Here is a 57,671-nt window from a genome sequence, read left to right as displayed (position 1 = left end):
AACCGTTGAGTTCAATTGAATGCTGTCAGGATGTAGCTCTGCATACACTAAATTAAGTCCAAGAGCGCCCCATCTAACAGTAGAAAGCACAAGTTCTTTGTCTGAAATAGATGCTGTAAAACTTGGGAAGGTAATATCATCAGTTACATTAAGGCTATTCACAAAGGTGCCATCGAGGTTAAAGCGATCTATTCGACTTCCACTTATATTGCTGACATAAATTTGTCCTTTATGATAAATGGTTGATAGAACAAATTCGAAGTCACCCGGCCCCCGACCTTTTTGCCCTTTCGCAAAACGAAGATTCCCTTCCGAATCAAAAGAAATGAGTTTATTGATTTGGCCATCTACAAAGTAAATGTTTCCCTCACTATCTGTTGTCAGTTCATAGATGCGGGTAGCTATCTCATCTTCATTCAACTCTAAATTGAGCTCACCAACCGGTTCAAACGTTATAGGTGCATTCTCTGAAGTAACATCTATTAAATAAGTTGGGTTTTCGATAATTGGGATATCGGTTGAAGTATCTGAATCCGATCCACAGCTTATAACGAATAGCGCCAGCGTTAGTGTAGTAATTAATTTCATTGGGGGGTGTTCTGGTTTGATTTGATTTGAAAGGAGACGACTCGAAAATAGAATCCGTTTCATAATTTCAAAAAATAATTCAAGCGATCTAGGTTGGGTTGTATCCAAAAAATTAGTAGTGGTTTTTGATAATAGCTAAATAAATAATACACTTCATAGTAAGTTCAATTAATTAAGCTTCTTGGATACTAAAATAATTACACATCATACTGTTTTAGTTTATTTAGGTATTTCGATGCTCATCGTGTTAACCGTATTTAGTTGCACTAAGCGCGAAAAGGATACCGTTCCCAAAGATCTACTTAAGCGACAAGCATCGGTGGTTAATCATTTCACTATTGGACTAGAAGATCAAGGAGAGGAGTACCAATTAGGAAGTCCGATTGGGGTACGAACGGATAGCGATTTGAATATTTACATCGCAGATAAAGCATCTAAGTCCATCAAGGTATTCGATAGTACAGGAACATATATTCGAGAGTTTGGAGGACGTGGAAGAGGTCCGGGCGAGTTTCTGGATATGAATACTTTTGAAATTACCCCAGAAGAAGACTTCTTTGTTTTAGATAGAGGGAGATGGAGATATACTTTTGTAGATAATCAGGGTGAACAAATTAGTAGCGAGTCTTTTTCATTTGAGCCAATGGGTAATTTTTTCCCTCATGATGTAGACTTTTATGAGGATAAAACCATTGGGTTGAATGTGAGTGCCACCAATGAAGTGGAGTTATTTCCCATTTTTGAAAGGCCATTATTTCATATTTATGACAGGAATTTATCAAAGAAGGATACCTCTTTTTTTAAGTTTAAAGAGCTTCAAGAGATAGAGATTAACAGGTTTACTTTCGTCATGTTTATTGGAAGGCAGGGGAGTTTTGTAGTCAATAAAGCGAAAGATCGGTTTTACTATTCTCCCTATCTGTATCATCGAAACTTATATGTATTTAAAAAGGATAGGGAGCAATGGAAGTTAGATGGAGTTAGAAAACTGACAGATTTTGGTCTTAAAAGTTTTACCAAAACCACCGTTCAAGAAAATAAAGATCTAAGAAGTAAGAATGTCTCAGGTCTTGTAGTTATGAGATTTGGTTTTCCCGAACCGCATATAGGCCGAGTAAATACCTTCGATATGGGTTTGTATGAGTTATCGGATGGACGTCTCATTTCGTTTGTGGGGAAATGGAGAGATGATTTATCAAAGGAAAGAGATCATGAGTTTGTAATAGATATCTATGCCCAAACTTATGATACAGAATCAAAGGAAGTGAGATTTTTAGGACTGGTACAATCGGTAGAAGCAGATATGAATCATTTTAAACCACTCATCAATTGGAAAGATAATGAAGATAATTTTTACCTGTTGGATAACACCAGAATTAGTATTCCATCGGTAACCAAGTTTAGTATTGAGGGATTGTAAGTGAATAGATTAACGATTAGTGGGTTATTTGCAGTACTTATCGTTCTAAGTTGTTCAAAGAAAGATAAAAGTTCTGTTCCGGTAGATTTATTCAACCAAAAAGCGCCCGTGGTTAATCATTTCACTATTGGACTAGAAGACCAAGGAGAGGAATATCAATTAGGAAGTCCGATTGGGGTAAGAACGGACAGTGAGTTGAACATCTACATTGCAGATCGATCTTGGATGACCATTAAGGTATACGATAGCACCGGTGTATTTATTCGAGAGTTTGGAGGTAGAGGAAGAGGTCCTGGAGAATTTGGTGAGATAAACACCTTTGAGATAACCCCAGAAGAAGATTTCTTTATTTTAGACCGAGGACGAAGAAGTTATACGTATGTAACTAAGCAAGGTGAGCTAGTACATAGGCAACAGTACAAATTTAATGAAATGGGTATGTATCTACCTGACGATGTAGATTTTTATGATGATAAGCTCATCGGCCTATATAGAACCTCAACGAATAATATTGAAGGGAATCCCCTTTTTAACAGAAAATACTTCCATCTTTCTGATCGAAACATTACAAAAAAGGATACTTCCTTTTTTACATTTCCAGATTTAAATGATTTAGAGCAAACAAGGCTTAATTGGATAGTATTTACCAGGTTTGCGGGTTCTTTTACTCTTAATTCTTCTAGAGACAGATTTTATTATTCCCCCATAATCTATAACCGGAACCTTTATGTATTCAAGCGAGCAGGGAATGCTTGGGAGGTAAAGGAGGTCATTAAACTGACTGATTTTGGTATCGAGAGTATAGTGGAAAACACTAAACAACAACATGATTTATATATTGAAAGAAAAGTCCCTGGTCTTACTACTACTATGTTTGGAGGCTTTCCCGAAGCTCATCGAGGGAGAGTAAATACCTTCGATATGGGTTTGTATGAGTTATCGGATGGACGTCTCATTTCCTTTGTGGGGAAATGGAGGGATGATTTAGAAAAAGAAGGTCCCCATGAAGAGGTGATTGATATCTATGCACAGACCTTAAATCTAGAGACTAGGGAAGTTACCTTTTTAGGTTTGGTGCAATCAGTAGAAGAAGACTACTTACCAAATAAACCGCTTATTAACTGGGTAGATGCAGAGGATAACTTCTATCTCTTGAATAAAACGAGCATTGGCATTCCATCAGTAACCAAGTTTAGTATTGAGGGATTGTAAGTGAAAAGATTAACGATTAGTTGGGTATTTGCAGTACTAATAGTTCTTAGTTGCTCAAAAAGTGAAGAGATTCAGGTTCCAGTAGATTTGTTCAACCAAAAAGCTCCAGTGGTTAATCATTTCACTATTGGACTAGAAGATCAAGGAGAGGAGTACCAGTTAGGAAGACCCATTGGGGTACGAACAGATAGTGAGTTGAATATCTACATAGCAGATCGTGCATCCATGACCATCAAGGTGTTTGATAGTACAGGAGTATATATTCGAGAATTTGGGGGTAGAGGAAGAGGTCCGGGAGAATTTGGAGATATAAACACTTTTGAGATAACCCCTGAAGAAGACTTCTTTGTTTTAGACCGTGGTCGTATGAGTTATACGTATGTAACTAAGCAAGGTGAGCTTGTACACAGGCAACGGTATAAATTCAATGATATGGGCATGTATTTGCCTGACGATGTAGATTTTTATGACGACAAGCTCATCGGCTTATACAGAACTTCAACAAATAACATTGAAGGGAACCCATTATTTAATAGAAAATACTTCCATCTATCTGATCGAAACATTACAAAAAAGGATACCTCTTTTTTTACATTTCCAGACTTACAAGATATTGAACAAAATAGATTTAATTGGATCGTTTTTACTGGATTAGCAGGTTCTTTTACCCTTAATTCTTCTAAAGACAGATTTTACTATTCCCCCATTATCTATAACCGAAACCTTTATGTATTCAAGCGAGCAGGGGAAGCCTGGGAGGTGGAAGAAATTATTAAACTGACAGATTTTGGGATTGAGAGTACTGTCTTAAACACCAAAGAAGAAAATGATCTGTACCTTGAAAACGGAGTGCCAGGATTAAAGTCAATAATGTTTGGAGGCTTTCCCGAAGCTCATCGAGGAAGAGTAAATACCTTTGATATGGGATTGTATCAGTTATCGGATGGACGGCTCATTACGTTTGTGGGGAAATGGAGGGATGATTTAGAAAAAGAAGGTCCCCATGAAGAAATAATCGATATTTATGCGCAGACCTTAAATCTAGAGACTAGGGAAGTTACCTTTTTAGGTTTGGTGCAATCAGTAGAAGAAGACTACTTACCAAATAAACCCCTTATTAACTGGGTAGATGCAGAGGATAACTTCTATCTGTTGAATAAAACGAGCATTGGCATCCCATCGGTAACCAAGTTTAGTATTGAGGGGTTGTAAAGAGCTTTCAAAATTTAAATTGAGACAAATCAGGGATTCGAGTCGTCTAAGCCAAAACTATTCGTAGTATTGGCTTTTTCTTTTTGGAAATAAAACAATACTATTCAAGCTAAGTATTAATAATTATTCCATTTGCTTCTTAGAAAACCAATAGCTTCTATCATTTTAGTGTTGGCCGTCCTCATTTTTGGAGGTATTACTTTATCGCGGCTATCTATCGAATTATTACCAGATGTGAGTGCACCTACACTACTGGTAACCACCGAGTATAAAGGGGCCCCAGCCGCCGATGTAGAATACCGTGTGAACGAACCTTTGGAAGGGGTACTGAGTTCGGTTCGAGGAGTACGAAGTACTAAAGGGATTGCACGCCAAGGCCAAAGTTTAATCTTCCTTCAATTTGATTGGGGCACAGATATGGATTTAGCCTTTCTTGATGTACGAGAGAAGCTCGATCAAGCAAGGCAACGGCTGCCACAAAATGCAGAACGTCCACAGTTGGTGTACTCATCCGCTTCCGATGAGCCCATCGCTACCATCGCGCTTACCTTAAATAAGGTACAGGAACCCACTTTCGATGACCGCTTAGCGATCAAAAGATGGGCCGAGCAAGTATTTACGCGTCGGCTAGAGCAACAAGATGGTATTGCTCAAGCGCTCTTAGTAGGTGAAGTAGAGCCCGAAGTTCAAATCAGCTACAAACCAAAGTTATTAGATCGATACGGAATCACTTTATCTGAAGTGAATAGGGTAATCACGGATGCCAATCTCTTTTCCTCCAGTGGTATTCTTCGGGATGGCTACTATAGCTACTCTCTGAAGATTCAGAGTCGCATTAACACCATCAAAGACATTGAAGAGCTGCCAGTACGTTCTTTAGCCAGTGGTCGTGTTCTATTACTTCGTGAACTTGCCGACGTTCGTATCGTTGAATCAGACCCAACTAGTTTTGCCCTCTTAGATAATAAAGTAGTACTGAATGTATTGGTAAAGAAAGATTATGGGGCGAACACGGTTACGGTTTTTGAAACGCTCACTGAAACGATCAATCAGGTTCGTGAACAGAACCCTGAAGTTAGTATAGAGGTTATCCGTGAAGATGCTTCATACATAGAAAATTCCATCTCCAATTTATTACAAACACTCATTATTGGTGGCGTTTTGGCATTCATCGTTCTGTTCCTCTTTTTGGACGATGTTCGGAGCCCGTTCACTATTGGGATATCCATTCCGGTAAGTATTTTTCTCACCTTTGTAGTGATGTATTTATTCGATATTCAATTGAATATCATTTCCTTGAGTGGGCTTACATTGGGCATTGGTTTATTACTGGATAACGCCATTGTGGTGTTGGAGAACATCAGTCGATATCGCAAAAAAGGATTAGATAAATTTGAAGCGGCAGCTGTAGGTACCAAAGAAATTGCACTTGCAGTAACGGCTTCTACCTGTACCACCATATCGGTATTTTTGCCCCTTATCTTTTTAGGTGGCTTTGAAGGGGCTTTCTTTAGAGATCTAGCCGCTACCTTATCCATTAGTTTGCTTTCTTCTTTACTAGTTGCTTTGGTAATACTACCCGTATTCGTGGCTCAATTTAGTGGTAAGGGCAGTTCATCTTTACTTTCGAAAATATCAGCTGGGCTTGATGTGATCATTGATCGCTATGAACGTAGTCTCTTAGTAAGCATGCGGCGACCTTTAATCCCAATTATACTTACGGTCTTGCTAGCATCGGGAGCTACCCTATTGTTTCTGAATGTTGAAAAAGCTTCGCTGCCAGAAAGTAAACCAGAACGGGTAGATTATTTGGTTACTATGCCCGGGAATACGGCCATTCAGTCGGCGAAAGAATCCGCTATGCTCATCACAAATTTCATCAAAGCGGAAATAGAATCGAATAACATCTTAGCCATTGGTGGCTATACCGATAATAGCAGTCTTAATTCTATTCAAGACGAGGGCTTAAACAAATTTAAAGTAACCGTGCCGGTATCGGGGTGGCAAGAGGCGGATCGGGTGCATCAAGTGTTGAAAGCACTTCAGCGTACTTATTTGGAATGGAGTTTTACGGAGCAAGCCGATTCTCGAATCACAAGTACCTCTGGGGCAGTTGAGGCTCCCGTTCAATTTAGTATCATTGGCACCGATCGAAATTTTAGTAAGCGTGTAGGGCAACGGTTACAAGAGGAAATGAGGAAATCTTTTGAGGGACTTCAATTCACAGAAAAATACCCCCAAACTATTCGGGCTTATCAAGTGCGGCTGAAACCCAATCAATTGCTGTTGTTTGATCTATCGGAACAAGAAATTGTTCGTTACTTGGAATCTTTAACCCGTGGAATTTGGGTAACAGATTGGAATCGTCAAGATGAGCAAGTAGCCATACGTTTAGTGGGCGATGCCGAGGTCGGGTCTAATCCTGCGGATATGAAGCTAAATATCAAAGATAAAGTGATTCCACTTTCTACCGTTGCCGACATCTTTGTGGTAGAGGAATCGGAACAGCTCGAACGCTCTAATCAATCAGCTATTCTTACTTATAACACCAGTTTCAGCTTTGTGGATTGGTGGTGGCGTTCCGATGAAATAAAAGAGGAAGTGAATTCTTTTATGCAGCGCTCTGGCTATGAAGTAAAAATTGATGGATCGGCACCTAAACTCGTTCAACTTCTCCTAGAATTAGCGATGCTATTGGGTATCAGTGTGTTGCTCATTTATCTGATACTAGCCATACAGTACGAAAACTTGAAGTACCCCTTCATCATTATACTAGCTATACCTTTTGCATGGATAGGTTCCATTTTCGCCTTATGGTTGGGAGGCGTTAGTTTAAATGCGCTGTCGTTTATGGGTATTCTAATTCTGACCGGTATTGCCGTAAACGATTCCATTCTTAAAGTCGATTTTATGCGCCGTTATTATGAAGAAACGGGCAACTTAGATGAGGCGATTCGCGAAGCGGGTAAAAATAGATTTCGCCCTGTGGTAATGACCAGTTTAACCACCATCTTAGGCTTGATACCGATGTTAATTCCATTTGGAGATGGCTATGTATTGCGGAAGTCGTTAGCCATAGCACTCATGGGAGGAATGGTTACCAGTACACTCCTTACACTGTATTTAATACCTATGGTATTCAAATGGGTAGAAGGTCGGAAACAAAGAAAATCGGAGTTAAAATCTCCAATCAATAACTAAAGCATTGTTGTTATGTGCACTACGAAATTCAATATCAAAAAGTACCCCATGCTAAAAACAATGATGGTACTGATGCTTGCCTCAACAATGGCATGTATATCTGATACCTCGGATGAAAAGAAAGAAGCTTCAGAGGATATAGAAATTAAACCAGAGGTGGTATTTAGCATTGTTGATAGCGAACCGCTTCAATTTTTTATTGAAAGTAGAGGGGTGGTGGAACCCATTCAAAAAACGGTGATTAGTCCACGAACCTCGGGCTATGTAGAAGAACATCAACTTATTCCCGGGCAAAGAGTTAATAAAGGGCAGGTAATCCTTCAATTAGACCAAGAGGAAGCTAAATTAGCGGTGAAGGAAGCATATAATAATTACCTGAAGTTTAAGAGCGAGTATGAAGTAACGGCTCGGAGTCAGCGTTCTTTTGAGGGTGAAGTAAATGAAGAGCTCACCAAGATAAATACAGGATTTGCCAATGCCGAAGTGAGTTATGAGAAAGCGAAACTGAATTTAAAGTACACCACCATCACGGCACCTTTTGACGGGACCATTTCTATACAAGAAGTAATTTCGAACGGGGCATTTCTTGGTGCGGGCAAAGAACTTGGAACGCTTACCAATACCAAAAAGGTGCGCATTCGTTTTGATGTATTAGAGTCAGAAATAGCGCAGCTGGAAACAGGAATGAAGGTAGATTTAACGGCTCCTTCAGGCGCAGAGTATCAAGGTTCTATCGTTGGGATATCTCCTGAAATTGACATAGAGTCGAAAACCGGGCAAGCGATCGTTGAAGTAAATAATGCTGATGGTGCCCTTAAAACAGGGATGACCATGGAGGGACGTATGTACGTGAGAAGCGTGGAAGGTAAAGTTCGTATTCCTAGATCAAGTTTATTAGAACGAGATGGGAGAACCCTCATCTTCAGGCTAAAAGGGGATGAAGCCGAATGGGTGTATGTAGAACCTGTGGCTATGAATACGGAGTATGTAATCATCAATCATGAAGACATCGAAGCAGGCGACACCCTAGCCATTGATAAGCATTTTAGTATTTCGCATCAGCAGAAGATTGTGCCATTGATGTATAATTAAACTCCTGCATGAAGGAACTCCTACAAAGAAAATATCTCGTTTCCTTCTTTTACCTCATGGTGTGTATTGTGGGGCTTTCGGCGTGGTATGCCATCCCCGTAGAGAACGCTCCTGAACTAAATTTACCCTCCATAACGGTTAATTATAACTGGGGGAATATGGCTCCTGAAATAGTGGAGCAAGAAATTACTCGCAAAGTAGAAGGAGCCGTTAATAACCTTCGAGATGTGAAAGAGGTTCGATCAAGAACTCAATCTGGTCGATCTTCAGTTACGGTTACTTTTAGTAATGGAGCCCCGGTCGAGTTTAGGTCATTGGAGCTCAGGGAATACCTCACAGCCATTGAGCAAAATTTACCCGTGAGTGTATCGCAAGGTACGATATCACGGCAGATACCTGAAGAACTCGAAGACCAACAAGCATTCATCGATTACACCCTAAGTGGTGACTTCCCATCACGGAAGCTTTTGGAATATGCTCGCCAAAGTATCCGCGCCAAACTTTTGGGTATAGATGGGCTTTCTGATATAGAACTTACTGGGGTGGATGATCCAGCTCTAGTGATTGAATATGATCGGAAAAAGCTCGAAAAATATGGACTGTCGGCACTTTCAATAAGTTCACAAGTTCGAGAGCGTATGAGGTGGCGTACTTCTGGGTATATGGATAATGGCAAGCTGAGATATAGTCTTGTATTACCCCCTGATTTCTTGAATACCACTCAAGTGGAGCAGATGAAAATTGCATTACCTCATTCGATGCGATCTTTGAAATTGTCGGAGATTGCTACGGTGAAAGTGCAGGATTATGAATCTAAATCCATTCGTCGAATAAATGGGAGTCCTGCCTTATTAATATCCTTTAAAAAGGAATCGGGCGCCGATGCCATGAGCCTAGCAAAAATAGTACTGGCTAGGATGAGTGAGATTGAAGAGAACCTGCCCGAAGGCATGGAGTTTCGATTGCAGAAGGATACCACAGAAGACTTAAGAGCGCAGTTCGATGAACTAGCCAATCAAGCTATTTTTAGTGGATTTCTAGTGTTTTTAGTGGTGTTACTGTTTATTCGAAAGCTCCGCGCTCCCGTGGTGATTGTAGGTAGCGTGATCTTTTCTGTGCTCATGAGTATCACCATATTATTCCTATTCGAGTACACCTTAAATGTGATCACCTTGGCAGGCCTTACCATCGCCTTAGGGATGCTTATTGATAATGCGGTGGTGGTATTCGAGCAAATCAATCCAGGCTTACCCAAGCTCCGTTCGGATCGCATTAATCATATTCGCGATCATATCTCCAAAGCCGTAGTGCCCGTGTTAGGAAGTACTTTCACAACGGTGGGTATATTCATTCCACTGCTCTTCGCTATGGATGAAATACGAATATTCTTGGTGCCACTAGCCGTCGCATTAACCATTACTTTGTTAAGCTCAGTAGTGATTGCTTTCACATGGATTCCCTACTCGTTAATTTGGTTAACTCCCATCAGCCAAAAACAACAAATACAAAAGAAAGGCAGTCGTTTTGATGCCTATAAACGAGTAGTCCTAAAGACTATACTACTTCGAAATAAACTACGATGGGTGTTTGCTGTAGCACTTATTTTGGTGTTGGGAATTCCATTTTTCGCCATTGAAACGCCCGAAGATTGGGAAGACACAAAGTGGCCTAAATTTACCCAAGTGTATTTTGATAACCGCTCCGAGATAGATCCATGGATTGGGGGCTTAAGTTATAAGTTCGTAAACGAGACCTATTTTGGTAGCCCTTGGCGTAGACGAACCGGGGAATTGGTTACCGTTCGTATAAGTAGTCCACAGGGTACACCTCTTTCTGAAATAGATAAGATTGTAAAGAACTTCGAAGCTATAGCTGAGCCTTACTCGCATATATTCAATTATTACGAGGCCAACTTATCGGAATATAGTGGCGCGAGTATGGTGTTTGATATCAAAGAGGAATATTTAACCACCAGTGAACCCTATGAGTTTTTTGGGCAAACTTTGTACTTAGGGGCCCGAACAGGAAATGTGACCACGAGTGTGTATGGCTTTAATGATGGGAATACCTTTGGGATGGGAGGGGGTTCGTCGAATCATCGTATCTCCATAACCGGTTTTTCCTATGAAGAACTGTACGATTTGGCCAAAGACATTCAACGCAGGCTGGAGAAGAATCGAAGAGTCAGAAATGTAGATGTTAATAAAAGTGGATGGTGGAGCCGAGATGATTACTACATTTACCGATTAGATTTAGACGAGCATAAACTAGCGGCGGCGAACCTTAATAAAAGAGAAATTCTAAATGCACTGATAACGGATATCAATCCAGAGAATAGTTTAGGGAAGGTAGAGTTTGAAGGGCAGGAGATGTATTTGATTTCAAGGGGAAATGATGGGCGCATGTATGAAGAAGATGTGATGGAGCCTATGAGAGTTACACGCAACGGTAACTTTGATCTGGAGAGTTATGGTAGCATTGTGAAGGAAAAAGCTCTAACCGACATCCGTCGTGAAAACCAATCCTACCAAAGAACCATTGGTTTTGATTTTCTGGGCAATTACAGGATGGCGAATAAATACATTGAAGAAACTTTAGAGCAAGTCCCAGTGCCTGTTGGTGCGAAAATCGAATACGGAAGTGGGTTTTTTAGCTTTGGTAATGCAGAGCGTAATCAAAATTTATGGATGGTGGCATTGTTGAGTTTGCTGAGTGTATGGATGATCGTATCGGCGCTTTTGGAAAGCTGGACGGGTCCTATGTTTGTTATACTTACCATACCCTTTAGTGCCATTGGTATCATGTTGGGAAGCTTGAGTAATGATTTAAGTTTTGATAAGGGCGCGATTTCTGGGGCGCTATTGTGTATTGGGGTAGTGGTGAATAACGCCATACTTTTTATTCACCAAGCACATATTGAACGGGATAAAGGTATTCGTGGACTTCGTTGCTGGTATCGCGTATTCCGCCAGAAAATGAGGCCTGTGCTTATTACTACCACCACTACGGTAGTTGGGTTGATGCCGATGGTTCTGTACGGTACCGACGATTTCTGGCAAAGTTTAGCCGTGGTGGTTATTTGGGGACTGTTGTTCAGTACGGCACTGTTATTTGTGTTTTCTGGATTGTGGGACCGAAAGGTGGTTCGATTCAAGAAGGTGGCATAAAAAAAGGCTTCCCCCAGAAGGAAGAAGCCGATTGCTAACAATTTGTAATAGCTTAGTGGCGATTATACCAACTTAAGACCTATTCGTCCTCGCTCTAAATCAAGGGTAATAATCTCCACTTTGATGATATCGCCTACGCCAATTACATCATGAGGGTCTTCGATTTTACGGTTCGAAGTACTCATGTTAGAAATATGAAGTAAGCCATCTTGTTTCACGCCAATATCCACAAAAGCGCCGAAGTCGACTACATTACGAACAGTGCCTTCAAGCGATTGCCCTTCTTTTAGATCTTCCATTTTTACTACATCTTGACGCAGTATAGGTGCTTGAAGGGATTCACGAGGGTCACGCCCAGGCTTTTGAAGGTTCTCAATAATGAGTTCTAAAGTAGGTTCACCTACGCCAATCTGCTGTGCTACTTCACTAGTGTTGATGTTCGAGAATGCAGATGCGATTTTATCTTTTTGGTTAGCTAAATCTTCTACATCAATGCCGAATAGATTGCACAGTTTTTCAGTGGCTTCATAACTCTCAGGGTGAATAGCGGTGTTATCTAGTGGATTTGGGGATTCTGGAATACGCATGAATCCTGCAGCTTGCTGGAATCTGAATTCACCTACACCCTCAATTTCTTTGATCTGCTCACGATTCGTGAATATCCCTGTACTTTCACGGCGCTTTACAATGCTTTCCGCTACTCGTTTACTCAAACCAGAGATGTGAGTGAGAAGGGGAGCGCTAGCGGTATTCAAGTTTACACCCACTTCGTTTACACAGCTTTCTACAACATCATCAAGCTTTGAAGCTAATTGTACTTGGTTTACATCATGTTGATAGAGTCCAACCCCAATCGACTTAGGATCTATTTTCACGAGTTCCGCAAGAGGATCTTGCACACGTCGAGCAATGGAGATGTTACCACGTTGAGCGGCATCCAGTTCTGGGAACTCATCTCTCGCTACTTTTGATGCCGAATAAACCGATGCACCCGCTTCATTTACGATGATGTACTTTACATCTGCGCCACTTTTCTGAATGAAATCAGCCACAAACTGTTCAGCTTCACGGCTTGCCGTACCATTACCAATGGCGATAAGCTCTACCTTATGACGCTGAATCATAGCTCCCATAATCGCTTCTGCTTCGGCTACTTTCTTCTGAGGCGGAGTTGGGTAAATGGTTGTGCCTTCAAGGTATTTTCCTGTTCCATCTACAACGGCAATTTTGCAACCTGTACGGTAAGCAGGGTCTAAACCTAATACCACTTTCTTAGCCAATGGAGGTTGCATCAACAAGTTAGACAGGTTGGTAGCAAAAGTTTCGATGGCATGCTCATCAGCACGGTCGGTGAGGGCATTGCGTAATTCACGTTCAAGCGACGGGAATAATAGTCGTTTGAAAGCTTCTTCAACAGCATCCTGCAGCTTTTCAGTAAAGATGCTCATGTCGTTGGTAATCACTAAGTCATCAATGGTTTCTAGCGTTCGTTCTTCCCAAACTTCAGTATGAAAAAATAATACATTCTCGCGCTCGCCACGGTTAATGGCTAAAATCTGATAGGGTTTCAGCTTACTCGCTTTGTAAGAAAACTCATAGTAGTCTTCGAAGTTGGTGCGCTCTTTAACCGTTGGGTTCTTCTTAGTTTTGATATTCGCATGATTTAAGAATATATCTCTGAGCTTCTCACGCACTTCTAAACTCTCGTTAATCCATTCCGCAACAATATCCGTTGCTCCGGCCCAAGCTTCGTCAATAGTGGTTACTTCAAGCTCTTCGTTGAGGTACTCCTTTGCATATTCATCCGCATCTCCTGAAGTGATTTCTTGCTTCCAAATCAATTCAGCTAATGGCTCTAACCCTTTTTCTTTGGCTTTGTCGCCACGCGTTTTGCGCTTCTGCTTGTAAGGTAGATAGATGTCTTCCAATACCGTTAAGTCGGAGCAGGCCTTAATCTGTTCTTCGAGTTCAGGAGTAAGTTTCTCTTGATCTTTGATCGACTTAAGGATGGTTTCTTTGCGAGCAGCTAACGTTTTCTGAAACTCAAGGGCATCACGAACATCACGTAATTGTTCTTCATCCAGTCCACCAGTTGCTTCTTTTCGGTATCGAGCAAGGAATGGAATCGTAGCGCCTTCTTCTAAAAAACCAGCTACTGTACCAACTTGTTTTACTGAGATTTTAAGATCCTCAGAAATTCGCTCTAAAATGTGGGTATTGGTCATCTATAATGATATTTTTGCATTCAATCTTAATGGGCCAATAATACAGACTCCTCAAACAGATAAACAAACTAAATGGATATAAATTCGCTGAAAGAAGCTGCTATTGAAATTGCTAGGATAGGAGGGGCGCATACCCTGAACTATTTTAAGAAGGATTTTAAAGTAATTAGCAAAGCCGACGATTCGCCAGTAACCATTGCCGATAGAGAAACTGAACAGTTGATGAGGCAAGAAATCTTAAAACGATTTCCAGACCATGGTATTATAGGTGAAGAGTTTGAAGCAGTGAAAAGTGAGAGTCGCGTTCAATGGGTGTTAGATCCTATTGACGGTACGAAGTCGTTTATCTACGGAGTTCCATTCTATACTACCTTGATCGGTATTATGATTGATAACGAACCTCAAGTGGGTATCATCTATGCCCCAGCTCTGGATGAGTTATGTGCTGCGGCTATTGGTTATGGTGCTACCTTTAATGGGAAGCATTGCAAAGTAAACGATACTTCAACACTGGATGAATCGTTGCTATTGGTAACTGAAATAAACCGATTTAACGCAATGGGTATGCAACCAATGTTTCAGGAACTTATGGATGAAACTCGCATTCACCGTACATGGGGCGATGCCTATGGACACATGATGGTGGCTATTGGTCGCGCTGAAATTATGATTGACCCGGAACTAAACCTATGGGACGCTGCCGCTCTGTTACCTGTTGTGAAAGAATCAGGTGGTGTATTTGCTGATTTAAATGGCAAAGAAACCATTCATAGTGGCAACGGTTATTCAACGAACAAATCACTATATCCTAAAGTACAAGAAATTATCGACGCTCATTTATCATGACTAGTAATTCAATCGTAAAACTATTTTCTCTTTTCATACTTACCCTCACTTTAGTTCAGGATTGCGATGTGCTATCGGATTTTGATTATGAGGTTCAACCAAATCTTCCCTACAGTTTTAATCACCTCGATTTAGATCTCACCCTTTCACCGGATGACCAAACGGTAAAAGGCGTGGCTACTTATACCTTGAACGCTAAAGTGCCGAATCAAACAGAACTGATTCTATATGCCTCAGAAGTGGAGATCGATGGGGTGACATTTGACGGTGCAGAAGTAGAGCATAGGGTATCGGGTGATTCCCTGATTATTACAACAGCGGAAGCTATCACCACAACATCGGAACAGGCACTAGCGGTTACATTTCAATCCCGCCCAGCGTATGGCACTCATCTCGATCGCCATCAAACGTTTTGGTCGAATATGAATCCTAAAGCGCTACGTTCATGGTTGCCGGTTTATGATCACCCTCGTGTAGAGTTAACTGTTGATGCGGCCTTTACTATTCCTGCAGATCAAGACGTGATTTTTAATGGCCAGATGACCAACGAAGATGTAGTGTCAACCGATCAAAAAGAAGTGCGTTGGCAAGTTGATACTGCGATTCCCGTTACAGGATTAGGTTTTGCTGTGGGATCATTCAGTACTACAGAAGCACAATCGGGCGTACATAAAGTTCGAGTTTATAAGCAGGCTCAAGTTGATGCCGATGTAGATGCGCTACTAGCTCAAGCTATTAGTGAGAAGAAAGCCGTTGAGAGTGCATTGACATTTGAGTACCCGTGGGAAGCTTTAAATATTGTGGTATTGGAAGACACTTATTGGGATGAAGTAACCGAGGGAGCCGGATTAGTATTTGTATCGGCACTACGAGGTAATATGGAAGCCCAGCTACAGCGTGGAATTGCAGGACAGTGGTTTGGGCAGTATCACCGAATGGAACTATTCCAAGATCGAATTGAAGGGATGGAGTTGGTTAAAGTAGCTTTGAATAGAGCCATGAACCAGGATGCGGTAGGGCTTACCAACCCTGATAGTGTTACTTCACTACTCGCTTATGAATTATATAATTATGACTACGAAAGTATTGATGAGTATTACCGTGAAGTTATTGAGCAGTCGTTATCTACTCTAATTAGTACAGAAAAAGGAGTAGTTACTTTTGATACCTACGCATCCTACTGGTACGATAAAACGGGTTTGAACTGGCAGGGTTTAGGTTTAGGAGATCAAGCACCGGATCAGTTAGATAGTTTGACAGCAGAAGCCGATGAGTTAGCGGATTATGGAATCAGTTTAGAAATGGATGAAGTAAACGGGAAAGCGATCGTGTACTTCGAACATATTGATAGCAATGCCGAAACATTGCATGCTGTAAATATGAACATCTATACTTTCGACGATACTACTTCCAAAGAAATCACTTTTACAGGTGAATTGGATACGGTTGTGGTAGATGTCCCACTCAGTTTAGAATACATCACCTTTGATACACAAGGTACAGATCTTGATAAGGTTGAATTTGGTCGATTCCCAGTGATGATGCTTTTAAGTCAGCTTAGAAGTAATGAAGTAGCAGACCGACGTTTAGCGGCTAGTTTACTAAGCTACCATACTGAAAACCCTGACCTTCAACTAGCGATTCAAGATGCGTTAGATCGTGAGGAAAACGAGGAAGTAATAGCAGCTTTACTTGAAACTTTAGGCGAATTCACCGCAGGCGCAACAGGTACCGAGCAACAGTTCGTGAATGAATTGAATAATGAGTCTGAAGCCATTCAACTAGCTTCAATTAAGGCATTAGCCAACTATGTAGATGATGAAAGTGTTCCATATTCCTTACAGTCTAAAGTAGTAAGAGCACAAAATGAGACCGTTTTTGAAGCAGCTAAAAAGAGTCTACTTGCCGTGGCCGATTTAGACCTGAAACTGAGTACGGTTTCTCAGTTAATTCGAACGGATACAACAGGAGCAAGAAGTATAGCCATGCTAGAAGTTGTTCTTGCCCAAGATACCACTGGTCAAGCCATAGAATTAACAGAGCAGCTGATGGGCAATGAATTCATATCAACGGTACGCTTACAAGCATTAGATCTTCTTCTTGAGTTTCAAACGGATGCAAGCTACTGGGCTGAAATGTTAGTTGAGCTATCAAATGATAGAGACCCAAGAATCCGATATCGAGCTCTTAATGCTACGCGATATTTATCGGAAGGGGATAAGGCACCTGTGTTGGAAGCATTACGGATGCGAGAATCCGATCCGAGGGTGAGAGCGGGAATAAACTCCTCTTTAGAGTATTAACATCAAAGCCTTCTGTTTCAGAAGGCTTTTTTTGTATCCATAAATGCCATGCGCAACATTCAATCGTTGAATTCGTGAACCTTACGTTTTTGAATTTAAATTGAATATCCATGAAGAAGTTTTCGCTACTAGCTATTCTAAGCCTTTGGCTTGTTTCCCTTTCCGCCCAATCGCCTACCTTTAACAAAGCAAAATTAGATCAATATTTAGACGTGCTTGAAAAGCATAATAAATTCAGCGGGGCCGTTGTTTTAAGGCATGCTGACGAGGTGGTTTATGAGCGTTACGTTGGGAAAAGATCTTTAAAAAAAGAGTATGCTGAAATCAACGCCGATACCAAATTCCGTGTAGGTTCGATTACTAAAACCCTTACTGCCGCTATCATATTTCAGCTCATAGAAGAAGGGAAGCTATCCCTAGATTCAACCATAGACACCTACCTCCCAAATGTGGTAAATGCGGATAAAATCACCATTCAACAACTGCTGTCGCACAGTAGTGGTATTCATAATCTTACCGCCGATGATAGTTTTCGCAAGATTATGGAGAATCCTCATACACGTGAAGAATTGGAAGGGTTAATCAATGAGATGGGGGCCGATTTCGAACCTGGAGCAAGGCAATCATATTCAAATAGCGGTTATATCGCGTTAGGTTTAATACTGGAAGAAGTGACAGGCAAGGATTACTCAGAACTGATTGAAGAGAGAATCATTGAACCCTTGGGCTTGATGAATACCGAGTATGGAGATAAGATTGAGCCTGAAAAAAATGAGGCCGTCCCACTAGTGATTAAAAAGGATAAATGGACCAAGTTCGAAGCTGAAACGAATATGTCTATTCCTTTTGCTGCAGGTGCTTTAGTGAGTACAGCTAGAGATCTCACTAAGTTTTATTCAGCTTTACTGAATGGTGAAATCGTTTCATCGGAATCGGTTGAAAAAATGAAATTATCCATAGGTGGGCCTTATGCACATGGATTATTTCAGTTTCCATTTTATGATAGAATCGCTTTTGGGCACAATGGTGGCATAGATAGCTTCAGTGCTTCAGCAGCTTATTTTGAAGAGGATGATTTGGCACTGTCTTATACTTCCAATGGAGTGAATACCAATCCTAATAATATTCTGATTGGGGTTCTGAGTATTTACTTCGGTAAAGATTTTGAGATTCCCGAGTACGATATCAAGCCTATTAAGCTTAGTAAAGATGTGCTTGCTAAGTATGCTGGAATCTACTCAAGTGCACAATTACCCTTTGATTTAACCATGACTGTGGAAGATGGAAAATTAATGGGGGTGGCAACGGGGCAATCTAAAATTGAGCTGAGTCCGCTTAGCGAAGTAAAATTTGTATATGTACCCGCAGAGCTAGTCATTGAATTCAATACCATAGATGATCAAGTAGATTATACCACCTTCATACTGAAGCAAGGTGGCGGAGAGTTCACCTTTAAAAGAAAGTAACAAGATAGAGCATTAACCAAACCAAATAGTCATGAAGAAAAAAGCCATACTGGGTACACTAACACTGGTACTCGTAGTACTTACACTAAATTTCGTGAAGATTCATCACGAAGAAACTATGATCAAAGAAACCTTATTAGAAGGTTATGTTCATGGGGCATTTAATGAGCTGAATCCTGAAGCAATGCAATCTACTTTCCATGAAGATTTTGCCATCTTCTCTCCTGGAAAAGAGGGGGCTATTAGCCGATACCCTATCAATATTTGGGTGGAAAACACCAAGAAGCAAAAGAGTAATCCAAACTTTGATGCCTCTAAAAACAAGTGGGACCATAAATTTAAGGCGGTAAAAGTAGCAGGCCATGCAGCAATGGTAGAACTAGAGTTGCATAAAGATGGGAATCACGTTTTTACGGATTACTTATCGCTACTCAAATTCGAGGATGAATGGAAAGTGGTAGCTAAGGTGTATCATCGCCACCAGTAAATTCTAATCTTTCTAAGGGAACTAATATGAAACGAGTTCCCTTTTGTGTTCTCTTGCCTAAAGCAAGTATCCCAATAACTGATTGATAATAGCGTATTTCACGCGTAACTGAACTGGGAAATTTTACAAGGGAACTATATGACAATACGGGAAGTCACCCATCTTAGAATGATGCAACAAAGGGTAGTAGGTAGTGATATATCGAATCCCAAATTAATGTTAGAATGGATGGGAGCGCTACAAGCACAAGACTTCTCCATGTCGAAATGGGCACTTGGTTGCAGACTACCTGGGCTGAAGGAAACAGATATAGAAGAGTCCTTCAATAAAGGTGAATGTTTGCGAACCCATGCAATCCGACCTACTTGGCACTTACTTAGCCCAGATAATATTAAGTGGTTGCTGAAGTATTCTGCTCCCCATATTCGCAATTCACTTAAAAGCCGATATCAAAAGTTAGGGCTTACGGATAAAATATTTCATAAAGCGAGTTCAATTATAGTTAATGAACTTGTAGAGAAGAAAATTTGCCTTCGCCGTGAACTTATAGATTTATTGGAAGCACAGGGTATTGATACCTCAATGAATAAGGCTTCCTATATACTAATGGATATTGAACTCAAAGGACTAATTTGCAGTGGACCGCTGAGTAATAAGAAACAGACCTACACCTTACTTGCTAGCCTCGAATGTCAAGAATTTTTGTATTCAGATGATAACAGTGATGCTGAAATTGCTAAAAAATATTTTACAAGTCGAGGCCCTGCTACCGTAAAAGACTTCGCATGGTGGAGTGGCTTACCACAACGGAAGGCTAAAGCTGTAGTAGAGAAAATTACCCCAGAGTTGGATTCATATATAGTCAACGGGCAAGAGTATTGGATAGCAAAAACGAAGGTTGAAACCTCCTACGTTGATCAACAAGCCTTTTTGTTGCCCGCTTTTGATGAAATGGTAGTAGCCTACAAAGATCGAAGTGCTATCATTGATGCAGAGTATTTGCCTCGCGCAGTTTCCCGCAATGGTATAATTTGGCCCATCGTACTTCTAAATGGACAAGCCGCAGGTACATGGAAACGAACCATTCGCAAGCAAGAGGTTATGATTGAGGTCAGCAGTTTTTGGGGGCTTAGCTACTCAGAACGAAACCAAATCGAAGAAGCCGCTCACCAATTTGCTAGCTTCATCGATAAAACTCCGAGAGTCTATTTCTTATAATCTATTACTTCTCGTATTCGATTTTGGCATCATTCACCAATTGAACTAAATGATCGATATTCGATTTTTGAGTACTATAATTGGTGATACAAGCTCGAACCTTTAGTGTGCCTTGAACTGGATAGGTTGAAACCCATGCCAATCCAGATTTTACCACTTTAGATGTGATATAAGTAGCAAACTCAGAGTCATTTGCATACTCAGGGTGCGTGAAACAGATTACAGGTAAGGCACTTTGATTAGTGATAGCCCATCCATTCTTAGTCAATGAAGTTCTTAGGTATTCACCCATGTCTGTTTGGTGATTGATGACTTCCTCATATCCATCCCACCCAAAAAATAGTAGAGAGAGGTAGACCCTTAAACCCAGAGAACGCCTCGACCACTGCACGGAATGGTTGAATGGATCCACGATTTGGAGCCCACCAGCATCTTTTGGCATATAGTTATTTGAAGTGCTAAAGGTCTCACTTAAGATGTTTGGATGTTGTGTGAGAAACATGCTTGTCCCCATAGGTACCGACATCCATTTATGAGCATCCATAGTGATCGAATCAGAATGCTCAATGCCTTTTAATAAGGGTTTCAATCGGTTGGAAATAATTGCGCTTCCACCATAGGCACCGTCTACATGGAACCATAGATTGTACTGTTTGGCTATGGAATGAATTGCGCTTAGATTGTCGATGGCTCCCGTTCCCGTAGTTCCTGCAGTGCCTACAACCATAAAGGGTTGATGCCCAGCATCTAAGTCTTCCTGAATTAATTGTGAAAGAGCTTCAGTATCCATGGTCAGATTGGATTGAACGGCAACATTTCGAACAGAATCCGAACCCAAACCAACCATACGGGTTGCTTTAACTATAGAGTGATGCGATTCATGTGAACAGTAGACCAGGGGACGCTTATTTAAGCCCATAAGTCCATTGACGGCATAATCGGGGTGTGTATGCTTCAATGCACAAAGTACGGCTGTTAAATTAGCTTCTGCGCCTCCTGTAGCGAACACACCATCAGCATTCGCTGAGGGGTAACCGAAGCGTTGCCCAAATTCTTTTATAAGAAAAGACTCCACTTCAGCAGCAAAAGGGGAGTGGCTCCATGCTGCAAGTTGAGGGTTGAAATATGCCGTGATGATATCAGAGAGTATCCCCGCAAAATTAGCTCGAGGATTGTATAACCCGAAATAATCTGGATGTGGAGTGTGAACACTGAAAGTTTTTAATTTTTCAACCAGTGTGTTCGTGGCTTCTAGTTCTGAACCAGATGATTCAAACAGTTCTCGCACTTCCGTTTGAATTTGCTCGATATCAAGCGGTGGTGATACACGGAGCGCATCGGTATCAGCGTAATAGCTTTCTAGTTTCCCTAATAAGAGCCCTAATAGTTCCTCACGTTTCTGAGGTGTTAAATCAAATGATGTCACAATGCTTCTTTTATAGATTTAACCATTACATCAACACCCTTTTCAATTTCTTGGGTGCTAATTGTTAAAGGGGGAAGGATGCGCAATACATTTCCACCAGCGGCATTACACAACACTTTATGGGCGAACATCTTCTCAACTACTGGACGAGCTTCACCTTTAAGTTCCACGCCAATCATCAAGCCTAAACCGCGAACATCTACGACTGTATCAAGAGCTGCCGTTTGTGCTTTAATTAACTCCATCATGTATGCTCCTTTTTCATGAGCTTCATCTACTATGTTTTCTTCCTCCATGGTTTGAAAAGTAGCAAGCCCAACAGCACATGCAAATGGGTTGCCTCCAAAAGTAGTACCATGGTTTCCAAATTGAAGGGCGCTAGCAATTTCTTCTTTAGCCATCATAGCGCCAATGGGAATACCACTAGCTAAGGCCTTTGCGGATGCCACGATATCGGGTTTGATACCAAAATGCTGATAGGCCCAAAACTTACCCGTTCTTCCAACTCCGGTTTGGACTTCGTCGATAATGAGTAACACATTATGCTGTTCACAAAGCTCAACAACGCCATCTATAAAACTTTGAGTAACAACATGAACGCCACTGTTTCCTTGAATAATTTCAAATGTGATGGCAAGAGTTTGGTCATTTACCTTAGCTCGCAAGGCTTCCAGGTCATTAAAGGGTGATTGCTCGAAACCTGAAGGCAAGGGCTCAAATCCTTGTTGATACGTTTCTTTACTCATGGTAATAGTTGTGACACTACGCCCATGAAACCCATTACTAAGGGAAATAATCGGTCCCGTTTTCCCATTCTGATTCCCCCATTTCCGAGCCAATTTTACACATGCTTCCATGGCTTCAACACCACTATTACAAAGGAATGCTCTATCTAAGCCTGTAGACTGAACAAGCTTCTGAGCAAACTCACTTTGGGCTTCTGTATAATAGAAATTGGATAAATGGAGCATTTTATCCGCTTGAGCTTTAATAGCAGCAACAATTTTTGGGTGACAATGCCCTAAGTTGTTTACAGCAATACCGGCTAATAAATCGAGATATTCATTACCGTCAACATCCCACATTTTAGCCCCTTTACCATGGCTCATGGTTACGGGGTAGCGGTTGTAAACTTGAAGGTGGTTTTCTTTCTCTAATAGTTGTGCGTTACTCATATAGGATCGGCTGGGAGTTTTAAAAAGGCTAAGATATAGAGTTCCAATTGTATTATGAAGTCAGCTTTAAGATAGATATACAAAAAGGTGCATCATTAATACAAAATGGTGCAAGAATGGAGGATATAGGTTGAGTAGATTTGGGCAAAATAAATCCATCTATGACCTCATTTATCAAAAAGTACTACGAAGCATTTACTAGCGCTTTATTTTTAATCCTAGCACTAGTAGTGGAGCATACTCTTGAATTTTCAAACCAAAGTTGGGTGTACTTCCCACTCTATGCTATATCTTATTTAGCGGTTGGTATTCATGTATGGAAAAAAGCATTCGAATCCATAATGAAAGGCAATTTCTATAGTGAGTTTATGCTTATGGGTATCGCTACAGTTGGAGCTTTTGCCATAGGAGAGTATGCTGAAGGGGTAGCGGTAATGTTGTTCTATATGGTGGGCGAATATACCCAGCATGGTGCGGTGCATAAAGCTCGCCATTCTATAAAAAAACTCATTGATCAACAGCCGGATGTGGCAACCGTTGAACGCAATGGAAGCGAACTTGAAATACATCCCTCAAAGGTGAAGATTGGGGAAGTGATTCGAGTGAAGCCTGGTCAGAAAGTCCCACTAGACGGTAAAATGCTAAGTGATGAAGGATACCTGAATACGGCTGCATTAACAGGAGAGTCAAAGCCCGTATCCCTTCAAAAAGGGGAGAGTGTTTGGGCAGGTTCAATCAATGAAGATCGCCCTATTCGAATAGAGGTAACAGCTGCATACCAAGATTCCAAATTGTCGAACATACTGCACTTAGTACAAGAAGCTTCTCAAAGGAAAGCCCCTACTCAACGATTTATCACTCGCTTTGCGAAGGTTTATACTCCAATAGTGGTATGGTTGGCCGTTGCGGTTACTTTTCTACCATATTTTGTGGTCGATACATACGTGTTTGAGGAGTGGTTTTACCGTGCCTTAGTATTTTTGGTAGTCTCATGTCCGTGTGGATTAGTTATATCGGTGCCCCTGGGATATTTCGGAGGAATCGGCGCCGCTTCAAGAAATGGGATTCTCTTGAAAGGGTCGGATTATTTAGACCAACTTCGCTCCCTGAAAGCACTCTATCTAGATAAAACAGGTACTCTAACGGAGGGGACCTTCGATGTTCAGGAAGTCCACACCCGAAATGAATACAGCCAACAGCAAGTAATGCAATATGCGGCTACTGTTGAAAAGGAGTCCTCCCATCCTATAGCAAAAGCATTGACGAATTTTTATGGAACAGGGGAGCTTTTAGAAGTATCTAGCCAAGAGGAGGTAAAAGGGAAAGGGATTATCGCACAAGTTGGCAAAGACCGAATTGTTTTGGGGAATGCGGCACTTCTAAGTGATCATAAAATTGAGATTCATGAAAACTCAAATACCAAGGAAGCTCCCGTTGCTCAAGTGTTTGTGGCTGTAAATGGTGAACAAGCTGGGTTAATTGTCATTTCTGATCGAATAAAAGAGGATAGTAAAAGCTCTATCGAAGCGCTTCGAAAGCTTGGGGTTGAGCGCATTGTTATGCTATCAGGCGATGCACCCAAAGTAGCAGAGTATGTAGGAAAGCAGCTTGGGGTGGATGAAGCTTTAGGCGGTCTTCTACCGGAAGACAAATATAACATTGTTGAAAAGGCATTGAACAAGGACTACAAGGTTGGCTTTGTGGGCGATGGAGTGAATGATGCACCCGTAATCACATTAGCAGATATTGGCTTTGCTATGGGAGGAATTGGTTCAGATGCGACTATCGAAACCGCTGATGTGGTTATTCAAACCGATCAACCAAGTAAGATTCCATTATCCATACACATTGCAAAGTTTACGCATCAAATTGTATGGCAGAATATCGTATTTGCTCTGTCTATAAAAGTAGGTGTGATGGCATGGGCCACTTTCGGCACGGCTAGCATGTGGGCAGCAATTTTTGCAGACGTTGGGGTAGCACTCATAGCTATCCTGAATGCCATTCGTGTGCAGTCGAAATTTTCGAACGGACATTCACTCATAGCATCGATAAAACATAACCGAAAAGACTATGAGGATGAAGAAAACGAGGCAAGTTGTTGTGCATCAGGTTGCTAAAGTAGAAGCATTACTCCTCAATAATACCACTTGCTGTACCTTGAATATCCATTTTGTCGAAAGATAAAGTGAATACAGTTTCGCCACTGCCAGAGGTGTATTCCAAGTTGCCTTCCAATTGAGATACAAGGGTTCTAACTAAGGTTAAGCCTACCGTTTGAGGGGATTCTAAATCAAAGTCCTCGGGTAGTCCGGCGCCGTCATCTTTAATCTGAACATATATTTTTTCGTTCTTTTCAGATAAGCTTACCAGTACATCTCCTGATTCTATATCATTATATGCATGCTTGAAAATGTTCGTCAATAGTTCATTCACTATAAGAGCACATGGAACCGCCTGGTTCACATTTATGATGATATCTTCAAGGTCAAGATTTAGCTTAATGTCGTTCTTGGTCAGAATTGAGGATTGAATGTGGCCAACCAGCTTCGAAATATTCTCTTTTAAATTGATATATGACAAGCTTTCAGATTGATAAAGTAGCTCATGTATAATAGCTATCGATTGTATTCGACTCTGTCCATTTACAAGATGTTGCTTTACCTCATCATTATTGGACTGGTAGGCTTGTAGGTGCATGATACCCGAAACCAAAGCTAAGTTATTTTTAACTCGATGATGGATTTCGGTAAGCAGAATTTCTTTTTCTTTAAGCGACTCTTTTACTTTAGTCTCGGCCTGTTTTCTTTGGGTAATTTCAGTAGATATACCGAACACACAATTTTCAAATCCACGAATACCCTTCAAAGGTACTTTAGTTGATAGGTAGATAGACTCCTCACCATTCAATACTAAGCGCTCTTCCAGTTCAACCGGTTTGCCGCTATCAATAGCTTCTATATCAGAAAGACGGATATTCTTGTCATCGTCTTCACCAATTATTTCAGCATCTTTTTTGCCAATTACCTGTTCATGTTCTAAACCGAATATATTTAAAAACTCTTGGTTAACGAATTTGAAGGTACCGTCGCGTTCTTTTACATAAATGATGGCTTTTGTTTGATCCATCATTTCCTGAAGCAGTTTCTGGTGGTAGCGAAGATCCTCTTCTGCTTGAATTTGTTGAGTAATCTCAACACCAGTACCTAGAACGTATTTCTTTCCGTTCTCTTCAAAACAGGTTCCGGTCAAATAATAATAAGGGAGTTCACCAGTTTTTTTGTTTTTAATCTGCACATACATTGCTCCAGATTCACCCGTTCTAAATACTTCTTTAGTAGCATCTCTTACTCGCTTATGATCTTTCTCAAGATAGAATTCAAGCGGGCTCATTTTCTGAATTTCTTCTTCCGTATAGCCCAAGGAATGAATGTAGTGATTGTTAATTCGAAGGAAATTAAAATCCTCATCAATCAGGTAAAACAGTCCACTAAAAGCATTAAGTGCTTTATCAATAAAGGCTTTTTCAGTACGCAGGGCTTGTTCAGCTTCTATGCGATCTTGAATCATAATACCCGTTCCAAGAATCACCAATTCACCGTCAATTTCATCTACGGTACCAGACATCAAGAAAGGGATATTTTGATTTAAGGTATTTCTTAAGTGAATCTCTACTTCAAGGTTGCCATTTACAAAAGCACCATGGAAGGCTTTTTTAGCCTTGTCGATTTCTTGAGGGGCTATAAAATCGATGTATTGACTACCAATAATATCTTCCTGCTCATGAAAGTTAAGTACTTCCTTTAGCTTATTATTTACTCTTCGCACTTTTCCTTCTTGATTAATCATGAAGAAAATGCCGGGTAAGCTGTTTACAATTTTTTGATTGAGCTTCGATTGTTGTTTTATCGATTCCTCATATTGTACTCGTTCTGTAATATCACGCGTGATGGTTTGTATCTCTGTGAGTTCCTTAGTGATAGGGTCACTAATCATCTTACTGGTAGTTTCAACCCATCGGTAACTCCCATCCTTATTCCGCATTCGATATTCAACGGTAAGTGGAGCATCGGATTCAAATAACTTTCGGTGTACTTGTTCCACTCGTTCTACATCATCAGGGTGGAAGAAGTCATAGGGTGATTGCCCCATTAATTCTTCAATAGTATAACCCATAACCTCTGTTGATGCAGGTGATACATAAACATAACTGCCATCAGGGGCATGCCGAGCAATCATATCCGTCGCATTTTCAGCGATCAATCTATACTTTTCTTTTTCTTGATGTAGGGCATCTAAGTTCTTTCGGCGTTCAAATAGTTGAGCTAATAAATGGCTACAGCTTTCAAGTGCATACTCAATTTTACTTCGGTCTTGAATTTCTTGATTGGAATAAAATTCGAGAACAGCCTCTGTGTTTCCGCTAACTACCACTGGCATGAAATAGCCTACCTTAAGTTCACAGGCATTGGCTTCACTAAGTCGAAGAAAGGCTGAGTCCGTTTCTTTTATATCTAACCAAACATTTTCTGAACTAGCAGCAGAATGTCCCAAAATCCCTTCCCAAGCTACAAAATCTAAATCTTCAGAAATTTCTACAAAATTTCGGCACTGATCTTTGTCTACTAAGTACCACATTCCAGAACTTCTGAATACCGTTCCTTTTTCAGGATGATCCGTTCTAAAATACATGTGCCCAATAGGCCATTGGAGGAAATCACCGATCATCATCAAGCACTCATTAAGAGCTTCTTTAAAACCGATACTTTTTTTGATGCATGCAGATAAGTCTTTTTGTAAATCTTGAACCTTTAGATCCCAAGAAAGTTTTTCACGAAGTAATTCTTGGTCTGTAACATCCTGAGCAACTACTAATTTACAGGGATTCCCTTCATGCACAATTGGAGTGGATATGATACGTACATGAAGAATTGAACCATCTTTCTTTTTATGTTTCCAAATACCTGCGTTGTTTAGCTCTTGACTATTCTTTGCAACTTCATTCAACAGTTGATCAACTTCAGAGGATGGACGAAGATCCAGTAAAGTCATCTCTAACATTTCTTCTTTACTGTAGCCATACAGTTGAGCTGCCGAATCATTAACTTTTGTTAATTTTAGGCTCTTAGTATCAAAAATCCACATGGGATTCGGATTATCACTAAAAAATATTCCTATTTGCTGCAGCATTTTTGTTTCTATAGTTTCACTCAAGATCGTCCTTTATAGGGTCGCTAGCCGTGATTTCGTGTCTTTTTATTTCTCTCAAGTAGCTCTTGTACTTTCAATAATTATAGTATCGTCAAATAATTTGAATGAATTACTTTAATATTTTTTAAGACAAATCTTGCCGACCTTTCAGAACCGAGCATTTTCTTACGATTTAATTTTAAAAATTTTCTTTAATGGCTTCATTAAACAGCCGTGATAAATCACTTTTAATAGTTGGCATTCTTCTCATCGCTTTTAATTTGAGGCCCGCTTTGGCAGGACTCGGACCATTAGTTGCATTCATCCGGATTGATACAGGATTATCGAATACTTTATTAGGTCTCTTGACTACTTTACCGCTTCTAGCATTCGGCATTATTTCAACATTGACCCCATTATTTACTCGAAGGTGGGGCATTGAAGGCACCTTAACATTAGCGTTATTTTTGCTTGCCCTCGGTTCGGGACTTCGAGTGTTTCCTCAAGCATGGGTTCTTTTTTTAGGAACGGCATTATTGGGCATTGGGATCGCTTTTGGGAATGTACTTTTACCAAGCTTAGTGAAACGGAATTTTCCAAAGCGATCGGGATTCATGACGAGTATGTACTCGGGCATGATGGGCGTTGGGGCGGCTTTAGCAGCAGGAGTGAGTGTGCCCCTTACTGAATATTTGGCTTTAGGGTGGAGAGGAGCTTTAGGCATTTGGAGTATCCCCGCTGTTTTAGCATTGCTGATTTGGTTGTTTCAATTACAGAATGTGGAAAAGTCTTCTAGAAATAGAAGTTTTAGAAAGGCTATGAAAGATCTTGGGAAATCCTCTTTGGCATGGAAAGTGGCTCTCTTTATGGGCTTACAGTCCTTAGCTTTCTATGTAGTACTGGCATGGCTTCCTGATATTCTACAAAGCCGTGGTATGGACAGCTCGATGTCGGGCTGGATGTTATCCTTATCACAAGCAATGGGGGTAGTAGGTTCATTAGTTATCCCAACTTGGGCGGGTAAATATGAAGATCAGCGATTTTTAGTGTGGATATTGATCGGTTTAGAAGCGATAAGTTTGATAGGCCTTATGTTTCCTACTTTGTGGTTGGTGCCATTCTGGGTTTCGGCTATAGGTTTTGCGCTTGGCGGAAGTTTTGGTTTAGCTCTACTCTTTATTGTACTTCGGTCAACGAATACAGAAACAGCCACCGAACTATCTGGAATGTCTCAATCTATTGGTTACTCTTTAGCCGCAATAGGCCCAATTTTAATTGGAGCTATATTCGATGTTACTCAAAGCTGGTTCTATCCCTTACTATTCTTGTTCCTCATTGTCTTTATCAAATTGTATATGGGATTGGGAGCTGCAAAACCAGTTTCCTTAAAACAAAAATAGCCTTACAGAACTGCAAGGCTATTTGAGTATACAAGCATTAGCTAAGTTATTTCAAACTAGCAATTACCTCACTAAAGGCATTAATGGTGTAATCTAAATCTTCATCCGTTAGTGAGTTGGAAAGGAATAAAGCCTCGAATGGGGATGGTGGTAAGTACACTCCTCGTTCGAGCATGCCATGAAAGATTTTAGCGAATAACTTCTGATCCGTGGTGTTAGCTTCATCAAAGCTATGTACGGTTTGATCCGTGTAAAAAATACCCACCATGGAACCAACACGAGTGTTGTAGGAAGGAATGTTGTGTTCATTAAGAACTTGTTCCATGCCCTGTGCCAGCTTTGCCGACTTCGCTTCTAACTCAGCATATATTTGCGGATTGTCACGGAGTTTTTTCAATAGTGTGTAACCGGCAGCCATTGCTAAAGGGTTACCAGAAAGAGTGCCCGCTTGGTATACAGGCCCTGTCGGCGCTACATATTCCATAATTTCTTTTTTACCGCCATACGCACCAACGGGTAATCCAGCACCAATTATTTTTCCATAGGTCACCAGATCAGCAGTTACGCTATAAAGAGCCTGAGCTCCACCGAATGCAACTCTAAAGCCTGTCATAACCTCATCCAAGATGAGAACAATGCCTTGCTCATCACACAGTGATCGTAGTCCTTCAAGAAACCCATCTGCAGGAGGAATACACCCCATGTTACCCGCTACTGGTTCTAATATGATAGCAGCTACTTCATCTTTATTAACTTGAACTAAGCGTGTTACATCTTCTAAATCGTTGAATCGAGCTATGAGCGTATCTTGAGCCGTGCCAGGTGTAACTCCGGGACTACTAGGTTGACCCATAGTAAGTGCGCCACTACCAGCTTCAATCAGGAATGAATCACCGTGACCATGATAACAGCCTTTAAACTTAATAACTTTATTACGGCCGGTATACCCACGAGCCACACGGATAGCGCTCATACAGGCTTCTGTGCCTGAGTTTACCATTCTGATTTTATCCACGCCCGGTACAGCTTCGGTAATTAACTCAGCAATATCGATTTCCAGTTTGGTAGGTGCACCGAATGACGTTGAATGCGCTGCAATGTCTTGAACGGCTTTAATTACATCCGGTTCAGCATGTCCAAGAAGCATGGGCCCCCAAGAGCTTATATAATCGATATACTTATTGCCGTCTTCATCATATAAATAGGAGCCTTTGGCTTTTGAAATAAAGATAGGAGTTCCACCAACGCTGTTGAATGCTCGAACAGGGGAGTTCACTCCGCCTGGGATTACATGTTGCGCTTTCTCGTATAATGCTTTGCTGTTCGTGTAATTCATAATCTTAATTTGATTTCAAATACTTTGCGGCTTCTTTGGCAAAGTAGGTTGCAATTAGGCTTGCTCCAGCTCTTTTAAAAGCTATGAGCGATTCCATCATAATATCTTCTTCATTCAGCCATCCTTTTTCTGCAGCGGCTTTAATCATCGCATATTCACCAGATACATGGTAAACAGATACAGGAACATTGTAGGTGCTGCTAATGCGTTGCACAATATCTAAATAAGGAAGTCCTGGTTTCACCATTAAGATGTCGGCACCTTCTTCAATATCTAGCGCAGCTTCTCTAAGTGCTTCTTGTGCATTTGCCGGATCCATCTGGTAGGTTTTTTTATCTCCAAAACCCGGAGCTGAATCGAGGGCATCTCTGAATGGGCCATAATAAGCCGAAGCATATTTGGCACTGTACGACATAATGCCCACGTTTTCGTGTCCGTATTTGTCTAATTCAGCACGAATGGCTCCCACTCTGCCATCCATCATATCAGATGGCGCTACCATATCTACGCCCGCTACGGCATGGCTTACCGACATAGCCGCTAGTACTTCAGTGGTTACATCATTTATAATTTCACCGTCTTCCACTATACCATCATGTCCGTATTCTGAATAGGGGTCGAGGGCTACATCCGACATCACAAACAACTCAGGATAATGCTGTTTGATATGCCTGATACTTTGTTGCATTAATCCTTGGTCGTTTAACGCTTCGGTTCCCTTGTTGTCCTTTTTCTCATCAGGAACTTTTACAAAAACCAATACAGAACGGATACCAACCTCAACAAGCTCCTCTAATTCGGCATTCAGCATGTCTAACGAATACCTGTAATAGCCCGGCATGCTGGCAATTTCCTCTTTTATATTCGAGCCTTCAGTGATGAAAAGTGGCGCTATAAAATCAGAGGCCTGTAATTGAAATTCGCGCACCATATCTCGGATGGCTGCTTTTCTTCTAAGTCGTCGTGGTCGGTGATTCGGGAAATTCATAAGGGTATACTCTTTAGCCTAGCTATTTAAATTCAACCAGTCGATTGGTTTAAGGTGTTCAAGGAGTTTAGCTTCCGCAGAATTGGGTTCAGGTTGAAAATTATAATCCCAACGAACTCGAGGAGGTAAACTCATAAGTATAGATTCAATACGTCCTTTGGTTTTTAAGCCAAATAAGGTGCCGCGATCGTGAATCAGATTAAATTCAACATATCGTCCCCGGCGAATCTCTTGCCAATAGCGCTGTTCTTCAGTCCAACTTAGCTCTTTACGGCGTTCTACAATCGGTAGGTAAGCCTCTGTAAATGCTTGCCCTGCTGCTTTTGCGAAGTCGAATAAGTCATTGGCACTTAATTCGTTATTAGCACGTAGGTGATCATAAAATAACCCGCCAACACCTCTTGTTTCATCGCGGTGATGATTGAAGAAGTAATTATCGCAAGCTTCTTTGAATCGAGGATAAAACTCTGGATGGGTAGCGTCACAAACGGTTTTATGAACACGATGGAAGTGTTTAGCATCCTCTTCAAACAAGTAGTAAGGTGTTAAGTCAGCTCCACCGCCAAACCATTGATCTTTAATGGCACCTGTTTCCTTATCGTACAATTCAAAATAGCGATAGTTCGCATGTACGGTAGGTATAAATGGGTTCTGAGGATGGAGTACTAAGGAGATTCCTGTTGCAAAAAAATCGGATTCTTCTGTTTCTAACTTCTCCTGTAAACTTTTAGGCAAAGCCCCTTCAACAGCTGAAATATTTACACCACCTTTTTCAAAGATGTTGCCTTCCGAAATAACTCTTGTGCTTCCATATCCAAAGCCTTCACGTGTCCAGTCTTCTATCTTGAAGGTGGCTTTGCCATCAATCTCTTCAATGGCCGTGCAAATATGAGTTTGCAAGCCCGCTACTAATTCTTTGAATGCTTCTTTCTTGGAATCGAACATGAGCTATTAGTAACGATAGTTCTTAATGGTGTTAACGAATGCCTTTGCGTTTTCAACAGGTACATTTGGTAAAATACCGTGCCCTAAGTTGGCAATATGATTCTGTGGACCGAAGCGATCTAACATTTCGATGACTTCTTTCTCAATTTGCTCTGGAGTACTCAATAACTTTGAAGGATCGAAGTTACCTTGAACGGTCTTTCCATCGGCATGGAAACGAGCTTGTTCAGGAGTACAGCCCCAACCAATACCAAAGCCATTTACATTGGATTCCTTAAACAAAGGATAGCTCCATTCAGCATCTTTACAGAACATGATGAGTGGCACTCCATAATCTTCATTGGCGATATCTAGTAAGCAAGGCAGTGCGTACTTCTTGAAGTCATCAGGCCCTAATGCGGCTGCCCACGATTCAAATACTTGAAGAGCTTGTGCTCCTGCTGCTACTTGCTGATGTAAATACTCGATAGTTTGCTCAGTTAATACTTTTAGCACATGTTGAGCCGCCTTCGTTTCTGAAAACAGAAAGCTTTTCGCCGTTGAAAAAGTCTTAGAACCTTGCCCTTCCACTAAATAACAGAAGTTGGTCCATGGTCCACCGGCAAAACCGATTATGGGAACACGTCCATTTAACGCCTTACGGGTAGTGCTAATAGCATCGTATACATACTTCAATTCATCTGTAGCTGGACGTACTTTCACATTCATAGCTTGTTCAGCGGTACGAATTGGGTCTGGGATATAAGGACCGAAGCCAGGCTTTAATTCAACTTCTGTACTTAAGCACTCAAGAATTACCAAGATGTCAGAAAACAAGATGGCTGCATCAGTGCCTACAATATCAATAGGCTGAAGGGTGATTTCACAAGCTAACTCTGGAGTTTTAACACGCTCAAAGAAGGTGTACTTTTTGCGTAATTCCATGTACTCTGGCAAGTATCGGCCAGCTTGGCGCATCATCCAAACAGGAGGGCGTTCTGTTTTTTTGCCTTCAAGAGCATCTAGGAAAAGTCGGTTTTGTAAAGGAGTACTACTCATTAGCTATAGTATTGCGTAAGGGTTTTGGATAGAGATTCGATGGTGGCCTGTTCAGGCATAATAATATTTTGAAAGCCATATTCCGTGGCTGCATTAGCCGTAGTAGGACCAATACAGAACACAGGGATTTCATCTGGAATTTCATTAGCAGATGAAAATGCTTCAATAGCGCTTGGGCTCATAAAAATCATGGAGTCGTAATTCGGCACTCCAGCTTCAGTGTACTTTTTTAAGGTAGAATACACTTCAATGCTTTTAACTGTGATACCAGCCTTAGATAGATCTTCAGTTAAAGTGCTGGCACTTAAATTGCCTCTAAAATGAACTACACTTTTAACGTCCTCTTGGAGTATCAATTTGCTCAATGCCTCAGCATTATACACATCAGGATATGTTGCTTGTATCCCATGTGGCCTTAATAACTCTGCTGTTTTAGGCCCTACGGTGAAACAATGTTCAGGAGCCGTCAATTCGGGAAGTAGGCTTTGAATGGATAGTACAGCATTTTTACTGGTAAAAATCCATGCATCAACATTCTCAGGAATGGAGTTTTTCCATTCACTCACTGGCCTAAAATCGATTTGAATGAAAGGGGTGATATCGAGTTGAAAACAGGGAGAGCTCAGCAGATCAATATTTTGATCTGATAATTCAGTAGTAAGTAATACCCTTGGGGTACTCATAGCTCTACTCTTTATTCATAATTTGTAAAGCGCCTAATTCAATAAGCTCTTCCGCAAGCTCTTTCCCTACAGATGAGGAAAAAGTATCGATAGGATATGATTTATCAATATCTAATTTCTTGGATCCATCGAGCGATAATACAGCACCTCTAAATCGAATTTGTGTATTATCTGCCGTTGGTTGTGCTAAAGCGGCAACCGGAGAGGAACAACCTGCTTCTAAGGTGTTCAAGAAAAGGCGTTCACTTTCAACACATACTCGAACAGCTAAATCATCGATTTTCTTTAAGATTTCTAGAATCTCGGGGTCATTCTTAGTTACAATACCAAGAGCACCTTGTGATGGAGCTGGAAGCATCCAATCAAGTACTTCAGATACTCTCTCTTCGAGCCCAAGGCGTTGTAAACCCGCTGCTGCAAATACAGCTCCGTGCCAGTTACTGTTATCTACTTTGCCTAAACGAGTAGGAACATTGCCTCGTAAATCAGTAACCGTGTCATTAGGAAATTTATTGAGCCACAGTGCTTTACGTCGAATACTGCCGGTAGCCACTATTCGAGGTGAAGGGTCTTCTTTGGTGGTGTTTGGACGTACTAATACATCAAATGGGTTCTCACGTTCGGGAACAGCAGCAAGTACTAAATCATGTTCAAGTACTGTAGGAACATCTTTCAAGGAATGAACAGCTAAATCAATACGGCCTTCTACCAAAGCGATATCGAGTGCTTTCGTGAACACTCCTTTGTCGCCCAGCTTATGAAGTGGGATATCTTGGATTTTGTCACCAAAAGATTCGATTTCAACAAGTTCAGATTCGATACCTAAATTTTGCAATCGAGATTGAACATAGCGTGCTTGCCACAGGGCTAAATCACTTTTTCGCGTTCCTATTCTAAGCATCATTCAATATTTTTTCGAATTCTTTATCTAGGCGGTCGATATGAATAGCCATGATCTTCTTTTTGATACGATGCGTCACTTTCTCAAGGTTTTTATAGGCATCGTTATCGAGCTTGTTCTTCACTTGCTCTAATTCAGAATCGGTGATGGTGGAAAGGCGTTCTTCAATTTCCTTGATGCGGGGAAGCATAAAGTTATTGCGGTCAATCTTGCGGAGGTATTCTGAAAGTTCTTCATCAATAATCTGCTGAAGAATAGGAATGGCTTGCTTCCGTTGCTCAATGGCCTGTTCATTGGCTTCCGTGATGGAATCCATATCAATCAGCGTGATACCATCAATGTTGGCAACGGCTGTATCAATGTTTCTTGGCACAGATAAATCAATAAGTAATTTATCTTGATGGGTACCTGTTAGGTGTTCAGGACGGACAATAGGCTCGGTAGCTCCAGTGGCAGTGATAATTAAATCAGCTTTTTCGATTTCCGCTTGAAGCTTCTCAAAAGAATGAGCTTTGATGTCGAATGATGAGGCTAAATTTTTAGCGCGATGGATGGATCGGTTAACAAGAGAGATGTGCTGAGCACCATTCGAAATCAGGTTCTTACAAGACACTTTACCCATTTTCCCAGCTCCGATTAATAGAATCTGGATGTCGGATAAGTCTTTGAAGTGTTCAAGTGCAACTTGAGTAGCAGCAAAGCCAACAGAGGCTGAACCTCGGCCAAAATCAGTTTCGGTTCTACTACGCTTATGGGCCTTTAGAACAGATTGGAAGAGTTGATGGAATTCACCCGATAAGTGGTTTTTACTGGCTTCTTTATAGGCTTTTTTGAGCTGTTGTATGATTTGAACATCCCCAAGAACTTGAGAGTCTAAACCAATGCCTACTCTAAATAAATGCTGATAAGCATCTTCATCAGTATGGATATATCCATGCTCATGAAGAAACTCTGGCTTTGTATTGGTTGACTCACATAACGCTTTGATTAGTACTTCAGGAGCACAAAATCCATACATCTCAGTACGGTTACAAGTATCCAGAACTACCGCACCACCCGGAATATACCGTGTGTAATGACGTAGCCTGTCTTTTCTTTCGCCGTCTAAGTAAAATAATTCGCGTATAGAGACATCACTTTTCCAGTGAGAAATTCCAACTATACTAAATCTCATTCAATTAACACCTTATTATCCAATCCTTTCCATCAAGCATTGAGTATACCATAGAAATGTGAAGACTTTATGAAGGAAGCTTCATATTTCTAAATAAATCGGCTATTTCGGAACCACCGCGCACACAATCAGGAATAGAAACTCCCCATTTGAAATTACCACCTATATAAAACTTGGGGTGTTCTTGTTCAAAAGCATCCATATGATTTCGAATTTTATGATAGCCAATGTGAAACTGTGGAATAGCATGCTTCCATAACTTCGATTTCACCACGATTGGCTCCGCTTCTGTTTGCAGAATAGATTTAAATTCATCGATAACGTGACCTTCATCATTCAAATAAATAGCAGTATTGTGAGCTCCACCAGCTAACAAGTTAAATTGCAATCGACCTTCAATTGTATGAGCACCGAATAAGTTCGTTTTCCAAATAGCCCCAAGCAGTTTAATCTTTTCTACACGTGGTACTAGAAACCCGAATCCTTTTTGCTGGAAATCTATGTCTCTTTGATTAAATATAAGTTGTGTGGAGAGAATAGGGGGATATTGGATGTCGGATAAATGGTAGGAAAGTGTTGGGTCCCAATCTCTTATTAGAGAACTTAGTACATACGCTGGAAGCGTTGAAATTACATGAGAAGCATTTGTCTTCCCTTCATTCAGAGTAATGGTATAGCCGGCATCTGATTTTTCAATCTCTCGAACTTCGTCGATAATTACATGCTTTTCGATTTTTGCATACAAAGCATCCGTTAGGGTTTGTATGCCGTTTTTGAAGTTGAGAATAGTAGGGGAGTGTTTCTCTTTACCTCCTTTGCTTATAATCCCCTTAAAAATGGAACCATGGTTTTTCTCAAACTCCATTAATGTGGGCACAATTTCCTTAGCACTCATAACTGAAATGTCGCCTGCATAAATACCTGAAAAAATGGGATCGACAAGATATTTAGTGGCTTCTGAACCGATACGACGCTCAAAAAACTCTTGTACACTTTCGCTGGGATGGTAATCACCTTTTATAAACGGCTCTTTCAAGATGCGAAGTTTATCACGAAAGGGTAGAATAGGTGATTTTAGCAGTGAGTTAGGGTGAGCTTTTAAAGCACAAAGTTGGCCATCCCTAACAATGTATCGTGTTTTAAAATCTTCAGAAATAGTAAGAAGCTGAGATGAAATTCCCAGCTCCTCAATAAGTTTTAGAATACTACCGTCTTTATCTCTAATAGTATTAGGACCAAAATCTACGATACTTTGATCGATGGAATCAGATTGTATGCAGCCACCGGGTTTGCCTTTTTCAATAAGCGTAAACTCAATTCCAGCTTTATTAAGATAATACGCTGTTGTGAGCCCTGAAATTCCGCCACCCAATATGGCTACATGCATGAGAGTGTATTAACTAGTGGTTATTAACGAAGCCTCGTAGGCGTCTTCTAAAACAAGAGTACACCATTTTTCTAAGGCATCAATCCATAGATCGTTGTCGTTTAAGCAAGGGATGAGTACAAGTTCTTCGCCACCGGCTTCTTGAAACTCTTCTTCTCCACGGATGCCAATCTCTTCAAGGGTCTCAATACAATCTGAGATGAACGCTGGGCAAGCCACAGCTACTTTCTTTTTGCCTTCTTCAGCAAGGCGTTCAAGTTCTTTATCAGTTGCTGGTGTTAACCAAGGATCAACCCCAAGCTTCGATTGAAATGCCACACTATAAGTGAAGTCCATATCATCCAATTTGAGATACTCTGCTGCATTTTTGGTCGTCATAATATCTTGATGACGGTAACAGAACGTATGAGCCGGGGAGGCCACATTACAACAATCTTTATTCTTTAAGCAATGATCTCCGGTGATATCCCGACGCTTGATATGGCGCTCAGGTACACCGTGGTAGGAGAAGAGTAAATGGTCTAAATCGTCGGTTAAATATGGACGAATAGATTCACCCAGTGCTTTTACATAAAGGGGGTCGTTGTAGAATGCATCTTTGATCTTCATTTTTATATGAGGATAATGCTCAACTATAACATCTTTAGCCTTTTCAATCACTGTTTCTGAGGTCGCCATCGCATACTGAGGGTACAATGGAATTAAAAAGATTTCCTCTAAGTCAGGATTCATAGCAAGTAGGTCATCCACCCCTTTTTTGATAGATGGATTCCCATATCTCATTCCAAGTGAAATAGGGACATCATCCCCAAGACGTTTCTTTAGTTTACTGATTACACTTTCACTTATTACAATGAGGGGGGAACCATCTTCCCACCAAATGCTTTCATATGCTTCAGCCGACTCTTTGGGCCTAAACGGAAGAATTGCACCTTCAACAATCATTTTGCGGATGATTTCTGGAGCATCTATCACTCGTTTATCCATTAAAAATTCACGAAGATAGACTTTTACATCGGCTGGTTCATAAGTATCAGGTGAACCAAGATTAACTAATAAAATTCCAGTTTTAGATTGTGGCATCTCTAATTTAACTCTAGTTTGTTCTACAATTTTAAATACTAGCAGATCTATGTGAAGATAATATGAAGAATGAGCATCAAACTTCAGTACTTATAGTTGGTTGTGGTTGGTTAGGTACACAACTTGGGCACTATCTATCAAACAAAGGTCATACTGTTTGGGGTACTACTCGATCCAAAGAACGTTTTCCTGAAATTGAAAAACAAGGGATCATACCCGTGCAGTGGGAACTGTCTAAAGACCAAGAAAAGTTTCCCGATTTTCAACTTTTTGATAGCATCATTATTTCGATTACCCCTGGCCGGGGAGATGAGCGATCTACCTATAAACATAAGCTGAAACAATTAGGTGCACTATTAAAAGGACAAACAGATCAGGTAATAATGTTCAGTTCTACTTCAGCTTATAATGGATTGAACGGGGTAGTTAAAGAAGAGGATGCTGTTCCAGATAAAAAGAGTGAAAATGAGATTTTAGCTGGTGAAGCCTATTTGCTAAGTGAAGCTCCAACAGCAAATATATTCCGTTTAGCAGGCTTAATAGGTCCGAATAGGCATCCCATTAAGTATTTAGCGGGCCGTACAGGGATTATAAATGGAGAGGCTCCCGTAAATTTAATTCACTCTGATGATATTATTCGAATGGTTGAGAAGGCTATATCTAATAGAATTACTCAGGAGATTGTAAATGTATGCAGTCCACATCACCCAACTAAAAGTGTGTACTATAGTGAGGTCGCTCAAAAGTTGAATCTTGAATTACCTGAGTTTAAAAAAGGAGGGAGTAAAGAGAAGTGTGTAGATGGTAATAAAATTACTCAACTTCTATCTATAGAATATAAAATCGTTGATTTACTAGATTTAGAATTGAACTTTTTGACGTAGAAAAATATTTAAGAATAGGTTTCATTGTAAAAAAATGAAAAGCTATTTTATTGCCCAAGGAGCTGAAACTTTACTGAACCCAATAAAAAGTAGTAGCTTAAATAGGTTTTATTGTTTCCGATAAAGGACTAGTGAGATTATTGCAACGAGATATTAATGGCTGAAATTGAAAAAGACTTAAAGCTTTGGAATACCCCAAGTTTCAAAGGTGTACTGATAGGATGTGTTGTTCTAATCTTTTGTGTATCCATATCTACACTTCGCGTTCAAGTACTGAAAGAGGAACAACGTCGGGCTACTAATACTGTTGTAGAGCTGGTTGAACAGAACTTAGAGCAAACAATACAAGAGAGTTATAATATGGCTCTAAGTTTGGCACTTACAGTACAAGCCGATGGTACGGTTCGTGATTTTGAAGAAGTTGCCCAAAAACTAATAGAGAATAATAAGTATGTAGACATACTTGAATTAGTTCCAGATGGTGTTATCGAATATGTATATCCCTTAGAAGGAAATGAATCTGTTCTAGGCTATGATATAGCTAGCGATCCAAAAGTTAACCGTGAGGTGCTTAAAGCTGCTGAATCTCGCACCATGTATTTTGCAGGACCTATAGAGTTAAGGCAAGGGGGGAAGGCCGTTTTAGGACGTTTACCAATCTTTATCCAAGATGAACTCTGGGGCTTTTCAGCCGTAATTATTTCGCTAGATAATTTGGTAGAAAGTTCTGGAATGAATGCATTAGCCGAGCATCAATATTATTTCCAGCTCTCAAAAGTAAACCCTAATACTTTTGAAGAAGAATTTTTCCTCCCCGTAAATAAAGAAGTTGAGTTAGAAAATGTTGAACAAGTTGAATTTCCAGAGGGAGATTGGAAATTATATGCTACATATGTAGGTAAGGATCAAGCATTTAATAGTCTTATAATCTTGCTTGTTCTTTCAATAATATGCTCCATCTTAATCGGTTATTTAGCAATACAATCATTTAAAAAGCCTTTTCAATTACGCCGCTTAGTTAATGAAAAGTCTAGACTGTTAATGGAAAGTACGGCTCAGCATAAGAGAAACTCTGAAATTCTTACCTCTGTACTAGAAAGTCCCCGAGAGATGGTGATTTTTTCTGTAGACTCGGAATACAATTATCTAGCCTTTAACAGTGTACATAAGCAATTAGCAAAATACATTTGGGGTGTTGATATCCAGGTAGGTATGAATATGCTTGAAATAGTTACCGACGAGGATATGAAGGCGAAACTGAAAAGTGATTTTGATAGAGCCTTGAATGGTGAATATTTTGATTATTCAAGCCAATTCGATTTAGAAGAAGGAGTATCTCAATTCTGGGATAATAGATTCTCACCTATTTATTCTCAAGAAGGTGAGGTGGTAGGTATTACAGCCTATGTTACCAATGTAACGAAACGCAAACTAGCTGAAACCGAAATTGTAGCAGAGAAACAATTATCGGATACCATCATAGAAAGCTTACCAGGTATCTTTTATCTCTTTAATCAGGAAGGGCATTATTATAGATGGAATACAAATTTCGAAAAAGTGACTGGGTTTGATTCTGAGGCAATGAAAAAAGCCCATCCTTTAAATTTCTTTAGGGAAGAGGATCATGAATTATTGACGTCTAGAATTCAAAATGTATTTGTTAGTGGTGAAGATACTGTTGAAGCACTTTTAAAAACAAAAAATGGGGGGCTCACCCCGTATTACTTTACGGGTGCGGCAATCGATTATAAAGGCGAGAAGTGTTTACTTGGAGTTGGACTTGATCTAAGTGCAAAAACACAAGCAGAAAATGAACTAAAAAGAGTATTAAAAGAGCTGCAAACCCATCTAGATAACTCACCATTGGGGGTTGTTGAATACGATAGCGACTTAAATATTATTGGGTGGACTAAGCGCTGCGAAGAAATTTTCGGATGGACAGCAGATGAGATTCTAGGTACAAGTGCATATGATTTAATCTATGAAGCTGATTTAGACAAGACGAAAGAAGTAGGGAATAATTTACAAAGTGGTGAAGTAGAAGGGAACACCTCATACAATAGAAATTATACTAAATCTGGCGACCTTATAGATTGCTTATGGTACAATTCAGTAATTAAAGATGACGATGGCAATGTAATAACAGTGATGTCTCTTGTAGAGGATGTTACAGAACGGCGTAAAAATGAATTGGCCATCGTAAATAGCGAGCGAAAACTGGCTAACCTAATAAGTAACTTGCCAGGTTTTGTGTACCGATGTAGAAATGATGAAGGTTGGACCATGACCTACCTAAGTGATGCTTGCAAGGACATACTGGGTTATGCATCTGAAGAGATCGTTGGAAATAAAGATATTGCATATGCCGATATTATTCTTCCTGAAGACAGGGAAAGAGTGTGGAAAACCGTACAAGAAGCCGTTAAGGAAGGAAAGCGATTCGAGCTACGCTATCGCATTAAAACCAAGAGTGGTGAAATACGATGGATGCTCGAAAAGGGAATGGCTGTTAAGGGTGGAAACGGAACCGAAAAACTTGAAGGGTTTGTACAAGATGTGACCCAACAAGTGGAAACTCAGACAGCTTTAGAGAATAATGCCAAAGAAAAAGCCACCTTACTTTCTGAGATCCATCACAGAGTGAAAAATAACCTCGCCATTGTTTCAGGCTTACTTCAGCTGCAAAGCCGTGAAGTGGATGATGAAGAACTCAAGTTACCATTCGAACAAAGCATCAATCGTGTAATTTCCATTGCCATGGTACATGAACTGATGTATAAATCACCCGATTTATCATCTGTTAATATCAATGAATATTTAGATCTGTTGATACCGGCTATTGCATCAACCATGCAAGATTATAACAAAGACGTGACATTCGATATTCATATTGAAGAGTTTAATATGAATATCAATCAAGCCATTCCATTAGGACTATTATTAAATGAACTATTTACCAATTCATTCAAATACGCATTTGTAGGAAGAAAAGAAGGTAAGATCTCTGTTACTCTTACGCACGACGAAGAAGCCGTTAATATCGTTTATGAAGATGATGGGGTTGGTTTCCCTGAAGATACCGACTTCAATATCCCTACTAACTTAGGATTGAATCTAATTCATTCCCAAATTATGCAGCTTGAGGCGAGTTATAAAGTAGATACTAATAATAGATTTAGATTGGAGTTCACTTTCAATAGCATGAGTGATACTGAAGTGTCTGCTTTTAGTTAATCAATTCGATTACTGTTGAGGCACTTCGGTTAAGTTGCCATGAGCTCCACTTACAACTTCTTTAAACTTAAAGTCTAATCTAAATTGATTATCTGAATTGATGGAGTAATCTGCGTCTAATTGAGCAAGTAGTGTACGAATTAAAGTGGTCCCCAAGGAATTAGTTCGTTCAAAATTAGCTTCTTCGAAACCTGGGCCATTATCACAATAGCTAACAGAATACTCACCGTTTTCATAATCAATAGAGATGCTAATGAGCGCATCATCATGATCATCGAAGGCATATTTTAGTGAGTTTGTTATTAACTCATTAAAAAGGATTCCAAGCGGTATGGCTTGGTTAATGTTCACATTGATGTCGTCCATATTCACTTCAAACTCAACCGCTTGAGGCATAGTCATACTTGAAATTATTTCTATACCAAGCTGATGAACATATTGTTTAAAAGGGATATCCGACAAGCTTTCTTCATTGTAGAGTAACTCATGAATATTGGCTATAGATTTAATCCTTAAACTCGTTTCAGCTAAGATACCGCTCAACTCATCATTCTTTAGTTGAAGTCCTTGTAAGTTTAATAAACCTGTTATGATTGCAAGATTGTTTTTTACTCTATGGTGAACTTCTGCAAGCAGTAACTCCTTTTCAGCCAAAGACCGCTTTAAACTATTCTCTTTCTCTACAAGTGGGCTTACATCAGATACAATTACCAATACACTTTCAAGATTGTTTTGATCATCGAAAAGTGGGCTCGTATTGATTTCAATAAAGATATCATTCCCCTCTTTATTGGTTCGTTTTAGCCGCTTATTGCGAAGCACTTCACCCAGCTGAATTTGGTCGATGATGGTGTAGTATTCTTGTAAATCATCTTCGCCTAAATAGGGTAAAAAATTTCCGATTACTTCTTCCTTTTTATATCCAAAAATTTGTTCAGCAGTATGATTCCAAAAGTCAGTAACGATGCCTTTTGCGTCAATAAGATAAATACCTACAGGGGATGTATGGAGGAGTGCGCGAATCTTACGTTCTGACTCTTTAATTGAATCTTGAACTTTTTTCTCCTCGGTTACATCTATTATAACTGTATCCCAGTGTACACTACCATCTGGTTGAAGTTCGGGGGTTCCTTTTGAAGATAACCACTTCAATTTTCCAGAGGGAGTAATAACTCTAAAATCCTTCTCCCATAAAACCAAATTCTGTGCCGAGTGTACCACAGACTGTTTGACCCCTTCGATATCATCAGGATGTACTAAACTCCAGACATTAGCAGTATCTTCAAGTGGTGCTGATTTTGGGATTTCACCCATTTCCTCAATTACATCGTTTACATAAAGAATGGCATCGGTTCCATTCGGATATAAAACATATTTTAATACCAATACATTGATGTTATTGGTGATGTTTTTCAGCTGTTCATCTTTCTGCTTAATTTTTAATTGAGCCTTTTTTGACTCTGTTATATCCCGCAACGTACCCATTACTAAATAGGGCTTGTTGTTCTTATCAAACTTAAAATCTCCAGAAATTTCTACAAATTTTAGATTCCCGTTAGAATCAAATATTCTACCTTCCAATTTGTATGGTTCGTATTGCTGATTGTATACGGGTTCTTTAAATAAATCGGCATCATCTGGGTGATAAAAGGACCTAAGTTCTTCAAGATTGGGTGTTCCTAGCGATTTATCTACCTCGAATATTCTAAACATTTCATCCGACCATTGTACATCGAGTGTGTTTAGGTCCATAGACCAACTGCCAAGCTTTGCAAGCTTTTGAGTTTCTTTAAGAAGCATCTCACTTTTTTGAAGTGAATCGGTTTTATCTTTCAATTCTAGCTTAAGTGCTAAATTTAAAACCTCACGTTCAACGGATGAGTGAAGACGGCTTAAATCATTTTTTCGAAAATGATCATTGGCTTTGTTCTCAACAATAAATCGTATAACCGAAGATTCATCTAGCTTATCTGAAATTATAAAAATGGGATGGTAAGGCGACTTTTGGCGTACAAAGTTGAGAATTGATGAACCGTTATAATCAGGATTGTCCAAGTCAACGATTACTAAATCAGGGACTCTTTTAGAATAGTGATTTTTAAAAATATCGAAACTGGTGGTGGTAGTAAGTTTATAATCTCTTTCTAATCTGCGTAAATGATATTTTATTTCATCAATGTCAGATGCAGTATTACCTGCCAATAATATTTTTATAGACCGCGTCTGAACCATTATAACCCGCTTGATGAAATTTATACCTTTTGCTTATCGTCTATTCATTAACAATATTTAGTAATTCATTAACGCTTTGAACTCTAGTGATTTACAAAAAAGTAAAGTAAATAGTTCAATAGCCTCTTTTTTAGTATTAAATACCTAATACTCATGAAAAACTTTCTAATCATATTTTTGTTTGTACTAGCAACAAGTGAAGCTATTAATGCTCAAAATAATGCTGACGAACGTGCTATTCTATCAAATATTAATATCCTTTTTGACGGCATGCGTACAAGTGATAGTAGCATGGTGAGCAGTGTTTTCTTATCAAATGCTAGTATGCAAACTGTTGTTGAAGACGAGAATGGAATAAGCCAGCTTCGTTCAGGTTCGTTACCCCAATTTCTAAAAGCTGTAGGAACCCCGAAAAACACAATATGGGATGAACGAATCGCGAATGTAGAAATTAAAATTGATGGGGCACTGGCGATGGCTTGGGTACCTTATTCATTTTATGCTGGAGATCGCTTTTCGCATTGCGGGGTAAATCAACTACAATTCATTAAGAAAGATGGTGCATGGAAAATATTTACTATTGTAGATACTCGGCGACCAACTAATTGTATAGCAGATCTCTAACTCTAAAATTTTACATATGAAAAAGATAACCGCAGCACTTTTGTTAATAATGGGTGCGACCACGCTCAATATTCAAGCACAAACGAACAAAGACTACTCAAGTGATGTAGAGAGTATAGATGCTATTATAACGGCTCTCTACGCTTCAATTTCTGGAGAAAAGGGCGAACAAAGAGATTGGGATCGTTTTCATAATTTATTCATTGATGATGCCCGTTTGATATCAACGGGAAAAAATCGTGAAGGTAAAATCGTATATCGATCCATGTCTACCACAGACTATGTGCCATGGGTAGATAAATCGTTTTATGAAAAGGGTTTCTTTGAGTACGAATTACACAAAGAAGTGCATCAATTTGGGCATATAGCGCAAGTGTTTAGTACCTATGCTTCTAAAAGAAGTAAACACGATGCAGAGCCATTTTCTAGAGGAATTAACAGCATTCAGCTTATGCATGATGGAAGCCGATGGTGGGTGGTTACAATCTATTGGGCTTCAGAATCAGCAGATAATCCTATACCTGCTAAATATATGAGTGACAACTAACTATTGTCCATCTTTACTCTTTAAAAGAGCATCCACAATTTTAGCTTTTGTGGGGTCAGAATATATACCAAAGCCAATGATAAGGGTGCCTTTGGTGCCATCAATGGCTTCAAGGGCGTATACCGTTGATTCACTACCTGGGTCTGTACCAGCATCTTGGTTGTAAGACTCTACGATTTTAAGGTCATCGATAGTAAACGATTGATCAAGCTCTTCGCAGGTAATACTGTTGTCTTCGATAATGAAATTATGTGTATATCCTTTTTCCTTAAAGGACTCTACGGCGTCAGCTAAATCTCTATACATAATAGTTTTGGGTTAGGGTTAAAAAAAAAGCCTTTCATTACTGAAAGGCTTTTTAAAGAAATGAGTTCCAAATTACTCAGCATTCTTTTTTGCTTGAATTTCAAGACGAATGTCCTGAGCTAATTTCTTTAAGTCCTGAAGTCCTTTACGTGCACGTGTACCGGCTGCTTTGTTTCCTTTATCGTAAAATTTCTCCATTTCAGCTGAAACTTGTTCAACTAAACCTTGTAATTCTGTTACTCTACTCATTATGTAACTCCGTTAATTGTTGTTTAAAATTTCTTCCTATTGGAATCTGCGCTGAATCTATCGAATAAGGGGTATCCAATCAAATTAAAAAGTGCATTTTTTTCACTTTTAAGCATAAAAAAACATCTTTTATTCTATTACTGAATGGTTTTTCAGCCGAGGCCACTCCGAAAACTGCATCGGTGTGGTTAAAATCACTCGATCAGTTACCTTTAATTGTTCCTCAGAAAGGTGCTTTTCAGCATATTCAGAAGGGATTTTTCCCCAATTTAACGTCATGCTATCATCGTTGCTTTTAAAAATATCAGAACCTTGATGCTGAGAAAATAAAACCAGTTCTGAATCAGAAATTTCTTTATTCAAAAACTGAATGAGTTCAATTGGATCCACATAAGTTGGTTTTCCACCGTCATTTATCAGACTTGATAGCAATAACATAGGAGTTTCAGGCAGGCTTTGGAGCGCATCATGATTCAATTTGAGCGTTCCATCCTCTTGGCGACTAATAAGTTCTTTCTGGTACGACTGTAAACCAATGGTAGATATGCCATGATCGGCAAATAAGGCAACAAGTCTTCTATTCAAATCCATGATGGCACGCTTACGAGCATCTTCGCGCATCATACCCGTTTGCATGAGTCTATTAGTATACTCGCTATCGCCATGAATGATAATTCCTTGGCGATTTTTATGCTGACTTAATGATTGTGCAAACGATTTAAGAAATACAGGATGATCAAGGTGTTGAAAATCTAAAAAGGCTACGTAATTCTTCAATGGTTAAGAGCTTAAAGTATTGGATGTAAAATTAAAGGGAAGTAAATCGGAAATAGCGTGTGTAGAGATAGTGTCATCGGCGTGATACATATGGATTGATTTCTTAGCCATATGCTGATGTATAACTTGCCTACATGCTCCACAGGGGCTGCTTACTTCCCCTTTTAAGGTGTGCACATAGATTTCTTTGAATTGTGTATAGCCAAGGGCAAATGCCTTACTGATAGCCACACGTTCGGCACATAGCCCTCTACTCCAATCTGAGACTTCAATATTCACCCCAGATATCCAGCCATTTTCTGTTTTTATAAGAGACGAGACTGGGAAGTCTGAATGCATGGTCTTGGCATTACTAAGTAGACCTTTTAAAGTGTAGCTCACTTCTTGAGCTAACTCACTAACTATATCATCAAAGAGTTCAATGTTGGTAAGGTCGTCAACAATTTTAATTTCTAAGTCGAATTCAGTTACCCAAAAGCTCTGTTGCTCAAGAGGCTTCCCATGTGTAATCAGCACTTTTGGTTCATCATTGCTAGCCAAACAAAAGCAACATGCTGCTTGAATAGCCGATACCGTTAATGGGAATGATAAATTTTCTACGCGAACGCCCACATAGTTTTTTCCAGAGGCACCTTGAATGATGCATGCATTTGCGTTTTTTGAATAGGGAATAAACGCGCGTTCAAATAATTGATTCCAGGTCATAGTTTTTCTTTGATTGCGGAATAAGCAGCATCGGCTACCGCAGCTCTAATTCGGCTAATTCTTTTACCATAATCTCTTGATGGAAAAGTACGGTTGGTTAATAAAATAACCGCCATGTTTTTTTCGCGGTCGATCCAGAGGCTTGTTCCAGTAAAACCGAGGTGGCCAAAAGTATCATTACTACTTAGTTGACCTGCGGTTGTAAAGCCGGATTCACTACGTCGATCAAAACCATATCCACGACCACTAAGTTCAGATTGCTCTGAAGTGAACAGGTTGATGATTTGCGGGCTTATATATTGTTCAGTGCCATAAACACCTCCATTAAGTAGCATAGTGCTAAAGCGGCCCATATCTACTGCATTTGAGAAGAGGCCTGCATGCCCAGCTACTCCATCCATGAAGTAGGCTCTCTCGTCGTGAACCATACCTTGCACGAGCCCACGATGGTAGGTGTCATCAATTTCAGTAGGTGGTATTCGATTTACATACCAACGACTTACCTTCTTAGGGTTGAAATAAGTCGCACTCATCCCCATTGGATAAAAGAACTCTTTGCGCATAAAACCATCAATGCGTTGCCCTGTGATTTCTCCCACTATTTCAGCTAGTAAAATCATGCCAAGGTCACTATATACATATTCAGTTCCTGGCTCGTAGGTAAGCGGCTCGTTTTTTATGGCTTCAATAATCTCTTTACGAGTTTTAAGTGAATCAACATACACTCTGAAAGGAGGGAGGCCAGATTCATGCAAGAGCAACTGCCCAATAGTGATATCTTTTTTGACGTCGGTATCGAATTCAGGTATGAACTCAGAAACTTTATTCGAGAGCTCAATTTTTTCATCATTGATTAACTTCATCACAGCTGTAGTGGTAGACATCACCTTTGTAATAGAAGCTAAATCAAATACATCCGATTTTTTAACAGCTTTGAGTTTTTCGTAATCATGATAACCAACCGCTTCACGATATATCATTTTGCCATCCTTCACCACGGCGGCAACGGCACCTGGGAATACAGAATCTCGCACGGCATCTCGTAGAATATCCTCAATTTCGTAAAGTTTGCGAGAATCAACACCCACATCTTCAGGATCACCGAATCCCATTACGGTATGTGGAAACTCTAGTCCGTCTCCAATTTGGTACATCCCAGGAATTTCTATAGTAAGTTTTCCTCCAACATCAGCAGCACCAAACATAGCAGCAGCAACGGCATTCATTTGATTGCTCGAATTATACCAACCCATTATATGGACATCGGTATCACTCAATTCGCTTACTGTATAAGGATTTCCAAAGGCTACTAAAGCCGATTTCTTATTTCCCTTCAGAACCCTGCGTAGAAATGTAAGTTGGTCTCGGCTGAACTGAATGGAATTACCAGTGCTTAACCGAATAAATGCCCCAATAATGATTAAATCAACTTGTTTGGCTTTACGAAGGATTTGATCCTTCTCTTTATTGGTAGTACGCTCATCAAAGGCAAAGAAGTTAACGTTCGGGTGAAAGTCTCTTACAGCAGAGGCAAATCCATTCCCAGTTGTTCCGGTTACGCCATCAGAAATGGATAACACCATAATGTTCTTAAAGCGAGTAGGATCGATAGGGAGGATGTCACTCTGATTCTTAAGTACGGTAACCGACTCTTTAGCAATCTTTCGAGCAATTGCATCGTGTTCATGACTGCTAATCACTTCGTCGATCTTGTCTATGTCTACAATATTCTCACCATCAAATAAGCCAAACTCTTGTTTCCAAAGCAGCAGTTTTCTGTAAGATTGATTGATGCGTTCTTCGGTGATCTCACCATTTAAAACGGCTTGTTCAACTTCATTTATGGCCGTGTACACATCTGGACTAATGAGCATAATATCCGCTCCAGCTTTGAGTGCTCGTACAACCGCTCTACCGGGAGAATACTTAGATGTTATACCTTGCATTTCAAGTCCATCGGTAACAACGAGGCCATCAAATTTGAGAGAATCTGCAAGGATATCTCCTAAAATCACTTCATCTAAAGTGCCAGGGAGGTCTTTTTCTGAGCTAATCTGTGGAAAGGCAATATGTGCACTCATGATACTGGTAATCCCGTTATCAATGGCTGCTTTAAATGGAATAAGCTCTAAAGAATCTAAACGGTTGTAATCGAAATCTAATACTGGTAAGCCAATATGTGAATCAGTATCGGTGTCGCCATGCCCCGGAAAGTGTTTTGCAGTGGCCACTAATCCTTCACTCTGAACACCCTTAATGAATGCAGTACCAAATTCGGCTACAATATGTGGATCTGCAGAATAAGATCGAACGTTAATAACGGGGTTCAATGGATTGTTATTTACATCTAAAACTGGGGCAAAAATTTGATGTACCCCTAATGCTTTGGCCTCACGAGCGGTTACTTGGCCAGCTAAATAAGCATTGAATTTATCACCCGAAGAAGCAACGCCCATTGCAGGGGTAATACGTGTGGTACCTGAAACACGCATTGCAGCCCCATATTCCATGTCTTGAGTAATCCATAAAGGAATATTGCTCAATCGCTGTAGCTTGTTGGTCAGTATAGCCTGATCATAAATTTGCCCTTGCATAAAGATGAAACCACCCACTTTATGCTTAGTTACCAAGTCGGTGAGTTCTTTGTAGGTATGCGTGTCTTTATTCGTGAATCGCCCATAAGCTCTTACCACAAATAGCTGACCTATCTTTTCCCTCAAGCTTGCATTCTTAACTAGCGAATCGATGTCAAACTTATAAGGTGGGGGAGTAGCTATACTTCCTGTCTCCATAGCTTTGTATGGAGTTGGAGTCTCACTATTAAATGCTAGAGCGGGAATGCAAATAACTATGATCGCAATGAGCTTTATAAATCGATTCATCTATTTCCTAATGTAAATGTTTTGTTTGCTATCGTTGATGATATACATCAAGAACCACTGGGAGTTAGTTTCATTGTTTTGAGTTCTGCTTTTCTAAACAAAGTGCTGTCTTGATACAGAGTTCTATACTGCCCGTTTAACCAAAGTTCCGTCTGATCACCATAATGATTCGATAATGGGTTTCCGGATTGCCCGGTTGGAAGTATGCTCCTAATTTCGCCTAAATTTGATAAATCAACAATGCGACGAATTGAAGCACCTAGAACCATTTCAAATGGTTCATCCCAGCTGTATTGGGCGTTATTTACCGTCATGCCATGTCCTCTAACAGCATAGGGACCTTTACTCAATAAGTTGTTTACTACGAGCTTTAGCACTTTGGAGGCATTCGAATCTTTAGCTGCATCCGCAAAAAGTGGGGGATCGAAAGTAATGGTATGAAGCTGCTCCCATCGCCATTCTTCAGATTCATTTCCTAAGGAATCACTCAAGAAATAAAGAGCTTCTTGCATGCTTTTTACTACCATGTCTGTCTTTGTCTCGATGTCGGGAGTAAGAACATCATCAAAAAAGTAGGATTCTTCTTGTAGTAATTTCGAAAGGGTTCGAACAGGTACATTCTCATGATGTATGAAGTTGGCATAAATTTCATCACCAAATTCATCCTTAAGGGTATTCTCAGCTAATCGATAGAAAAACACATCAAAAATAGAAGCTGCGGTAGCATTCTTAGAATAGCGATAATCCCAATTTTCTAGATAGGTGAGGGCATTATCAAAGTTGAAGGAGTTTTGAGAACGAATGATATCAATGATAATTGGAGTGAGTTCCTCGGCATGCTTGGATAAATCGTCATTTTGAAGCTCAGCAAAAAGCTCAGGGGTTAATGTCTGATGGCTTTGCAGAAACTCAGTAATACGTTCGATGCGAGCTGGCGGCTCCCAAAATGTGGCCAAATAATGCTTATAGTTTTCGGTAGTCAATTTGTTATTCGCATTTGCAATCCATCCTTTATCTGGATTGATAACATGAGGCATCTCATCAAATGGGATGTATCCTTGCCAATCTTCTTCTGGGTTCCAGCCTTTGCGCAATATGATTTTATTTCCAGTTCTAATTGGAAGCTTAGCGGTAGAGAACATCGCTATATTGCCATTAACATCTCCATACATGAAGTTTTGCCCAGGTACGCCAAAATGAGGTAATACTTCTTGAAACTCTTGGAAATTAGTAGCCCAGTTAATGCCATACAGTGTTCTAAATTCGTTGCTCATCTCATGGCCTGTCCACTGCATACTGATGAGTTGACCATTCTTGGACGCAGAATTTGGATAGATATCCGTGATGATTGGTCCGTGTTTGGTATGACGAACTTCAAGGGAAACATCGTCCCCATCTTTTACTTTAATAACCTCACGAACTTTATCGAAGTACTCGTAGACGGCCGTGCTATCGTTGAGAGAGTCAGCCACATAGCGCCCTCGATCATTTGGATCTATTTGCTCAATGAAGAAATCGGTGTCATCTGCCATGATGTTTGTAAACGACCAAGCCATTACATCATTTTGGCCTATGATTACAGCAGGTATTCCGGCTATGGTTGCTCCCGATACATTGCGACCATTTAAGTTCAAATGAGCCTCATACCAAACACCCGGCATGTCTAATCCTAAATGAGGATCACCTGCTAGTAGTGGAAAGCCAGTTTGAGTTTTGCTTCCATCTACAACCCAAGCATTACTCCCAACATGATTGCCCTCTACTTCAAGTAGCTTTCGTTTGTCCACTTCAAGTTGAAGCATAGGCATTAGGTCGGCGGTTAAACGAATAGATTCCTCATCATCCAAAGTAGTTGGAGCATCAGATGGAAAGGTGAGCTGAAGCTGGTCAAATTGCTGCGGAGGTAGAATAGACTTCAAGTAACCATAGGTCACTTCGGTCCACCAACTCATATTTAACTGCCACGCCATCAGCCTATTAATGGCAATAGATCGTGTTGGATTCCATCGAATTGGCTCAATTTCAAGTAAAGCGAACTCGGGCGGGAGTTTGTTTAGGTTATTATCGATATAACTATTCACACCCGCTGAATACGCCTCAAGTACACTAAGTTCTTTTTCGTTCAGAACCTCTTCTCTTAGCTTTTGTGAAGTTCTCCAAAAACCGAGGGTACGTTGATATTTATCGAGCTCAACTAATTCAGGACCAAAGAATTCAGCAAAACGACCTTCAGCCGCAATTTGAGAAAGCGTCATTTGCCAAAGTCGATCTTGGGCATGTGCATAGCCTAATGCAAAGTATAAATCAGCTTCATTGGTCGCATAGATGTGTGGCACTCCAAATTCATCCCAATGTATATCCACCTCTGCATTAAGTGCACTTAGCGGAATGGTGGCTTCATAGTTAGGAAGGGGTTTATAGAAAGTCCAATAGATGGCTAACCCTGTAACTCCAAAAAATAAAATGAGAAAGAAGATTAGAAGCTTCGAAAACGTCTTCATTGAAAATTAATAAGACTGTTAATTGATTTTGAGATGATTGATAACACCGAAAATGCCTGTGTTAAGGTAAAGCAGAGAGAGGTAAAGAAAAACAACGATTCAATTTTTAAAATAGATGTATACGCGGAATAGTAAAAGTAGGTAACAGCTTTATCCGATTTGAAAAGCGCTTCCAAACTTTCTTACTTTAAAGGAAACTCTAAATTCAAATAAAGAAGTAAATGAGCATCAAAAAAGTAGCTGTAATCGGCGGTGGAACCATGGGTAATGGTATTGCACACGTATTTGCAATGAATGGTATCCCTGTTAATCTAATCGAAACGAAACAAGAATTTGCAGATCGCGCAATCTCAACCATCGACAAAAACCTAGAGCGAATGGTTAAGAAAGAGAAGGTTAGCGCTGAACAGAAAGTTACTACGCTCGAAAGTATTCAGCCCGTATTGGATATCGCTGAAGGTGTGAAAGATGTGGACCTTATTGTTGAAGCCGTACCTGAAAACTACGACATCAAGAAAAGTGTGTGGGAGCAAGTTGATGCGAATGCCCAAGAGCATGCCATCTTTGCTTCAAATACCTCTTCTATTTCTATCACCAAGTTAGCCGCTCTAACGTCTCGCCCAGAAAAATTTATTGGGATGCATTTCTTCAACCCAGTGCCAGTAATGAAATTGGTTGAGATTGTGCGCGGCTTAGAAACTGATGACGATACCTACACAATCGTTGAGGAGACTTCAAAGTTATTAGCCAAGGTACCTGTTCCAGTAAATGATTTCCCTGGTTTTGTGAGCAACCGAGTACTTATGCCTATGATTAATGAGGCAATTTTCTGTGTACATGAAGGCGTTGCAACTCCAGAGAATGTAGATGAAGTAATGAAGTTAGGAATGGCTCACCCAATGGGACCACTTCGTTTAGCTGATTTCATCGGTTTAGATGTTTGCCTCGATATCTTGAATGTTCTGTATGAAGGATTCAAAGATCCTAAATACCGTCCTGCACCACTGCTTGTTAAAATGGTAGATGCAGGCAAATTAGGGAATAAAACAGGCGAAGGCTTTTACAAGTACTAGGCCTTAATTTTATCCAAATCTTAAGCAACGCTACTCAGCGTTGCTTTTTTTTTGCCTAGAATTTGTGAAACACCATGGTGTTCAGCTATTTACACAAATTTAATATGAGTTTAAATAACGTATTAAGAGCGTTTTAACTCTCTGTGGCACAAGTGTTTATAAAACATTGATTTTCTATAATACTAGAAAACAATAGGTTAGTATCCCTTAAGATATTTGGAATTCCACCGAAAATAATATTGTTTGATGTTTACAAATTTTAACTAATGGAGAGAATATGAGAGATAAGATACTATGTGCGATCGTTTTTGCACTGTTGTTATCGGTAAGTTCAGGGCAGGCTCAAACACAATTAGACCCAGGTGATGTGGCAATTGTGGCAGTGCAGGCAGATGTAAATGATTCAGTTCATATTGCAGTACTCAAAGACCTTGATACAGGGACTGAGTTTTTTATAACAGACAAGGGTGTGAAAGCAAATGGGACATCATTATATAGCAGTGAGGGAATCATAAAATATACTGCACCTAGTGCAATTTCTGCAGGAACCATTCTTAGTTTTGGTGAAAACTCAGAAAATGTAGCACCATTTAGCTCAGTATCAGGTTCGTTTCAACTAGTGAATTCTGGTTCAGATCAAGTTATCATTTTTCAAACTTTAGGCACTGATACCACTTATTTGTCAGCTGTAAACTTGGCAAAAAACACATGGGATGCAGATGCTACAACTACTTCAACTTCCGCTTTACCAAAGGGTTTAGTTAATGGTGCAACTGCTGTAGCTTTAGGACAGGATGCTTCTACTGCATATGCAACTGCATGGTACTCAGGTACAACACCTACAGGAACAGTAGCTGCCATAGACCTCGCTGCAAATGATAGTACCAATTGGACGCGCCAAAATTCTACAGCAGGTTTTTCTCCATTAACAAGTGCACTAACAGTTTCTTCTGATCCTTCCGTAATTATACATGGTGATGCAGGATGGAGAATGCTGTCCATGCCTATTACAAGTGGAAATGTATCTGATGTTTCGGATGATTCTCCTGTTCAAGGTATTGGAGGTGGTAGTGATGCCACAGCAGATGCGAGTTTCTATTTTAATCCTGCGTCTAGTGGCTCAGGTACTGATGGCTGGATGGAACCTATAAATGTTACAACAACATGGGGTGATGGTCGTGGCTTTATCATGTATTTCTATGATAATACCACCAATGGAAGTAGTGAACTTCCTGTAGCCTTAGATGCAAGCGGTAGTGAGCCCGGTGCTGATGTTAAGGTTAGTTTATCTGATAGATTTACTTTAGTAGGTAACCCCTATAAATCAAATATAGAGTTAGACGATATCTCTGGAAATGGTGCAGGATTAGGTATTTTATTTGGAGGTTTAAAAACTACCATTAATGTATGGAGTGATGCGAATGCATCTTACGAAACATACAATCTAGGTGAAGATCTTGAACTAAGTGCATGGCAGGGATTCTTTTTAGAAAGAGACGAAGCAATTGTTACCAATGCTACTGAATTGACTATCCCAGCCTCTGCGAAAGTAGATTCCGCAGCAGATATCCGCACCTTTAATAAGGCCACGAATAATTTCAGAAGAATTGATTTAGCGGTGGAAGGAGAAGGCTATAAAGATCTTTCTACTAAACTGTATTACTCTTCTCATGCTAATGAAGGCTATGACCAATTTGATGGTTCTAAGCTTCAGCCACTGAATGGCTCACCTTACATTTCCTTCGTAAATAACTTTGGAGAGGGAGATCAATACTTAGTGCAAGATGCACGCTCATTCAGCCCTGAAGGGGTTCAATTTTATCAACTAGATTTTCATGATGCAGGTCTTAGTGGAGAGTTTACGCTTAGCTGGCCAGAGTGGAAGAACATTCCGCAATCGTGGACTATTATGTTAACCGATGAGTTAACAGGTGCTAGTATTGATCTTAGAGCACAATCCTCATATACCTTTAATGTGGCTGGTACGAATCAGAAATTAGCAAGTACAGGTATTGAAGCTCCAGCGGTAAAAGCCAAAGGCAGTGGAAGTCAGCCTCGCTTTACCATTACAATGGACCCTGGTACTTCTGTAAGCAACGAACGTGAAGACACTCCAGATCGCTTTGTGCTTCAGCAAAACTATCCAAATCCGTTCAACCCAAGTACAACCATTCGCTACAGTGTAGCCGAAGCCGGTCCTGTACAGTTAACGGTATACAATGTGATGGGGCAAAAAGTAGCCCAGCTCATTAATGAGACGAAAACAGCCGGCAGCTACCAAGTAACATGGAATGCAGCCGATCAAGCCAGTGGTATCTACTANTACCGTTTGAAAGCGGGTAGCCAAGTAATCACTCGTCAAATGACGCTCATCAAGTAATTATAAAAGGACAGATTCATGAAGATATTTATCACAATACTCGCAAGTTTAGCAATGATACTATTACTCTCGGTGTGGACGGTTGCTCAGCCGGGATTACCAAGTGCACCTGCA

The 57,671-nt window shown here is 40.2% G+C and carries 40 protein-coding genes (1 of these 40 running past the window's edge); 19 read left to right on the top strand and 21 right to left on the bottom strand.

All coding sequences use genetic code 11. The annotated features are described in order from the left end of the window. On the bottom strand, positions 1–588 hold the 5' portion of the coding sequence (locus B155_RS0107370) for an NHL repeat-containing protein (RefSeq protein ID WP_018127616.1). Its footprint begins 537 nt before the window's first position; only the first 588 of its 1,125 coding nucleotides appear in the window; it begins with the start codon at positions 586–588; its stop codon lies off the left edge, out of view. A 181-nt stretch (positions 589–769) separates the two neighbouring features. On the opposite strand from B155_RS0107370, the gene B155_RS0107365 reads away from it, so the two are divergent. From B155_RS0107365 to B155_RS0107340, 6 genes are all read left to right on the top strand, one after another. Continuing rightward, the gene (locus B155_RS0107365) at positions 770–2,008 is read left to right on the top strand and encodes a 6-bladed beta-propeller (protein WP_240386264.1); all 1,239 of its coding nucleotides are present in this window, start codon (positions 770–772) and stop codon (positions 2,006–2,008) included. Further along, positions 2,009–3,220: a 6-bladed beta-propeller gene (locus B155_RS0107360; protein ID WP_018127614.1), complete on the top strand. Its 1,212-nt coding sequence runs from the start codon at positions 2,009–2,011 to the stop codon at positions 3,218–3,220. Further along, positions 3,221–4,432: a 6-bladed beta-propeller gene (locus B155_RS0107355; protein ID WP_018127613.1), complete on the top strand. Its 1,212-nt coding sequence runs from the start codon at positions 3,221–3,223 to the stop codon at positions 4,430–4,432. Between the two features lie 132 nt (positions 4,433–4,564). Then, entirely contained in the window at positions 4,565–7,633 is a 3,069-nt protein-coding gene (locus B155_RS0107350) for an efflux RND transporter permease subunit (RefSeq protein WP_018127612.1), read from the top strand. A 12-nt stretch (positions 7,634–7,645) separates the two neighbouring features. Further along, positions 7,646–8,725: an efflux RND transporter periplasmic adaptor subunit gene (locus B155_RS0107345; RefSeq protein ID WP_157464801.1), complete on the top strand. Its 1,080-nt coding sequence runs from the start codon at positions 7,646–7,648 to the stop codon at positions 8,723–8,725. A gap of 8 nt (positions 8,726–8,733) precedes the next feature. Then, positions 8,734–11,892 carry an efflux RND transporter permease subunit gene (locus B155_RS0107340; protein ID WP_040368341.1) on the top strand — a complete coding sequence of 1,053 codons (3,159 nt, stop codon included), beginning with the start codon at positions 8,734–8,736 and terminating at the stop codon, positions 11,890–11,892. A gap of 62 nt (positions 11,893–11,954) precedes the next feature. Here the strand turns inward: B155_RS0107340 and B155_RS0107335 are convergent, their stop codons facing one another. Then, positions 11,955–14,117, bottom strand: a complete 2,163-nt coding sequence (locus B155_RS0107335; RefSeq protein ID WP_018127609.1) for a Tex family protein — start codon at positions 14,115–14,117, stop codon at positions 11,955–11,957. 72 nt (positions 14,118–14,189) lie between these two features. Here B155_RS0107335 and B155_RS0107330 point away from each other — a divergent pair, with 72 nt between their 5' ends. The 5 genes from B155_RS0107330 (at position 14,190) to B155_RS13130 (ending at position 20,437) form a co-directional block, all read left to right on the top strand. Then, positions 14,190–14,963 (top strand): inositol monophosphatase family protein, encoded by a 774-nt coding sequence (locus tag B155_RS0107330; RefSeq protein ID WP_018127608.1) that lies wholly within the window; start codon positions 14,190–14,192, stop codon positions 14,961–14,963. Further along, positions 14,960–17,266: a hypothetical protein gene (locus B155_RS0107325; protein ID WP_018127607.1), complete on the top strand. Its 2,307-nt coding sequence runs from the start codon at positions 14,960–14,962 to the stop codon at positions 17,264–17,266. Before B155_RS0107330 ends, B155_RS0107325 begins: the two co-directional genes overlap by 4 nt. A gap of 110 nt (positions 17,267–17,376) precedes the next feature. Continuing rightward, on the top strand, positions 17,377–18,732 hold the full coding sequence (locus B155_RS0107320; protein WP_018127606.1) for a serine hydrolase domain-containing protein: 1,356 nt from the start codon (positions 17,377–17,379) through the stop codon (positions 18,730–18,732). A 31-nt stretch (positions 18,733–18,763) separates the two neighbouring features. Continuing rightward, positions 18,764–19,219: a nuclear transport factor 2 family protein gene (locus tag B155_RS0107315; RefSeq protein ID WP_018127605.1), complete on the top strand. Its 456-nt coding sequence runs from the start codon at positions 18,764–18,766 to the stop codon at positions 19,217–19,219. Positions 19,220–19,357: 138 nt separating this feature from the next. Then, positions 19,358–20,437 carry a winged helix DNA-binding domain-containing protein gene (locus tag B155_RS13130; protein WP_018127604.1) on the top strand — a complete coding sequence of 360 codons (1,080 nt, stop codon included), beginning with the start codon at positions 19,358–19,360 and terminating at the stop codon, positions 20,435–20,437. A 4-nt stretch (positions 20,438–20,441) separates the two neighbouring features. On the opposite strand, the gene B155_RS0107305 is transcribed toward B155_RS13130, so the two are convergent. Next, on the bottom strand, positions 20,442–21,863 hold the full coding sequence (locus tag B155_RS0107305; protein ID WP_018127603.1) for a pyridoxal phosphate-dependent decarboxylase family protein: 1,422 nt from the start codon (positions 21,861–21,863) through the stop codon (positions 20,442–20,444). Then, positions 21,860–23,038, bottom strand: a complete 1,179-nt coding sequence (locus B155_RS0107300; RefSeq protein ID WP_018127602.1) for an aspartate aminotransferase family protein — start codon at positions 23,036–23,038, stop codon at positions 21,860–21,862. Before B155_RS0107300 ends, B155_RS0107305 begins: the two co-directional genes overlap by 4 nt. A gap of 161 nt (positions 23,039–23,199) precedes the next feature. Here B155_RS0107300 and B155_RS0107295 point away from each other — a divergent pair, with 161 nt between their 5' ends. Further along, positions 23,200–25,158, top strand: a complete 1,959-nt coding sequence (locus tag B155_RS0107295; protein ID WP_018127601.1) for a heavy metal translocating P-type ATPase — start codon at positions 23,200–23,202, stop codon at positions 25,156–25,158. Between the two features lie 10 nt (positions 25,159–25,168). Here the strand turns inward: B155_RS0107295 and B155_RS0107290 are convergent, their stop codons facing one another. After that, positions 25,169–28,252 (bottom strand): PAS domain S-box protein, encoded by a 3,084-nt coding sequence (locus B155_RS0107290; protein ID WP_157464800.1) that lies wholly within the window; start codon positions 28,250–28,252, stop codon positions 25,169–25,171. Positions 28,253–28,443: 191 nt separating this feature from the next. Here B155_RS0107290 and B155_RS0107285 point away from each other — a divergent pair, with 191 nt between their 5' ends. Continuing rightward, positions 28,444–29,628: a CynX/NimT family MFS transporter gene (locus B155_RS0107285; protein WP_018127599.1), complete on the top strand. Its 1,185-nt coding sequence runs from the start codon at positions 28,444–28,446 to the stop codon at positions 29,626–29,628. Between the two features lie 46 nt (positions 29,629–29,674). On the opposite strand, the gene hemL is transcribed toward B155_RS0107285, so the two are convergent. The 9 genes from hemL to hemH form a co-directional block, all read right to left on the bottom strand. Beyond that, positions 29,675–30,964 (bottom strand): glutamate-1-semialdehyde 2,1-aminomutase, encoded by a 1,290-nt coding sequence (gene hemL / locus B155_RS0107280; RefSeq protein ID WP_018127598.1) that lies wholly within the window; start codon positions 30,962–30,964, stop codon positions 29,675–29,677. 4 nt (positions 30,965–30,968) lie between these two features. Further along, a complete protein-coding gene (gene hemB / locus B155_RS0107275) occupies positions 30,969–31,952 on the bottom strand; it encodes a porphobilinogen synthase (RefSeq protein WP_018127597.1) in 984 nt (327 codons plus the stop codon). 18 nt (positions 31,953–31,970) lie between these two features. Next, positions 31,971–32,897, bottom strand: a complete 927-nt coding sequence (hemF, locus tag B155_RS0107270; RefSeq protein WP_018127596.1) for an oxygen-dependent coproporphyrinogen oxidase — start codon at positions 32,895–32,897, stop codon at positions 31,971–31,973. A 6-nt stretch (positions 32,898–32,903) separates the two neighbouring features. After that, the gene (gene hemE, locus B155_RS0107265; RefSeq protein WP_018127595.1) at positions 32,904–33,935 is read right to left on the bottom strand and encodes a uroporphyrinogen decarboxylase; all 1,032 of its coding nucleotides are present in this window, start codon (positions 33,933–33,935) and stop codon (positions 32,904–32,906) included. After that, a complete protein-coding gene (locus tag B155_RS0107260) occupies positions 33,935–34,618 on the bottom strand; it encodes a uroporphyrinogen-III synthase (RefSeq protein WP_018127594.1) in 684 nt (227 codons plus the stop codon). The genes hemE and B155_RS0107260 overlap by 1 nt, the downstream gene beginning before the upstream one ends. A gap of 4 nt (positions 34,619–34,622) precedes the next feature. Further along, the gene (gene hemC, locus B155_RS0107255) at positions 34,623–35,522 is read right to left on the bottom strand and encodes a hydroxymethylbilane synthase (protein ID WP_018127593.1); all 900 of its coding nucleotides are present in this window, start codon (positions 35,520–35,522) and stop codon (positions 34,623–34,625) included. After that, complete coding sequence (gene hemA, locus B155_RS0107250; RefSeq protein WP_040368335.1) at positions 35,512–36,693, bottom strand: glutamyl-tRNA reductase; 1,182 nt, start codon at positions 36,691–36,693, stop codon at positions 35,512–35,514. Before hemA ends, hemC begins: the two co-directional genes overlap by 11 nt. A 67-nt stretch (positions 36,694–36,760) precedes the next feature. Beyond that, on the bottom strand, positions 36,761–38,080 hold the full coding sequence (hemG, locus tag B155_RS0107245) for a protoporphyrinogen oxidase (RefSeq protein ID WP_018127591.1): 1,320 nt from the start codon (positions 38,078–38,080) through the stop codon (positions 36,761–36,763). Positions 38,081–38,089: 9 nt separating this feature from the next. Beyond that, positions 38,090–39,163, bottom strand: a complete 1,074-nt coding sequence (gene hemH / locus B155_RS0107240) for a ferrochelatase (protein WP_018127590.1) — start codon at positions 39,161–39,163, stop codon at positions 38,090–38,092. 62 nt (positions 39,164–39,225) lie between these two features. Between hemH and B155_RS0107235 the strand changes: the two genes are divergently transcribed. Both B155_RS0107235 and B155_RS13590 read left to right on the top strand, forming a co-directional pair. Continuing rightward, entirely contained in the window at positions 39,226–40,047 is an 822-nt protein-coding gene (locus B155_RS0107235; protein ID WP_018127589.1) for a 2-dehydropantoate 2-reductase N-terminal domain-containing protein, read from the top strand. A 156-nt stretch (positions 40,048–40,203) separates the two neighbouring features. Beyond that, entirely contained in the window at positions 40,204–43,281 is a 3,078-nt protein-coding gene (locus B155_RS13590) for a PAS domain S-box protein (protein ID WP_018127588.1), read from the top strand. Between the two features lie 9 nt (positions 43,282–43,290). Here the strand turns inward: B155_RS13590 and B155_RS0107225 are convergent, their stop codons facing one another. After that, positions 43,291–45,513 carry a PAS domain S-box protein gene (locus B155_RS0107225; protein ID WP_083902119.1) on the bottom strand — a complete coding sequence of 741 codons (2,223 nt, stop codon included), beginning with the start codon at positions 45,511–45,513 and terminating at the stop codon, positions 43,291–43,293. A 153-nt stretch (positions 45,514–45,666) separates the two neighbouring features. On the opposite strand from B155_RS0107225, the gene B155_RS0107220 reads away from it, so the two are divergent. Both B155_RS0107220 and B155_RS0107215 read left to right on the top strand, forming a co-directional pair. Continuing rightward, on the top strand, positions 45,667–46,137 hold the full coding sequence (locus B155_RS0107220; protein ID WP_018127586.1) for a nuclear transport factor 2 family protein: 471 nt from the start codon (positions 45,667–45,669) through the stop codon (positions 46,135–46,137). A gap of 16 nt (positions 46,138–46,153) precedes the next feature. After that, positions 46,154–46,684: a hypothetical protein gene (locus B155_RS0107215; RefSeq protein WP_018127585.1), complete on the top strand. Its 531-nt coding sequence runs from the start codon at positions 46,154–46,156 to the stop codon at positions 46,682–46,684. Here the strand turns inward: B155_RS0107215 and B155_RS0107210 are convergent, their stop codons facing one another. From B155_RS0107210 to B155_RS0107185, 6 genes are all read right to left on the bottom strand, one after another. Continuing rightward, positions 46,685–46,990: a hypothetical protein gene (locus tag B155_RS0107210; RefSeq protein ID WP_018127584.1), complete on the bottom strand. Its 306-nt coding sequence runs from the start codon at positions 46,988–46,990 to the stop codon at positions 46,685–46,687. A gap of 72 nt (positions 46,991–47,062) precedes the next feature. Beyond that, positions 47,063–47,239 (bottom strand): hypothetical protein, encoded by a 177-nt coding sequence (locus tag B155_RS0107205; protein ID WP_018127583.1) that lies wholly within the window; start codon positions 47,237–47,239, stop codon positions 47,063–47,065. Positions 47,240–47,368: 129 nt separating this feature from the next. After that, a complete protein-coding gene (locus tag B155_RS0107200) occupies positions 47,369–48,016 on the bottom strand; it encodes an amino acid kinase family protein (RefSeq protein ID WP_018127582.1) in 648 nt (215 codons plus the stop codon). Between the two features lie 3 nt (positions 48,017–48,019). Beyond that, positions 48,020–48,721, bottom strand: coding sequence for a cytidine deaminase (locus tag B155_RS0107195; RefSeq protein WP_018127581.1), 702 nt, complete (start codon positions 48,719–48,721; stop codon positions 48,020–48,022). Then, on the bottom strand, positions 48,718–51,603 hold the full coding sequence (locus B155_RS0107190; protein WP_018127580.1) for a serine hydrolase domain-containing protein: 2,886 nt from the start codon (positions 51,601–51,603) through the stop codon (positions 48,718–48,720). The genes B155_RS0107195 and B155_RS0107190 overlap by 4 nt, the downstream gene beginning before the upstream one ends. A gap of 47 nt (positions 51,604–51,650) precedes the next feature. After that, positions 51,651–54,104: a penicillin acylase family protein gene (locus tag B155_RS0107185; protein WP_018127579.1), complete on the bottom strand. Its 2,454-nt coding sequence runs from the start codon at positions 54,102–54,104 to the stop codon at positions 51,651–51,653. A 221-nt stretch (positions 54,105–54,325) separates the two neighbouring features. On the opposite strand from B155_RS0107185, the gene B155_RS0107175 reads away from it, so the two are divergent. Both B155_RS0107175 and B155_RS0107170 read left to right on the top strand, forming a co-directional pair. Beyond that, entirely contained in the window at positions 54,326–55,177 is an 852-nt protein-coding gene (locus B155_RS0107175; RefSeq protein ID WP_018127577.1) for a 3-hydroxyacyl-CoA dehydrogenase family protein, read from the top strand. 277 nt (positions 55,178–55,454) lie between these two features. Continuing rightward, positions 55,455–57,557 carry a T9SS type A sorting domain-containing protein gene (locus B155_RS0107170; protein ID WP_018127576.1) on the top strand — a complete coding sequence of 701 codons (2,103 nt, stop codon included), beginning with the start codon at positions 55,455–55,457 and terminating at the stop codon, positions 57,555–57,557. The last annotated feature ends 114 nt before the right edge of the window (positions 57,558–57,671 follow it).

It is taken from the genome of Balneola vulgaris DSM 17893, assembly GCF_000375465.1.
Classification (GTDB): Bacteria; Bacteroidota; Rhodothermia; order Balneolales; family Balneolaceae; genus Balneola; species Balneola vulgaris.
The sequence above is the reverse complement of the archived record's forward strand: the minus strand, read 5'-3'. Positions and strand labels throughout refer to the sequence as shown.

What these genes read in the sequence shown, in the direction of transcription:
- B155_RS0107345 (WP_157464801.1), top strand. Translation starts at nt 7,646, where the DNA reads ATGTGCACTACGAAATTCAATATCAAAAAGTACCCCATGCTAAAAACA.
- B155_RS0107340 (WP_040368341.1), top strand. Translation starts at nt 8,734, where the DNA reads ATGAAGGAACTCCTACAAAGAAAATATCTCGTTTCCTTCTTTTACCTC.
- B155_RS0107335 (WP_018127609.1), bottom strand. Translation starts at nt 14,117, where the DNA reads ATGACCAATACCCACATTTTAGAGCGAATTTCTGAGGATCTTAAAATC.
- B155_RS0107330 (WP_018127608.1), top strand. Translation starts at nt 14,190, where the DNA reads ATGGATATAAATTCGCTGAAAGAAGCTGCTATTGAAATTGCTAGGATA.
- B155_RS0107325 (WP_018127607.1), top strand. Translation starts at nt 14,960, where the DNA reads ATGACTAGTAATTCAATCGTAAAACTATTTTCTCTTTTCATACTTACC.
- B155_RS0107320 (WP_018127606.1), top strand. Translation starts at nt 17,377, where the DNA reads ATGAAGAAGTTTTCGCTACTAGCTATTCTAAGCCTTTGGCTTGTTTCC.
- B155_RS0107315 (WP_018127605.1), top strand. Translation starts at nt 18,764, where the DNA reads ATGAAGAAAAAAGCCATACTGGGTACACTAACACTGGTACTCGTAGTA.
- B155_RS13130 (WP_018127604.1), top strand. Translation starts at nt 19,358, where the DNA reads ATGACAATACGGGAAGTCACCCATCTTAGAATGATGCAACAAAGGGTA.
- B155_RS0107300 (WP_018127602.1), bottom strand. Translation starts at nt 23,038, where the DNA reads ATGAGTAACGCACAACTATTAGAGAAAGAAAACCACCTTCAAGTTTAC.
- B155_RS0107295 (WP_018127601.1), top strand. Translation starts at nt 23,200, where the DNA reads ATGACCTCATTTATCAAAAAGTACTACGAAGCATTTACTAGCGCTTTA.
- B155_RS0107285 (WP_018127599.1), top strand. Translation starts at nt 28,444, where the DNA reads ATGGCTTCATTAAACAGCCGTGATAAATCACTTTTAATAGTTGGCATT.
- hemL (WP_018127598.1), bottom strand. Translation starts at nt 30,964, where the DNA reads ATGAATTACACGAACAGCAAAGCATTATACGAGAAAGCGCAACATGTA.
- hemB (WP_018127597.1), bottom strand. Translation starts at nt 31,952, where the DNA reads ATGAATTTCCCGAATCACCGACCACGACGACTTAGAAGAAAAGCAGCC.
- hemF (WP_018127596.1), bottom strand. Translation starts at nt 32,897, where the DNA reads ATGTTCGATTCCAAGAAAGAAGCATTCAAAGAATTAGTAGCGGGCTTG.
- hemE (WP_018127595.1), bottom strand. Translation starts at nt 33,935, where the DNA reads ATGAGTAGTACTCCTTTACAAAACCGACTTTTCCTAGATGCTCTTGAA.
- B155_RS0107260 (WP_018127594.1), bottom strand. Translation starts at nt 34,618, where the DNA reads ATGAGTACCCCAAGGGTATTACTTACTACTGAATTATCAGATCAAAAT.
- hemC (WP_018127593.1), bottom strand. Translation starts at nt 35,522, where the DNA reads ATGATGCTTAGAATAGGAACGCGAAAAAGTGATTTAGCCCTGTGGCAA.
- hemA (WP_040368335.1), bottom strand. Translation starts at nt 36,693, where the DNA reads ATGAGATTTAGTATAGTTGGAATTTCTCACTGGAAAAGTGATGTCTCT.
- hemG (WP_018127591.1), bottom strand. Translation starts at nt 38,080, where the DNA reads ATGCATGTAGCCATATTGGGTGGCGGAATTTCAGGGCTCACAACAGCG.
- hemH (WP_018127590.1), bottom strand. Translation starts at nt 39,163, where the DNA reads ATGCCACAATCTAAAACTGGAATTTTATTAGTTAATCTTGGTTCACCT.
- B155_RS0107235 (WP_018127589.1), top strand. Translation starts at nt 39,226, where the DNA reads ATGAAGAATGAGCATCAAACTTCAGTACTTATAGTTGGTTGTGGTTGG.
- B155_RS13590 (WP_018127588.1), top strand. Translation starts at nt 40,204, where the DNA reads ATGGCTGAAATTGAAAAAGACTTAAAGCTTTGGAATACCCCAAGTTTC.
- B155_RS0107225 (WP_083902119.1), bottom strand. Translation starts at nt 45,513, where the DNA reads ATGGTTCAGACGCGGTCTATAAAAATATTATTGGCAGGTAATACTGCA.
- B155_RS0107220 (WP_018127586.1), top strand. Translation starts at nt 45,667, where the DNA reads ATGAAAAACTTTCTAATCATATTTTTGTTTGTACTAGCAACAAGTGAA.
- B155_RS0107215 (WP_018127585.1), top strand. Translation starts at nt 46,154, where the DNA reads ATGAAAAAGATAACCGCAGCACTTTTGTTAATAATGGGTGCGACCACG.
- B155_RS0107210 (WP_018127584.1), bottom strand. Translation starts at nt 46,990, where the DNA reads ATGTATAGAGATTTAGCTGACGCCGTAGAGTCCTTTAAGGAAAAAGGA.
- B155_RS0107205 (WP_018127583.1), bottom strand. Translation starts at nt 47,239, where the DNA reads ATGAGTAGAGTAACAGAATTACAAGGTTTAGTTGAACAAGTTTCAGCT.
- B155_RS0107195 (WP_018127581.1), bottom strand. Translation starts at nt 48,721, where the DNA reads ATGACCTGGAATCAATTATTTGAACGCGCGTTTATTCCCTATTCAAAA.
- B155_RS0107190 (WP_018127580.1), bottom strand. Translation starts at nt 51,603, where the DNA reads ATGAATCGATTTATAAAGCTCATTGCGATCATAGTTATTTGCATTCCC.
- B155_RS0107185 (WP_018127579.1), bottom strand. Translation starts at nt 54,104, where the DNA reads ATGAAGACGTTTTCGAAGCTTCTAATCTTCTTTCTCATTTTATTTTTT.
- B155_RS0107175 (WP_018127577.1), top strand. Translation starts at nt 54,326, where the DNA reads ATGAGCATCAAAAAAGTAGCTGTAATCGGCGGTGGAACCATGGGTAAT.